General features: G+C 62.5%; 53 protein-coding genes (2 of these 53 only partly in view). 10 read left to right on the top strand and 43 right to left on the bottom strand.

The features are described from left to right. Positions 1–83, bottom strand: the 5' portion of a protein-coding gene (locus P0Y58_03465) for a fumarylacetoacetate hydrolase family protein (protein ID WEK31264.1). The gene continues 583 nt to the left of window position 1, outside the view; 83 of the gene's 666 nt are visible here — the first part of the coding sequence; it begins with the start codon at positions 81–83; its stop codon lies beyond the left edge, outside the window. Positions 84–108: 25 nt separating this feature from the next. Continuing rightward, complete coding sequence (locus tag P0Y58_03460) at positions 109–1506, bottom strand: FAD-binding oxidoreductase (GenBank protein WEK31263.1); 1398 nt, start codon at positions 1504–1506, stop codon at positions 109–111. A 171-nt stretch (positions 1507–1677) separates the two neighbouring features. Between P0Y58_03460 and serA the strand changes: the two genes are divergently transcribed. Continuing rightward, a complete protein-coding gene (serA, locus tag P0Y58_03455) occupies positions 1678–2907 on the top strand; it encodes a phosphoglycerate dehydrogenase (protein ID WEK31262.1) in 1230 nt (409 codons plus the stop codon). A 48-nt stretch (positions 2908–2955) separates the two neighbouring features. Here the strand turns inward: serA and P0Y58_03450 are convergent, their stop codons facing one another. Beyond that, positions 2956–3432, bottom strand: coding sequence for a DUF4399 domain-containing protein (locus P0Y58_03450; GenBank protein ID WEK31261.1), 477 nt, complete (start codon positions 3430–3432; stop codon positions 2956–2958). Between the two features lie 223 nt (positions 3433–3655). Here P0Y58_03450 and P0Y58_03445 point away from each other — a divergent pair, with 223 nt between their 5' ends. Beyond that, entirely contained in the window at positions 3656–4144 is a 489-nt protein-coding gene (locus P0Y58_03445) for a transporter substrate-binding domain-containing protein (protein WEK31260.1), read from the top strand. A 124-nt stretch (positions 4145–4268) separates the two neighbouring features. Here P0Y58_03445 and P0Y58_03440 read toward each other — a convergent pair whose 3' ends face one another. Both P0Y58_03440 and P0Y58_03435 read right to left on the bottom strand, forming a co-directional pair. Further along, entirely contained in the window at positions 4269–4772 is a 504-nt protein-coding gene (locus P0Y58_03440; protein ID WEK31259.1) for a DUF523 domain-containing protein, read from the bottom strand. Then, positions 4759–5391 carry a 2OG-Fe(II) oxygenase gene (locus P0Y58_03435; protein WEK33266.1) on the bottom strand — a complete coding sequence of 211 codons (633 nt, stop codon included), beginning with the start codon at positions 5389–5391 and terminating at the stop codon, positions 4759–4761. The genes P0Y58_03440 and P0Y58_03435 overlap by 14 nt, the downstream gene beginning before the upstream one ends. 113 nt (positions 5392–5504) lie before the next feature. On the opposite strand from P0Y58_03435, the gene P0Y58_03430 reads away from it, so the two are divergent. After that, the gene (locus P0Y58_03430; protein ID WEK31258.1) at positions 5505–6257 is read left to right on the top strand and encodes a DUF2059 domain-containing protein; all 753 of its coding nucleotides are present in this window, start codon (positions 5505–5507) and stop codon (positions 6255–6257) included. Here P0Y58_03430 and P0Y58_03425 read toward each other — a convergent pair whose 3' ends face one another. Continuing rightward, a complete protein-coding gene (locus P0Y58_03425; GenBank protein ID WEK31257.1) occupies positions 6258–7184 on the bottom strand; it encodes an alpha/beta hydrolase in 927 nt (308 codons plus the stop codon). It abuts the gene before it with no gap. Positions 7185–7438: 254 nt separating this feature from the next. Here P0Y58_03425 and P0Y58_03420 point away from each other — a divergent pair, with 254 nt between their 5' ends. Next, entirely contained in the window at positions 7439–8008 is a 570-nt protein-coding gene (locus P0Y58_03420; protein WEK31256.1) for a DUF6436 domain-containing protein, read from the top strand. On the opposite strand, the gene P0Y58_03415 is transcribed toward P0Y58_03420, so the two are convergent. Next, on the bottom strand, positions 7987–8553 hold the full coding sequence (locus P0Y58_03415; GenBank protein WEK31255.1) for a sugar O-acetyltransferase: 567 nt from the start codon (positions 8551–8553) through the stop codon (positions 7987–7989). The genes P0Y58_03420 and P0Y58_03415 overlap by 22 nt on opposite strands. A gap of 86 nt (positions 8554–8639) precedes the next feature. Here P0Y58_03415 and P0Y58_03410 point away from each other — a divergent pair, with 86 nt between their 5' ends. Further along, on the top strand, positions 8640–11003 hold the full coding sequence (locus tag P0Y58_03410) for a penicillin acylase family protein (protein WEK31254.1): 2364 nt from the start codon (positions 8640–8642) through the stop codon (positions 11001–11003). A 129-nt stretch (positions 11004–11132) separates the two neighbouring features. Here P0Y58_03410 and P0Y58_03405 read toward each other — a convergent pair whose 3' ends face one another. From P0Y58_03405 to P0Y58_03285, 25 genes are all read right to left on the bottom strand, one after another. Next, positions 11133–12005 carry a transporter substrate-binding domain-containing protein gene (locus P0Y58_03405; GenBank protein WEK31253.1) on the bottom strand — a complete coding sequence of 291 codons (873 nt, stop codon included), beginning with the start codon at positions 12003–12005 and terminating at the stop codon, positions 11133–11135. Then, positions 12002–12772: an amino acid ABC transporter ATP-binding protein gene (locus P0Y58_03400; GenBank protein ID WEK31252.1), complete on the bottom strand. Its 771-nt coding sequence runs from the start codon at positions 12770–12772 to the stop codon at positions 12002–12004. The genes P0Y58_03405 and P0Y58_03400 overlap by 4 nt, the downstream gene beginning before the upstream one ends. Continuing rightward, positions 12769–13428, bottom strand: coding sequence for an amino acid ABC transporter permease (locus tag P0Y58_03395; protein ID WEK31251.1), 660 nt, complete (start codon positions 13426–13428; stop codon positions 12769–12771). The genes P0Y58_03400 and P0Y58_03395 overlap by 4 nt, the downstream gene beginning before the upstream one ends. Further along, the gene (locus tag P0Y58_03390; GenBank protein WEK31250.1) at positions 13409–14074 is read right to left on the bottom strand and encodes an amino acid ABC transporter permease; all 666 of its coding nucleotides are present in this window, start codon (positions 14072–14074) and stop codon (positions 13409–13411) included. Before P0Y58_03390 ends, P0Y58_03395 begins: the two co-directional genes overlap by 20 nt. Before the next feature lie 294 nt (positions 14075–14368). Further along, positions 14369–15154 (bottom strand): MetQ/NlpA family ABC transporter substrate-binding protein, encoded by a 786-nt coding sequence (locus P0Y58_03385; GenBank protein ID WEK31249.1) that lies wholly within the window; start codon positions 15152–15154, stop codon positions 14369–14371. Between the two features lie 175 nt (positions 15155–15329). Then, entirely contained in the window at positions 15330–16160 is an 831-nt protein-coding gene (locus tag P0Y58_03380; protein WEK31248.1) for a sigma 54-interacting transcriptional regulator, read from the bottom strand. A gap of 64 nt (positions 16161–16224) precedes the next feature. Beyond that, entirely contained in the window at positions 16225–16806 is a 582-nt protein-coding gene (locus P0Y58_03375) for an alpha/beta hydrolase (GenBank protein ID WEK31247.1), read from the bottom strand. Positions 16807–17088: 282 nt separating this feature from the next. Beyond that, positions 17089–17490, bottom strand: a complete 402-nt coding sequence (locus P0Y58_03370; protein ID WEK31246.1) for a biopolymer transporter ExbD — start codon at positions 17488–17490, stop codon at positions 17089–17091. A gap of 1 nt (position 17491) precedes the next feature. Then, positions 17492–18211 carry a MotA/TolQ/ExbB proton channel family protein gene (locus tag P0Y58_03365; protein ID WEK31245.1) on the bottom strand — a complete coding sequence of 240 codons (720 nt, stop codon included), beginning with the start codon at positions 18209–18211 and terminating at the stop codon, positions 17492–17494. A gap of 30 nt (positions 18212–18241) precedes the next feature. Then, the gene (locus P0Y58_03360) at positions 18242–19042 is read right to left on the bottom strand and encodes an energy transducer TonB (GenBank protein WEK31244.1); all 801 of its coding nucleotides are present in this window, start codon (positions 19040–19042) and stop codon (positions 18242–18244) included. A 399-nt stretch (positions 19043–19441) separates the two neighbouring features. Then, complete coding sequence (locus tag P0Y58_03355; GenBank protein WEK31243.1) at positions 19442–20431, bottom strand: sulfate ABC transporter ATP-binding protein; 990 nt, start codon at positions 20429–20431, stop codon at positions 19442–19444. 3 nt (positions 20432–20434) lie between these two features. After that, complete coding sequence (cysW, locus tag P0Y58_03350; protein ID WEK31242.1) at positions 20435–21307, bottom strand: sulfate ABC transporter permease subunit CysW; 873 nt, start codon at positions 21305–21307, stop codon at positions 20435–20437. Between the two features lie 11 nt (positions 21308–21318). Continuing rightward, a complete protein-coding gene (gene cysT / locus P0Y58_03345; GenBank protein ID WEK31241.1) occupies positions 21319–22137 on the bottom strand; it encodes a sulfate ABC transporter permease subunit CysT in 819 nt (272 codons plus the stop codon). Positions 22138–22230: 93 nt separating this feature from the next. Continuing rightward, the gene (locus P0Y58_03340) at positions 22231–23238 is read right to left on the bottom strand and encodes a sulfate ABC transporter substrate-binding protein (protein ID WEK31240.1); all 1008 of its coding nucleotides are present in this window, start codon (positions 23236–23238) and stop codon (positions 22231–22233) included. Positions 23239–23288: 50 nt separating this feature from the next. After that, positions 23289–23471: a sulfur starvation response protein OscA gene (gene oscA / locus P0Y58_03335; protein WEK31239.1), complete on the bottom strand. Its 183-nt coding sequence runs from the start codon at positions 23469–23471 to the stop codon at positions 23289–23291. Between the two features lie 237 nt (positions 23472–23708). Continuing rightward, a complete protein-coding gene (locus P0Y58_03330; protein ID WEK31238.1) occupies positions 23709–26771 on the bottom strand; it encodes an efflux RND transporter permease subunit in 3063 nt (1020 codons plus the stop codon). Beyond that, positions 26768–27835 carry an efflux RND transporter periplasmic adaptor subunit gene (locus P0Y58_03325; protein ID WEK31237.1) on the bottom strand — a complete coding sequence of 356 codons (1068 nt, stop codon included), beginning with the start codon at positions 27833–27835 and terminating at the stop codon, positions 26768–26770. Before P0Y58_03325 ends, P0Y58_03330 begins: the two co-directional genes overlap by 4 nt. Further along, positions 27832–28920: an efflux RND transporter periplasmic adaptor subunit gene (locus P0Y58_03320; protein WEK31236.1), complete on the bottom strand. Its 1089-nt coding sequence runs from the start codon at positions 28918–28920 to the stop codon at positions 27832–27834. The genes P0Y58_03325 and P0Y58_03320 overlap by 4 nt, the downstream gene beginning before the upstream one ends. Positions 28921–29409: 489 nt before the next feature. Next, on the bottom strand, positions 29410–30303 hold the full coding sequence (locus tag P0Y58_03315; protein WEK31235.1) for an ABC transporter permease subunit: 894 nt from the start codon (positions 30301–30303) through the stop codon (positions 29410–29412). After that, positions 30300–31220, bottom strand: a complete 921-nt coding sequence (locus P0Y58_03310) for an ABC transporter permease subunit (protein WEK31234.1) — start codon at positions 31218–31220, stop codon at positions 30300–30302. Before P0Y58_03310 ends, P0Y58_03315 begins: the two co-directional genes overlap by 4 nt. Then, on the bottom strand, positions 31217–32359 hold the full coding sequence (potA, locus tag P0Y58_03305; GenBank protein WEK31233.1) for a polyamine ABC transporter ATP-binding protein: 1143 nt from the start codon (positions 32357–32359) through the stop codon (positions 31217–31219). Before potA ends, P0Y58_03310 begins: the two co-directional genes overlap by 4 nt. A gap of 71 nt (positions 32360–32430) precedes the next feature. Further along, entirely contained in the window at positions 32431–33525 is a 1095-nt protein-coding gene (locus P0Y58_03300; protein ID WEK31232.1) for a polyamine ABC transporter substrate-binding protein, read from the bottom strand. Between the two features lie 158 nt (positions 33526–33683). Next, positions 33684–34781 (bottom strand): polyamine ABC transporter substrate-binding protein, encoded by a 1098-nt coding sequence (locus tag P0Y58_03295; protein ID WEK31231.1) that lies wholly within the window; start codon positions 34779–34781, stop codon positions 33684–33686. Positions 34782–34950: 169 nt separating this feature from the next. Continuing rightward, complete coding sequence (locus P0Y58_03290; protein ID WEK31230.1) at positions 34951–36312, bottom strand: aspartate aminotransferase family protein; 1362 nt, start codon at positions 36310–36312, stop codon at positions 34951–34953. A 48-nt stretch (positions 36313–36360) separates the two neighbouring features. After that, positions 36361–37719, bottom strand: a complete 1359-nt coding sequence (locus P0Y58_03285; protein WEK31229.1) for a glutamine synthetase family protein — start codon at positions 37717–37719, stop codon at positions 36361–36363. Between the two features lie 574 nt (positions 37720–38293). Between P0Y58_03285 and P0Y58_03280 the strand changes: the two genes are divergently transcribed. Next, positions 38294–39670: a glutamine synthetase family protein gene (locus P0Y58_03280; protein ID WEK31228.1), complete on the top strand. Its 1377-nt coding sequence runs from the start codon at positions 38294–38296 to the stop codon at positions 39668–39670. Between the two features lie 151 nt (positions 39671–39821). Here P0Y58_03280 and argA read toward each other — a convergent pair whose 3' ends face one another. After that, on the bottom strand, positions 39822–41120 hold the full coding sequence (gene argA / locus P0Y58_03275; GenBank protein WEK31227.1) for an amino-acid N-acetyltransferase: 1299 nt from the start codon (positions 41118–41120) through the stop codon (positions 39822–39824). 124 nt (positions 41121–41244) lie between these two features. Then, on the bottom strand, positions 41245–42387 hold the full coding sequence (gene argE / locus P0Y58_03270; protein WEK31226.1) for an acetylornithine deacetylase: 1143 nt from the start codon (positions 42385–42387) through the stop codon (positions 41245–41247). 113 nt (positions 42388–42500) lie between these two features. Between argE and P0Y58_03265 the strand changes: the two genes are divergently transcribed. Continuing rightward, entirely contained in the window at positions 42501–43877 is a 1377-nt protein-coding gene (locus tag P0Y58_03265; GenBank protein WEK31225.1) for a CYTH domain-containing protein, read from the top strand. Between the two features lie 39 nt (positions 43878–43916). Here the strand turns inward: P0Y58_03265 and P0Y58_03260 are convergent, their stop codons facing one another. Further along, positions 43917–44387 (bottom strand): Lrp/AsnC family transcriptional regulator, encoded by a 471-nt coding sequence (locus P0Y58_03260; GenBank protein ID WEK31224.1) that lies wholly within the window; start codon positions 44385–44387, stop codon positions 43917–43919. A 126-nt stretch (positions 44388–44513) separates the two neighbouring features. Here P0Y58_03260 and P0Y58_03255 point away from each other — a divergent pair, with 126 nt between their 5' ends. The 3 genes from P0Y58_03255 (at position 44514) to P0Y58_03245 (ending at position 47109) form a co-directional block, all read left to right on the top strand. Continuing rightward, a complete protein-coding gene (locus tag P0Y58_03255) occupies positions 44514–44819 on the top strand; it encodes a hypothetical protein (GenBank protein WEK31223.1) in 306 nt (101 codons plus the stop codon). A 214-nt stretch (positions 44820–45033) separates the two neighbouring features. Then, the gene (locus P0Y58_03250) at positions 45034–46707 is read left to right on the top strand and encodes a GspE/PulE family protein (GenBank protein ID WEK31222.1); all 1674 of its coding nucleotides are present in this window, start codon (positions 45034–45036) and stop codon (positions 46705–46707) included. A gap of 87 nt (positions 46708–46794) precedes the next feature. Further along, a complete protein-coding gene (locus tag P0Y58_03245) occupies positions 46795–47109 on the top strand; it encodes a DUF2388 domain-containing protein (GenBank protein WEK31221.1) in 315 nt (104 codons plus the stop codon). Between the two features lie 111 nt (positions 47110–47220). On the opposite strand, the gene gcvP is transcribed toward P0Y58_03245, so the two are convergent. The 8 genes from gcvP to ubiH all read right to left on the bottom strand — a co-directional run. Then, positions 47221–50094, bottom strand: a complete 2874-nt coding sequence (gcvP, locus tag P0Y58_03240) for an aminomethyl-transferring glycine dehydrogenase (GenBank protein WEK31220.1) — start codon at positions 50092–50094, stop codon at positions 47221–47223. Between the two features lie 195 nt (positions 50095–50289). Then, positions 50290–50673, bottom strand: a complete 384-nt coding sequence (gene gcvH, locus P0Y58_03235) for a glycine cleavage system protein GcvH (GenBank protein WEK31219.1) — start codon at positions 50671–50673, stop codon at positions 50290–50292. A 51-nt stretch (positions 50674–50724) separates the two neighbouring features. Continuing rightward, positions 50725–51807 carry a glycine cleavage system aminomethyltransferase GcvT gene (gene gcvT / locus P0Y58_03230; protein ID WEK31218.1) on the bottom strand — a complete coding sequence of 361 codons (1083 nt, stop codon included), beginning with the start codon at positions 51805–51807 and terminating at the stop codon, positions 50725–50727. A 123-nt stretch (positions 51808–51930) separates the two neighbouring features. Next, a complete protein-coding gene (locus P0Y58_03225; protein WEK31217.1) occupies positions 51931–53553 on the bottom strand; it encodes an iron ABC transporter permease in 1623 nt (540 codons plus the stop codon). 162 nt (positions 53554–53715) lie between these two features. Beyond that, on the bottom strand, positions 53716–54717 hold the full coding sequence (locus tag P0Y58_03220) for an extracellular solute-binding protein (protein ID WEK31216.1): 1002 nt from the start codon (positions 54715–54717) through the stop codon (positions 53716–53718). A 118-nt stretch (positions 54718–54835) separates the two neighbouring features. After that, a complete protein-coding gene (locus P0Y58_03215; protein WEK33265.1) occupies positions 54836–56053 on the bottom strand; it encodes a 2-octaprenyl-3-methyl-6-methoxy-1,4-benzoquinol hydroxylase in 1218 nt (405 codons plus the stop codon). 9 nt (positions 56054–56062) lie between these two features. Continuing rightward, positions 56063–56545, bottom strand: a complete 483-nt coding sequence (locus P0Y58_03210; GenBank protein ID WEK31215.1) for a DUF4442 domain-containing protein — start codon at positions 56543–56545, stop codon at positions 56063–56065. Continuing rightward, a protein-coding gene (gene ubiH, locus P0Y58_03205) for a 2-octaprenyl-6-methoxyphenyl hydroxylase (protein ID WEK31214.1) crosses the window boundary here: on the bottom strand, positions 56542–57671 show its 3' portion. 70 nt of this gene lie beyond the right edge of the window; the window shows 1130 of its 1200 coding nt (coding positions 71–1200); its start codon lies off the right edge, out of view — the gene reads right to left on this strand; the stop codon is at positions 56542–56544. Before ubiH ends, P0Y58_03210 begins: the two co-directional genes overlap by 4 nt.

Genomic DNA, 57671 nt, shown 5'->3' with positions numbered 1-57671 from the left:
GCATAGTTACGGCCGATGCACACCACCTTGCCCAACGGGAAGTGAATGCGCGTGCCGTCTACGTACTGGTGCTGGTAACTCATGGCCGACTCCTCTGGATACTGCTTTTTATTCAGGTGCGAAGATCTTACCCGGATTCATGATGCCGTTAGGGTCGAACACGGCCTTTATCGCCTTCATGCAGGCGATTTCTTCCGGCGAGCGGCTGTAGCCCAGGTAGTCGCGCTTGGTCATGCCCACGCCGTGCTCGGCAGAGATCGAGCCGTTGTAGTGTTTGACGATATCGAACACCCATTTGTTGACCTTGGTGCACGAGGCGAAGAAATCGTCCTTGCTCATGTGTTCAGGCTTGAGGATGTTCAGGTGCAGGTTGCCGTCGCCGATGTGGCCGTACCACACCACTTCGTAATCCGGGTAATGCTCGGCAACGATGGCGTCGATATCGCGCAGGAATGCCGGCACTTTCGATACCGTGACCGAGATATCGTTCTTGTACGGAGTCCAGTGCGAGATGGTTTCCGAAAGGTATTCGCGCAGCTTCCACAGGTTTTTCAGCTGGGTTTCGCTCTGGCTCATCACCCCGTCCAGCACCCAGCCCTGCTCGACGCAGTGCTCGAACGTAGCCAGGGCTTCGTTGGCCACTTCTTCAGTGCTGGCTTCGAACTCCAGCAGCGCATAGAACGGGCAATCGGTCGCAAACGGTGCCGGCACATCGCCGCGCGCAAGGATTTTGGCCAGGCCTTTGTCGGAGAAGAACTCAAAGGCGGTCAGGTCCAGCTTGCCCTGGAAGGCATGCAGCACCGGCATGATCGAATCAAAGTCCGGCGTGCCCAGCACCATGGCGGTGAGGTTGCGCGGGGCGCGGTCCAGGCGCATGGTGGCCTCGACCACGAAGCCCAGCGTGCCTTCGGCGCCGATGAACAGCTGGCGCAGGTCGTAGCCGGTGGCGTTCTTGATCAGGTCTTTGTTCAGCTCCAGCAATTCGCCCTTGCCGGTGACCACTTTCAGCCCGGCAACCCAGTTGCGGGTCATGCCGTAGCGAATCACCTTGATGCCGCCAGCGTTGGTGCCGATGTTGCCGCCAATCTGGCTGGAGCCACTGGAGGCGAAGTCCACCGGGTAATAAAGGCCCTGCTCTTCGGCATAGGCCTGCAACTGCCGGGTGATCACGCCTGGCTGGCAGACCACGGTGCGGTCGAAGGCATTGAAGTCGACAATCTGGTTCATATAGTCGAAGGCCACCACCACTTCGCCATTGGCCGCCACCGCGCCAGCAGAAAGCCCGGTGCGCCCGCCAGATGGCACCAACGCCACCTTGTGCACATTGGCCCAGCGTACAATCGCCTGCACCTGCTCGACAGTCTTGGGCAAGACGATGGCGCTAGGCGCCGGCGGGTAATGCTTGGTCCAGTCTTTGCCATAAGCTTCCAGGGAAGCCGCGTCAGTCAGGACCTTGCCAGGGTCAACAAGGGTCATCAGTTCTTCAATAACAGCGGGGTGGGTCATCGCTGGAACTCTCGACTTATTCATAGTCACCCTGAGCACTCTTCACCTGTCGGGATAAGCTCAGATTGTGTCGCGTATGCTAGCATAGCCCTCCCGCTGTTCATGCTAAGGCTGCCCTCGCGCCTGGCATCACCCCTCGCCATTTTTTCTCCGGGATACAGGTTTACGCAGATGAGCAAGACTTCTCTCGACAAGAGCAAGATCAAGTTCCTTCTTCTTGAAGGTGTGCACCAGAACGCGGTCGATACCCTCAAGACTGCCGGCTATACCAACATCGAATACCTCACAGGTTCGTTGCCAGAAGCCGAGCTGAAGGAAAAGATCGCCGATGCCCACTTCATCGGCATCCGTTCGCGCACTCAACTGACCGAAGAGATCTTCGACTGTGCGAAGAAGCTGGTCGCAGTGGGCTGCTTCTGCATCGGCACCAACCAGGTCGACCTGGCAGCGGCCCGCGAGCGCGGCATTGCCGTGTTCAACGCCCCGTACTCCAACACCCGTTCGGTGGCCGAGCTGGTGCTGGCCGAGGCCATCCTGTTGCTGCGTGGCATCCCTGAGAAAAACGCCTCCTGCCACCGTGGCGGCTGGATCAAGAGCGCGGCCAACTCGTTCGAAATCCGTGGCAAGAAGCTGGGCATCGTCGGTTACGGCTCGATCGGTACCCAGCTGTCGGTACTGGCCGAAAACCTGGGCATGCAGGTGTACTTCTACGACCCGCTGACCAAGCTGCCACTGGGCAACGCCGTACAGGTCACCAGCCTGAACGAACTGCTGGGGCTGGCCGACATCGTCTCGCTGCACGTGCCTGAGCTGCCGTCCACCCAGTGGATGATCGGCGAGAAAGAAATCCGTGCGATGAAGAAGGGCTCGATCCTGATCAACGCCGCCCGTGGCACCGTGGTCGAACTGGACCACCTGGCAGCCGCCATCAAGGACAAGCACCTGATCGGCGCCGCCATCGACGTGTTCCCGGTTGAACCGCGCTCCAACGACGAAGAGTTCGAGAGCCCGCTGCGCGGCCTGGACAACGTGATCCTGACCCCGCACATCGGCGGCTCCACTGCCGAAGCCCAGGCCAACATTGGCCTGGAAGTGGCCGAGAAGCTGGTCAAGTACAGCGACAACGGTACCTCGGTGTCGTCGGTCAACTTCCCGGAAGTGGCCCTGCCGGCCCACCCGGGCAAACACCGCCTGCTGCACATCCACGAAAACATCCCGGGCGTGCTCAGCGAGATCAACAAGGTCTTCGCCGAGAACGGCATCAACATCTCTGGTCAGTTCCTGCAGACCAACGAGAAAGTCGGTTACGTGGTGATCGACGTCGACGCCGAGTACTCGGACCTGGCGCAAGAAAAACTGCAACACGTCAAGGGCACAATCCGTTCCCGCGTACTGTTCTGAGTTTGCTTGCAGCATGAAGAAGGGAGGCCCTGGTGGCCTCCCTTTTTTTTACTTCACTTCTACAGTGATCTTCTTCGACTCGACGCTTGGCTTGAACGGCACGTGATACTGGTCACCCAGAATCAGTTGCAAGGTGTGCTTGCCCGGGGTCAGGGTAATGCTGGTTTCGGTCTGTGCTTTACCAAAGTGCAGCACTTGCGGGCCTGCTGGCAGTGCGGTGCCGGCTTCTGGCATCAGGCTGGTCGGCAGTGGCATGTCGGCAACCGGCTCTTTGTCCACATCCACCAGCAGGTGGTGGTGCCCGGTGTGCGGGGTCTGGTCACCTGCAGGCTTGAGGCCCATACCCTCGATGCCGAACTTGACGGTGAAGGTCTTGTCGACTGTTGCACCATCGGCGGGGGAAACGATGAAGACCTTGGCCTCCTTGGGCGGCTCCTGGCTCTTCAGGGCGTCCGCAGCAACGGCGAAAACCGACGCTCCCATCAGCAGACCGGCAACGGCAGCACGCGAAAATAGGCTGTTCATTCACTTCTCCTGTGATTCACTTATTGACCGCAGCCTGTCATCCAGCGGCGGCGGTAGTTCACCTTAGTTGAATTATTCGCCAAGGTGTTCCCATTGTCTGACAGAAATATTTCGGTCAGGGTTAAACAATGCCGAGGCTTCAAGGTCATAGGCTGCGCTCGATCACGGCGAGGAAGAAAGCCGTGGCGAAAGCTATTCATCTGCTAAACGAAAAGGGGCATTCATGCGTTCGACCATAGGGGTACTGTTGGCAGTACTGATCAGTCCATTGGCCCAGGCGGAGCTGATAGACGAAATTGCCGACCGGGGCGAACTGCGCATTGCCGTACAGGCTGACAATTCGCCGTACGCGTTCAAACAAGACGACCACCTGACAGGGTTCGACATCGAATTTGGCCAGGACCTGGCCAGGGAGCTGGACTTGCGCGCCGAATTCGTCGAAGCCCCGGCTGCCGAAGTCATAAGCGGTGTCGAGAGTGGCAAATATGACATCGCCCTCACGCCATCGAGCGATGCGCCCAAGGGCGACGGCCCGCTCGATGTGAGCCTGCCGTTTGGCGACAAAAAGCTGGTGATCCCGTTCCAGAAGGACAACCCGGCTTTTGAAAGTGCCGTTAACAATGCGCTGCAGCGCCTGAAGGAAAGTGGGCGCACTGCCGAGCTTGAGCAGAAGTGGTTCAAGGGTGTGCAGGAGACTGCTGCCGGGCAGTAGGTCCTTTATGGCATGTACCGGCCCCTTCGCGGGGCAAGCCCGCTCCCACAGGATCACCACAAGCCCTCCGGTTGGTGATCTCCCTGTGAGAGCGGGCTTGCCCCGCGAAGAGGCCGTTACAGGCTTATGCTGAGAGCTCAGCCAGCGTCCGCTGCGCCTGTTCCAGCTCCAGCTCACTGAACACCTGCACCCCGGCCCGCCGCAGCAGCGCCGTGGTCACCCCTTCCCCCGCCACCTTCACCCCACTGAACGTGCCGTCATAGGTCAGCCGGTTGCCACACGAAGGGCTACCCGACTTCAGCACCGCCACGCCAATGCCATGCCGCTGCACCAGTTCCAGCGCCAGCTGCGCCCCGGCCAGAAACTCGGCACTGACATCCTCGCCCGTCACGGTGATCACCTGCGCGCCACCATCAAGCACCTCACCGCCCTGCCCGCCCGGGATCTCCGCTGGTGGGCGTGGGGTCGGCAAGCCACCGGCTACCTCCGGGCACAACGGCACCACGCGCCCTTCAGCCTGCCACTGCTGCAACAGGTCGGGGTGCCCGCTGGCCCGGCCGTCATAACGCACCGGCTGCCCCAGCAGGCAGGCGCTGACCAGCACCTTGGGCAAATCAGAACGGGTCATTGCCACGGCGCCTGAACCAACCCGTCAAAGACAACCGCTCACGGCCGGCCGGCAGCACTTCGTGGGGCACTTCACCCGACAGGAATACCACCAGGCAGCCCGCCACGGGCTCAACGTCAAGCTCTACGTCGTCTGCCAGGAACATGCGCAACTGCCCACCATCCTGCGGCTGCCAGCCTTCATTCAGGTACAGCACGGCCGACACCATGCGCCGGTCATCGTCGCGGAAGCGGTCCAGGTGCCGGCGATAGAATGCCCCCGGGGGATACAGGGCAAAATGGCATTCGAAGTCTTCCAGGCCCAGAAACAGGCCCTGATTGATGGCCAGGCGCAGTTGGTCCATGGCCGAAAGGTACTGGTCGCAAGCCTCGGCCTGCCCCGGATCGATCCACTGGATCTGGTCGCCGCGAATGGCTTCGCGCACCTCCTGGGTAACACCGCGCCCAACACCTGCGGGGTTGAGTTCGCCTTCGGCATCGCGACGCCGGCATTCGGCCGCCAGCGCGTGCACCAGTTCTACAGGCAGGAAGAGCGCCTGCTGAGACCAGCCACGGGTGGCCAGGTCGTCGACAATGGCCGCAAGCATAGGGTGTTCAGGGGAGATGTGCATGGCGCGCATCATATCCATTAGCCATGCTGGCGCACAGCGCCACTTGGCCGAGAAACGCGCGGATATCTCGACAAACCGGCGCCGGGCCAAGGACAATAGCCGCCTGCCGACAGGAGTCCTGAATGCGCCGTCTGTTTTCCCTGATTCTGCTGATGATCTGCACCATGCCTGTCTGGGCAGACAACCTGGATCAACTGTACAAGGCCGCCGGCTGGCCCGACCAGCGCGCCCACTTCAACGATGCCCTGAGCGCCGCCCAGGAACGCTACCGCAACAGTTTGCCACCCGCCGTTTACCAGGCGCTGGTCAACAACAGCAACCAGCGCTTCCAGGCCCAGGCGGTAGACCGTCGTGCCCAGGCGCAACTGCGTGCCACTTTGGCCAACCCCTCGCCGGCCCTGGCCTTTTTCCAGTCGCCGTTGGGGCGCAAGGTGGTGGCAGCGGAACTCAAGGCCACACGCAAGGACGAACTGGCCAAGAACGCCAAAGGCCTGCCAAAGATCCAGGCCAGCGATGATCGCCTGCTGGTCATTGGCCATCTGGCCCAGGCCCTGCCGGCGCGTGAGGCGGGCGCAGAAGTCAGCCTGGCCATCGCCGGCGTGGCTGCCGACAGCCTCAGTTCGATGATCCCCGGCCTGTTCGGCGGTGGCCAGGCCCAGGGCCTACTCGACGGCCAGCGCCAACGGCTGATGAACCAGATCGGCGAAGACCTCAACAACACCCTGTTGTACGTCTATCGCGACCTGTCCGACGCCGAGCTTGAAGAGTTCGCCACCTTTGCCGAGTCGCCCGACGGCAAGGCCTACTACCAGGCCGCCCTTGCCGCAGTGCGTGCCGGCCTGGCGGTTGGCCAGAGCAGCAACGACCTGAAGTGATCAGCCCAGGCGCTGGTCGATAAAGTCGAAGTAGCGCTGGCGAATGCCCGGCAGCTCGTTGGCCAGATGGTGACGGGCTTCGGGCAGCATCAGGATCTGTGGCTCGGCGAACTTGGCCTTGAGCACTTCAAGGTTGTACGGCCAGTCCACCGTGCCATCGGCCTCACCCTGCACAATCAACGGCCGTCGTGAGCTGCGCGGTGCGGCCTCGATACGTTTGACCCAGGCGATCAGTGCACCCACCCAGGCGGTTGGCAGGCGACGCGGTTGCAACGGGTCGGCCTCCAGAAACGGCAAGAAGGCAGGGTCATTGGTGTTCTCGCTGAAGCGGCGCTCAATGCCATTAACGAAATGGCGCAACACCCGATAGCTGAACTTCGACCAGCGCCAGGAACAGGGCCGGACCAGCGGTGCCAACAGGATGACCTGGCCATCGACAGGGCTGCTGGTACCCCGGTGCAGCAGATGGTCCACGGCAATGGCCCCGCCTGTGCTCTGCCCGCACAGGTGCCACGGGCGCGGCAGTTGCAGCGTGCGCGCCTGTTCGAACAAGGCGTCCAGCACTTGCTGGTAAAGCGCGAAATCACGGATGCTGGCCCGCTCGCCACTGGACAGGCCATGGCCGGGCAAGTCGCAGCTGATCACGGCGAAACCCTGACTGAGCGCCCATTCGATCACGTGCCGGTACAGGCCCATGTGGTCGTAATAGCCGTGCAGCAGAAACATTGTCGCGCTTGGCTGTTCGGGTAACCAGGCCTGCCCGACCAGGTCGAAACCCGCCGCCTGGAAACGGCCCAGCCAACTGTGTACCGGCAAGTTCAGGCCATAGAAGCGCTGGTAGTCCTGCGCCTGCGCCGTTAACGGCTGGCGAGCGGTCAATGGCGCCAGGCGGCTGCGCAGGTGGTCGGGGTGAAAAGCAGCGGGCATCGAGCACATCCACATTGATGCAATGTATTGATCTGGAATCTTCAGCTCTGGCCGGCGTCATGGCAAGCTTGCTCAGCTTTGAACAACCATCACCGATCAAACTGTTGGACCAACTGTCTTGCGCAAAGCCTGAAAGCTGGCGCGATCACTGTGGGAGCGGGCTTGTCCCGCGAACACCGGCAACGCCGGTGCCATCCACCGCGTCGCCTGCTTCGCGGGACAAGCCCGCTCCCACAAAGGGCAATCGAGTCGTCATGAATAGCCGAATCATCAAACCGCTGTGCACGGTAATCGCCTTGTTGGTCGGCGCCGTCATTCTCTGGCAGGCCTACACCACCTTCCAGGCCCGCTACCTGCGCCCGTTCGACAACCAGACCACATTGTTCGACGGCAGCCAGCTGCAGCTGCCCCCCGAACTCGCCGGCCTCGGCCCGATCCGAGTGGTGCACTTCTGGGACCCGGCCTGCCCATGCAACGTCGGCAACCAGCAGCACCTGGGCGACCTGGTCAGCCAGTTCGCAGGCCAGGAGGTGAGCTTCCATGTGCTGCAAAAGCCCGGCAGCCACGGCCAACTACCGGCCAACCTCACCGCCCTCAAGCCACTCGCCAGCCTCCCCGGCAGCGAGCACCTGCCAGCCTCTCCGGCCGTGGCCATCTGGGACAGGCAAGGGCGCCTGGCCTACTTCGGGCCTTACAGCGAAGGTGCCGTGTGCAACGCCAGCAACAGCTTCATCGAGCCAATCCTCAAGGCCTTGCTCGACGGGCGCCAGGTCAGCGCCTCCAATACCCTGGCGGTGGGCTGCTACTGCCCTTGGCCGGGCTGACGCACCCGCGCCGGGTTACCCACCACCGTCGCACCCGCCGGCACATCCCGGGTCACCACACTGCCGGCACCCACCACAGCGTTGTCGCCAATGGTCACCCCCGGCAGGATGATCGCCGCACCGCCGATCCACACGTTGTTGCCAATGGTCACCGGCCTCCCACTCTCCAGCCCGCTGCGCCGCGTTTCAGGGTCAAGCGGATGGTCGGCGGTATAGATCTGTACATTGGGGCCGATCTGGCAGTCGTCGCCGATCCTCACCGGCACCACGTCGAGGATCACGCAGTTGAAGTTCATGAAGGTATTGCGGCCGACGCTGATGTTGTAGCCGTAGTCGCAATAGAACGGCGAGCGAATCACCACGCCTTCGCCGACCTGACCGAAGTGCCCGGCCAATAGCCCATGGCGTGCATCGCTGAGCAATTCGACACTGCTGTTATAGCGATGCATCCAGTGCTTGTTGGCGACCTGCTCGGCCTGCAGCTCGGGGCAGCCAGCGTGGTAGAGCTGGCCGGTGAGCATTTTCTGTTTTTCGCTGAGGGACATGGAAACTCCTTCCGGGGGCTATGCTCTGTTCGCAAAACCGCTGATGATCGGACCACATTTTCTGCTTGAACGCACAAGGAGTCTGCATGAAGCGCAGCCTGACCCTGCTGGCCGTGGTTGTGGCCGTGGCCGCTGGCGCCGGTTACTGGTACGTGCAGGGCAAACTGCCACAGCGCGAGGGCGAGGTGGCCATGGCCGGCCTGCAAGCGCCGGTCAGCGTGCGCTACGACACCCGCGGCGTACCGCACCTACAGGCGCAGAGCGAGCCGGACCTGTACCGCGCCCTGGGCTACGTGCATGCCCAGGACCGGCTGTTCCAGATGGAAATCCTGCGCCGTCTGGCCCGTGGCGAACTGGCCGAGGTGCTGGGCGAAAAACTGCTGCCCACCGACACCCTGTTCCGCAGCCTGCGCATTCGCGAACAGGCCGCGTTGATGGCGGAGCGGCAGGACCACCAGTCCCCTGCCTGGCACGCCCTGCAAGCCTACCTCGACGGGGTAAACAGCTGGCAGGCCGGCCACCCCAAGCCCATCGAGTTCGACCTGCTCGGAATCACCCCACGCCCGTTCACCGCCGAAGATACCCTGAGCGTCGCCGGCTACCTGGCCTACAGCTTCGCCGCCGCCTTTCGCACCGAGCCCGCGCTGACCTATATCCGCGACCAGCTGGGGCCGGAATACCTGAACATCTTCGACCTCGGCTGGCAGCCCGATGGCGCGCTGGGCACACCACTGGCCGCCGCCGATTGGCAAAGCCTGGAGGCCCTCGCCCGGCTCAGCCATGAAGCACTCGGCGACGCCGGTATCCCGCAGTTTGAAGGCAGCAACGCCTGGGCGGTGGCCGGCAGCCATACACGCAGCGGCAAGCCACTGCTGGCAGGCGACCCGCATATCGGCTTCGCGGTGCCCGCCGTGTGGTACGAGGCCGAACTGTCGGCGCCCGGTTTCAACCTGTATGGCTACTTCCAGGCGCTCAACCCGTTCGCCTTGCTGGGCCATAACCGCGACTTCGGCTGGAGCCTGACCATGTTCCAGAACGACGACGTCGACCTGATCGCCGAGCGCACCAACCCGGCCGACGCCAACCAGGTCATGGTCGATGGTAAATGGCAGGCGCTGGAAAAGACCGAACAGCAGATCGCGGTCAAAGGCGAAGCGCCGGTCACCCTCAGCCTGCGTCGCTCCCCCCATGGCCCGATCGTCAACGACGTGCTCGGCGCCACGGCCGGAGCCACGCCAATCGCAATGTGGTGGGCGTTTCTGGAAACCGAAAACCCGATTCTTGAAGGTTTCTATCGACTCAACCGTGCCGACACCCTGGGCAAGATGCGCGAAGCCGCCGCCAACGTCCACGCGCCCGGGCTGAACTTTGTCTGGGCCAATGCCCGAGGCGATATCGGCTGGTGGGCGGCGGCGAAGCTGCCGATCCGCCCCGACGGGGTTGACCCAGCGTTCATCCTCGACGGCACCAGCGTGCAGGCCAGCAAGCTCGGTTTCTACCCCTTCAGCGTCAACCCGCAGCAAGAGAACCCGGCGCGCGGCTATATCGTCTCGGCCAACTACCAACCACCGGCGGCGATGCCGATACCGGGTTACTACAACTTGCCTGACCGTGGGCGCCAACTCGACCGCCAGCTAGCCAACCCTGAAGTGAAATGGGATACACAGAACAGCCAGGCTCTGCAGTTGGACACCGCCAGCGATCACGGCCCGCGTACCCTTGCACCGCTGCTGGCAACGCTGCGCGCGGCGGCTGAAGGTGACGAAGAAAAGGAGCTGGTCGAGCAACTGGCTGCCTGGCGCGGCGACTACCCGCTGGACTCGACTAGCGCCACGCTGTTCAACCAGTTCCTCTACGAACTGGCATTCGCAGCCCTGCATGACGAACTGGGCGACACCTGGTTCCCGGTCCTGATCAGTACCCGCGCCATCGATGCCGCCTTGCCGCGCCTGGCGGCGGATGCCGATTCACCTTGGTGGAACACGCGCGGCGGCAACCTGCGTACCGACCGTACTGCCGTCGTGCGCCTGGCCTGGCAGCACAGCTTGAAGCACCTGCGCGACACCCTGGGCAGCGACCCGGCAAGCTGGCAGTGGGGCAAGGCGCATACCCTGACCCACAACCACCCGCTGGGGGTGAAAAAGCCGCTGAACCTGCTGTTCAATGTCGGGCCGTTCGCTGCACCCGGTACCCATGAGGTGCCGAACAATCTCTCGGCGAAGATCGGCCCGGCACCGTGGCCGGTGACCTATGGGCCATCGACGCGGCGGCTGATCGACTTTGCCGATGCCGGGCAGGCGCTGACCATCAACCCGGTCGGGCAGAGTGGCGTGCCGTTCGACCGGCACTATGCGGACCAGGCCGAAGGGTATGTGCAGGGACAGTATCAAAAGGCGCAGATGGGGGTGATACCGGCGCAGAGTACCTTGCGATTGGTGCCAGCGCCGTAGGGGGCTGCTTCGCAGCCCATCGCGACACAAGGCCGCTCCTACACGGGGCCGCGTGTCCTGGGCTTGCGCGGTCCCCTGTAGGAGCGGCCTTGTGTCGCGATGGGCCGCAAAGCGGCCCCAGTTACACAATCAGCCCTGCCATTTGCCGCCTTCGACAATCACGCTTTCCGGCTTGGTGTCATCGCTCAGTTCCTTGCGCACATACTGGTCATACAGTTTCAGCAAGAACTTCTCCTCACCCAGCTTGGCCAGTTCGGCATTCACCCAGTCACGCAACTCGGTGTTGCCTTTCTTCACCGCTGGCGCAATCGGTGCTTCTTCACCCAGCAACTCAGGCAGCACGCGGAAGCCCGGGTTCTGCTTGGCCCAACTGAACAGGATCAGGTTGTCCTGGGCATAGGCATCGCCACGGCCGGTGGCCAGGGCTTGCAGCGACTCGCTGTTCTTCTCGAACTTGAGCAGTTTCCACTCCGGATGGTTTTTGGTCAGCCAGATATCGGCCGTTGTGCCGGTGGTGACGATGATGGTCTTGTCGGCCAGGTCATCCAGTTTCTGTACCGGGCTGCCATCGGCGACGATGGCCTGCACGGCAACGCGCAGGTTGGGGTTGGTAAAGTCCACCGCTTCCTTGCGCTCCGGGGTCACCGTCATGTTGGCAAGGATCAGGTCGACTTTGTCGCTCTGCAGGAACGGAATACGGCTGGCCGGCTCCACGGCAACGAACTCGACCTTGTTTTCATCCCCCAGCAGGTCCTTGGCCAGGCGCCGGCCAATGTCGGTGTCAAAGCCTACGTAGCGGCCCTTCTCATCGACGAAGCCGAACGGCGGCTTGTCGGTGAACACCCCGACGATCAGCTTATCGCGGGCCTTGATGGTTTCCAGGTAGCTGGTGGCTGGCGATGCCCCTGCCGGCTTGGGCGGTTCCTCGGCCTTGTTGCAGCCGGCCAGCAGGGCCAGGCCGAACAACGGCGCCAGCAGTTTGGTGAGGTTGGCAGTTTTCATGACAGTTCCTTGTGCAGTGTCTTTGGCAGGCTTTCTACGAAGGAGAATTTCTCCAGGAACTGCTGCGCGCGTGCGGTCTGCGGTCGGGTGAAGAAGCGCTCGGGGTCGCCCTGTTCAAGGATCCTGCCGGCCTCCATGAACACGATGCGGTCGGCCACCGCGCGAGCGAAGGCCATTTCGTGAGTAACGATGAGCAGGGTCATGCCGTCGCGGGCCAGGCCCTGGATCACCTGCAGCACCTCCTTGACCATCTCCGGGTCAAGGGCGGCGGTGACCTCGTCGAACAGCATCACCTCGGGGTTCATGCACAGTGAGCGCACGATGGCGATGCGCTGTTGCTGGCCGCCGGACAACTGCCGGGGGAAGGCGTCGCGCTTATCCAGCAGGCCGACCCGCGCCAGCAGCGCCTCGGCCTGGGCCTGCGCTTCGGCACGCTCGCGCTTTTGCACCTTGAGCGGGCCCAGCAGCAGGTTGTCGATCACGCTCATGTGGCCAAACAGGTGATAGCTCTGGAACACCATGCCCACCCGCTGGCGCACGTCGCGCCAATCGGTACGCGGGTCGAGCAGCTCTTTTCCGGGGCGCAGGTGCCCGCTGTGGGCCTGCTCCAGGCCATTCAGGCAGCGCAACAGCGTGCTCTTGCCGCAACCGCTGGGGCCGAGGATGACCACCACTTCGCCGGCCGCCACCTTGAGGTCGACGTCCTTGAGTACCTGGTGCGGGCCAAAAAACTTGTTGAAACCCTGGAATTCGATCAATGCGTTCATGAGTGTGCCCAGCGGCGTTCCAGCACGCGCGAAGCGGCGGACAGCGGATAACAGACGATAAAGAAGAACAGGAACAAGGCGCCGTAGATCAGCACCGATTCGTAGGTGCGTTCGATGATCTGCTGCCCAGCCTTGATCACCTCGACCACGCCGATCAGCACCGCCAGCGAGCTGGTCTTGATGATCCGCGTGTAGATGTTGATGGTCGGCGGGGTCATGCGCTTGAGTGCCTGCGGCAACAGCACGTAGCCATACAGCTGCCAGCCGGCCAGGCCGATCGACAACCCTGCCTCGCGCTGGCCCCGCGGCAGCGAAGCCAGTGCACCGCGCACCACCTCACCCACCTCGCTGGCGCCCCAGAGGGCCAGTACCAGCACGGCGCACCAGAAGCTGGGGATGCTCAGGGCAAAGAAGATCGGCAGACCGAAGAACACCAGATACAGCCAGACCAGCACCGGGATGGCGCGGAACAGCTCCAGGTAAATCTGCAAGGCGATGTTCAGGGCACGGTTGCCCAGGGTTGCCAGCACGCCGTACAGCACCCCACCCAGCGTCGCGAACAGGATGCCCAGCGCCGAGATGGACAAGGTCTGTGCAGCGCCGCCGGCCAACTGCGGCAACGCTTGCAACAACAGTTCAAACCCCGAACTGGCCATGTTGCAGCCTCCTTTCCAGATAGCGCAGCAGCAACGAAAGCGGCAGGAACAGCAGCACGCAGAGCAGGGTCAGCACGGTGAGCATTTCGTAGGTCTTGTAGTACAGCGCGATGTAGTTCTTGGTGGTGTAGAGAATTTCCGGCACGGCCACTGCCGACACCACGGTGGTTTCCTTGAGCAGGAAAATGAAGTTGGCGAACAGCGCCGGCAGGCTGAGGATACCGGCCTGGGGCAGCACCACGTGGCGCAGCAGCTGCCCCTCGGACAGGCCGATGGAGCGCCCGGACTCAAGCTGGGCACGCGGCACGGCCTCGATGCCGGCCCGCAACACCTCGGTAAGGTAGGCACCGCCCATGAAGGTCATGGTGATGATGGCTGCGCTGAAACCGGAAATTTTCAGGCCCAGGCTGGGTAATGCGAAGTAGACGAAAAACAGCTGGATCAGCAGTGGCGTGTTGCGTGCCAGTTCCACGTAGGCTTTTACCAGGCGCCACAGATAGGGGGTGCGTAATACCAGCAGGGTGGCATTGAGCAAGGCGACCAGTAGCGAGGTGGCGATGGCGATGAGACCGACCTGCAAGGTCACGCCCACGGCCTTGAGGAAGGCGGGTAGTGTGCTGAGGATGAATGCGGTGTCGAGGGTCATGGGTAGAGCAAGTCTGCAGGGTGCGCGGGGGCGCGATTGGTAGACTTTAATGATCTAAAAACTTTTTAATAAATACCTTTATTGCATATATATAGATGACCAAGATTCACAAGGCTCCCTGTGGGAGCGGGCTCGTCGAGCCTTCGAACCGCCGCGAAGCAGGCGACGCGGTGGATGGCACCGGCTACGCCGGTGTTCGCGGGCATGCCCGCTCCCACAGGTATCGGCTCCCCCGAAACTAAAACGCCGACACAAAGGTGTCGGCGTTGGTTCATTCAAGGTAACGCAACCGCATCAGAACGCCGGCAGCACAGCACCTTGGTATTTCTTGGCGATGAATTCTTTAACTTCAGGGCTGGTCAGGGCCTTGGCCAGTTTCTGAATGGCTTCGCTGTTCTTGTTGTCCGGGCGGGCAACCAGGAAGTTCACGTACGGCGAGTCGGCACCTTCGATCACCAGTGCATCCTTGGCCGGGTTCAGGCCGGCTTCCAGCGCGTAGTTGGTGTTGATCATGTCCAGGTCGACCTGGTCCAGCACACGCGGCAGCATGGCCGACTCAAGCTCGCGGAACTTCAGCTTCTTCGGGTTCTCGGCGATGTCCTTGGGGGTGGCCAGGGCATTTTTCGGGTCTTTCAGGGTGATCAGGCCAGCCTTCTGCAGCAGGATCAGGGCGCGGCCGCTGTTGCTGCCTTCGTTAGGGATGGCAACCGTGGCGCCTTCCTTCAGCTCGGACAGGTTCTTGATCTTTTTCGAGTAGCCACCGAAGGGTTCGACGTGCACGCCGATCACCGTTTCCAGGTGGGTGCCCTTACCTTCGTTGAAGCTCTTCAGGTACGGCAGGGTCTGGAAGTAGTTGGCGTCCAGGCGCTTCTGGTCCACTTGTACGTTCGGCTGCACGTAGTCAGTGAAGACTTTGATCTGCAGGTCCACACCTTCCTTGGCCAAGGTCGGCTTGATCAGCTCGAGGATTTCGGCGTGCGGTACCGGGGTAGCAGCAACCACCAGTTTCTCGGCGGCAGAGGCCAGGCCTGAAAGCGACAGGGCAGCGGCCAGAGCGGTGGTCAGCAGGGTCTTCTTCATGGTGGTCCTTGTTCTGTATCTGGGCCATCGGCGATGGCGAATCGGCTGCCCAACCGGTTCACCAGCGGGCTTGAAGCGGACAATACCTAGATTTTTTATTCCGTAACAATATCTTTTACTTAGCTGCTTATTCCAAAACCAAACTGCTACCAGTCACTTTGCTTATGAGCGATGTCTAGCGCGCGGTGTTGGGCAAGTCGAGGTCTTCTGGCTGGATCTCTTCGCTGTCATTCACCAGCAACGCAAAGTGGATGACGTTCTCAAGTTCCCGGGTATTGCCAGGCCAGAAATGCGCTTCCAGCAACTGCTGCGCCGCCTCGCTTACCAACGGCACTGGCCGCTGCAGGCGTACGCTGTAGATGCCCACGAAGTACTCCGCCAGCGGCAGGATATCGCCCGGCCGTTCGCGCAGGGGCGGCAGTTCAAGCGCGCCTTCGCGCAGGTACTGGTACAAGCGCTCGTTGAAGCGTCCGGCACGTACCACGCGTGCCAGATCGATGCTGGTGGCAGCTACCAGGCGCACATCCACCGGCTGTGGCTGCTGCGCGCCCACCCGGGTAACCTCGCGATTTTCCAGGGCCGCCAGCAGCTTGCCCTGTATGGCCAGCGGCAAGTCGGCAATCTCGTCCAGGTACAGCGTGCCGCCGTTGGCCGAACCGAACCAGCCGGCGCGGCTGCTGGCCGTACCGCCATGGCTGCCCGCGCTATAGCCGAACAGCTCGGCATCGGCGTAAGTGGGGCTGATGGCGGCGCAGTTGACCGACACGAACAGCCCTCCGCGGTCGCTGGCACGATGGATCTGCCGGGCCAGCAGCTCCTTGCCGGTACCGGTCTCGCCACGGATCAGCACCGGCAAGGGTTGCGGCGCCAGGCGCTCAAGGTCTTCGCGCAGCTGCTGCGAACGCGGGTCGATGAACACCAAGGCCTTGGCACGGATGCTCAGCGGGCTCTTGTCCAGCTCAGGGAAAGTCAGCAGTGGCTGGCCAAACGGGTTTTGAAACGTCATGACGAACTCCCGCCCCAGGCCTGCATTGGCCGGGCGTCAGGTAAACAGAAAACAGTAAGGGCTGTCAGGCGCGACGCAGTGCGCGCTGCTCTACCCGGCTCTGCAAGCGATACAAGTAGGCGAAGCCTTGTTCCCAGCGCTCATGGCCGGACTTGACGTTGATGTGCCCGGCATTGCTCAACAACCCCGCTTCGGCGCCCCACGCCTGGGCCAGGTACAGCGCCCGCGGCACGCTTACGGCCGGGTCGTTGTCCGAGCTGACTACCTGGCTGGGGAACGGCAACGCCCCGCTCGGGATCGGCGCGAAGTTGCGCAAGGCCGGCGCGCAGGTAGGCCGCTCGACGTCTGCCGGTGCCACCAGCAGTGCACCACGCACCCGCCGCCGCAAGGCCGGGCTGGCCTGCGCGGCCCAATGGGCGACGGTGATGCAGCCCAGGCTGTGGGCAATCAGGATCACGGGCGAGCGCTCGGCGGCAATTGCCCGCTCCAGCGCCTGTACCCAATCCTGCCGTTGCGGGGTCAGCCAGTCATCCTGCTCGACCCGGGCACTGTTGGGCAGGGTGCGCTGCCAGTGACTCTGCCAATGGTTGTCTGGCGATCCTTGCCAGCCCGGCACAATCAGGTAACGAATTGACTCATTGCGCATGGGGACGCCTCCAGTAAGTTTGCGTGCTTGGAGACAAGTATAGGGGGGGAGTTATATTCGTAAAGGAATAAGAAGCTATTTGTTAATAACCAAATTTAAAAATCGACACGATCCCTGTGGGAGCGGGCGAGCCCGCGAAACAGGCGACGCGATGGATGGCACCGGCTCTGCCGGTGTTCGCGGGCGCGCTCGCTCCCACAGGGATCGCGCAGACAAAAAAAGGGCCAACCCCTGCCAAGAGATGTGGCCCATAAGCACTTGCCTGAAGAGGGTTGGCGGGTATCAGCGCGCGGTGATCACCGCCAGCTTGCTGATCCCCGCACGTTCGATGGCTGCCATGGCCCGCGCCACTTCGCCGTAGTTCACGCCGTCATCGGCCTGCAACTGCACACGCACATCTGCGTCCTTGGTCTTGGCGGCCTTGAGGTTGGTTTCCAGCAGGTCGGGCTGGATCTGGTCCTTGTTGATGAACAGCTTGCCTTCGCCATCGATGCTGACCACCAGCGGGTCCTTCTGCTCCACCGGGGCCACAGCCTCGGTCTTGGGCAGGTTGATGGGGATGGCGTTGGTCAGCAGCGGCGCGGTGACGATGAACACCACCAGCAGCACCAGCATGACGTCTACCAAGGGCGTGACGTTGATTTCACTGAGGACTTCGTCGCTATCCTGGGTCGAAAAGGCCATGTCAGGACGCCTCCTTCACCGGCTGGGTGAAACCCGCCTGGGCTTTTTGCACAGCAGGGTGAACCAGCACGCGGAAGGCACTCTTCTGCGCCAGGCTGTAGAAGTCGTGGGCGAAGTCATCGAGGTCGGCAGCGGTCAGCTTGAGGCGGCGCAGGAAGTAGTTGTAGACCAGCACTGCCGGCACCGCGACGGCGATACCTACGCCAGTGGCCACCAGTGCTGCACCAATCGGCCCGGCCACGGTTTCCAGGCTGGCGGAGCCGGCCGCGCTGATACCCTTGAGTGCTTCCATGATGCCCCATACCGTGCCGAACAGGCCGATGAAGGGCGAGGTGCTGCCGATACTGGCGACCACTGCCAGGCCGGTTTCCAGCGAGCGACGCTCACGCACGATCTGCTGGCGCAGGGCGCGCTCCAGGCGGTCCTGGTGGTTGATGGCGTGGCTCAGGTCATTGGCCTGAGTATCGCCAACGGCAATCGCGGCGTAGCCGGACTGGGCAACGCGGGCAGCCGGGCCGGGCAGCTCATGGCTGATTTCTGCAGCCGAGTCCAGGCTGGAGGCTGCCCAGAACTGCTGGTGGAAGCGCTTGTCCTGGTTTTTCAGCCGCACGAACTGCGCAACCTTGACCAGGGCCAGGCCCCAGGTGACGACAGAGAAACCGACCAGCAGCCAGATGACTGCGCTTTCAACGGATTCGAGGGGGGATGCCAGCAGGCTCATGATGGTGTCTTCCTGTGTTCTGCGAAATAGTTAGCGAAGCTTGAAATCGATCGGCACGCTGACCCAGCCGGTCTGGGCCACGTCGCCCTGCTTGGCGGGTACGAAGCTCCAGCGCTTTACTGCGGCCAGCGCGGCGGCATCCAAGGCATCGCGACCGCTGCCTTTCTGGATCTGGATCTGCCCGGGCTTGCCGCTGGGCAGCACTTCCACGCGCAACAGCACGGTGCCTTCCCAGCCACGGCGCTGCGCCATTTGCGGGTACTCCGGCGCCGGGTTCTTCAGGTACGCGGCGTTGGCCGATGCCGGGGTTATCGGGGCCGGCGCGGGTGGAGCTGGCGCGGGCGGCGCCGGGGCGGCCACCGGCGCTGGCGGTGGTGCTTCGACCGGTTTGGGCTGTGGCTTTGGCGCTTGCTTGACCACCGGCTTGGGCACGGGCTTTGGCTTGGGTTTGGGCTTGGCGGCCAGTTCATCGACGACCGGTGGCGGCGGCGGTGGCTCGACCACAGGCGGCGCCGGCGCTGGCGGTGGCGGCTCGACCACAGGCGGTGCGGGCGCTGCGAACTCGATGGTCATGGGCGGTACCTGTGGTGGCACTACCGGCAATTCTGGCGTTGGCGCCTGGCTCACCCAGTACGCTGCTGCGCCATGCAGTGCCAGCACCAAGAGGCCCAACACCAGCTTGTCGCGGCGCTTGAGCCCGCTGACGGGCGTGCGTTGCAGGCGCAGCTGGCCAAGCGGCAGGCGAAGCGTGCGTCCAAGCTCGACCAGGTCACCCGGGGCCGGGCGCCATGGCTGGTCGTAGGCCCTGACGGCCGACTGGACATTACCCATTGATCAAACTCCTGGGGTCTCGATTCAGGTGTGTGGCTGAATCATCGGGGGCAGGGGCTTATCTCTTAAAGTAATGTTTGAAATTATAGTTAGAACTTAATTGAATAACATTTTTGAAGGGTAGCGTGAAAACCACGGATTGCGCGGGCTGCAGCTGTCAGGGGTAAAGGCGATGCATTGTGGGCATGCAAAATATTCGCGCAAGGCATGAAATTGCCGCGAGGGCTGCGCCCTCGATCGCAGGCAAGCCAGCTCCCACAGGTACTGCACATGGCCCGCAGTCAAAGCGATCCATGTGGGAGCTGGCTTGCCGGCGATGGGCTGCAAAGCAGCCCCGGCAATTTCACAGGCATAAAAAAACCCGGGACCAACCCCGGGCTTTTCATCATCAAGGGCGGCTTAGATATCCGCCACCTTCTGCCAAACCTTCGGCCGGAAGAACAGCGTCTCGCCCCGCGCCAAACCGGTCAGGCTGTCATGGTCCTTGACCACCTCGGCCTCGATCAGCTCGCTCTGCCCTTCCACCTTCAACGTTACCCGCGTGGTCGCACCCAATGGCCGAATATCACGCACCTCGGCCGCATGGTGCCCTTCGGTTTCATGCCGCGACAGTGACACCTCGTGCGGGCGGAACAGCACATGATGGCCTTCACTCAAAGCCAGGCGGTTGGAATCGCCCAGGAAGTGGTAAACAAAATCGTTGGCCGGCTGCTCGTACACCTCGCCCGGCGAGCCGATCTGTTCGATCACGCCCTTGTTCATCACCACGATGCGGTCCGCCACTTCCATGGCCTCTTCCTGATCGTGGGTAACGAACACCGAGGTCAGGTTGATGTCCTCGTGCAACCGTGCCAGCCAGCGGCGCAGTTCTTTACGCACCTTGGCGTCCAGCGCACCGAACGGCTCGTCCAGCAGCAGCACCTTCGGCTCCACTGCCAAGGCGCGGGCCAGGGCAATACGTTGGCGCTGGCCACCAGACAGCTGCTCCGGGTAGCGGTCGGACAGCCAGTCCAGCTGCACCATGTTCAGCAGCTCATGCACCTTTTCGGCAATCTTGCTCTCGCTCGGGCGCTCGCCCTTGGGCTTCATGCGCAGGCCAAAGGCGACGTTGTCGAACACGCTCATGTGGCGAAACAGCGCGTAGTGCTGGAACACGAAACCGACGTTGCGGTCACGCACGTCGTGGCCGGACACATCTTCGCCATGGAACACGATGCTGCCATCATCCGGCGTTTCCAGGCCGGCGATGATCCGCAGCAAGGTGGTCTTGCCGCAGCCGGACGGGCCCAGCAGGGCCACCAGCTCACCGCTGTGGATATCCAGGTTGATAGCGTTCAGGGCCTGGAAGCTGTTGAAGCGCTTGCTGACATTACGAACTTCGATCGACATGAATCATTCCTCCGCGGCGCTGTGGCGCAGGCGGTTAATACGGTTCTCGCTCCACTGCTTGAGCAGCAGGATGAAGAGCGCCAGGATCAGCAACAGGCTGGCCACGCTGAAGGCCGCGACGTGGTTGTATTCGTTGTAGAGGATCTCTACATGCAGCGGCAAGGTGTTGGTCACGCCACGAATGTGGCCCGACACCACCGACACCGCGCCAAACTCGCCCATGGCCCGTGCAGTACACAGCACCACGCCATAGATCAGGCCCCATTTGATGTTGGGCAAGGTCACGTGCCAGAACATCTGCCAGCCATTGGCACCGAGCAGGCGCGCGGCCTCCTCTTCTTGCGTGCCCTGCTCCTGCATCAGCGGGATCAGCTCGCGGGCCACGAACGGCACGGTGACAAAAATGGTCGCCAGGACAATGCCCGGCAGGGCAAAGACAATCTGGATGTCGTGGTCCTGCAGCCAGGGGCCGAAAAAGCCTTGTGCGCCGAACATCAGCACGTAGACCAGGCCGGCAATGACCGGCGACACCGAAAACGGCAGGTCGATCAGGGTGACCAGGATACTTTTGCCGCGGAAGGTGTACTTGCTCACGCACCAGGCGGCGCTGACGCCGAACACCAGGTTCAGCGGCACCGAGATGGCCACGGCGAGCAGGGTCAGCTTCAGCGCCGACAAGGCATCGGGCTCGAAGATCGCCTCGAAGAAGGTGCCAAAACCATTCTTCAGCGCCTGCGATACCACGATCACCAGCGGCAGCAGCAAGAACAGCGCGAACACCAGCCAGCCAAGGCCGATCAGGATACGCCGCGAAGTGGCGCTGCCACGGCGGGCAGCGTTGGCGGCGGCGGTTGCACTCAGGGATGAACTGGACATGCCGGCCTCCTTCAAGGGGTTTCGATGCGGCGCTGCAGCAAGTTGATCAGCAGCAGCAGGATGAAGGAAACCACCAGCATCAGCACGCCGATGGCGGTCGCGCCGGTGTAGTCGTACTGGTCGAGCTTGACCATGATCAGCAACGGCAGGATCTCGGTCTTCATCGGCATGTTGCCGGCAATGAAGATCACCGAACCATACTCACCCACGCCACGCGCGAAGGCCAGGGCAAAGCCGGTGAGCCAGGCCGGCAGCAGGGCCGGCGCCAGGATGTGGCGGAACACCTGCAGCGGTTTGGCGCCCAGGCAGGCAGCGGCCTCTTCCACTTCACGCGGGATGTCGGCCAGTACCGGCTGCACCGTGCGCACCACAAACGGCAGGGTGACGAAGGTCAGTGCCAGGGTGATGCCCAGCGGGGTATAGGCGATCTTGAAGCCCAGGTCGGTGGCGAACTGGCCGACCCAGCCCGCAGGCGCGTACAAGGCGGTCAGGGCGATACCGGCAACGGCGGTGGGCAGGGCGAATGGCAGGTCGATCATCGCGTCGATGATCTTGCGCCCGGGGAAGGTGTAGCGCACCAGCACCCAGGCCAGCAGTGTACCGATCACACCGTTGATGATGGCGGCGAACAGGGCGGTGCCGAAACTCAGCTTGAGCGCGGCGATCACCCGCGGCGCACTGATGATGTTCCAGAACTGCTCGAAGGTGAGCTGGGAGGCATGAATGAACATGGCCGCCAGCGGTATCAGCACGATCAGGCTGAGGTACACCAAGGTGTAGCCCAGCGTCAGCCCGAAGCCGGGTATGACGGGGGAAATGCGACGTGACATAAATATCCCTGGTTGAACGCACGAAGCCCGGGATCGATCCCGGGCCGGTGCAGGCTACTAAAGGGTGTTGCTCCTAGCCGGGCACGGCTGAAATTACTGTGCCTGGTAAATCTGGTCGAACACACCGCCGTCATTGAAGAATTTCGGTTGTGCAGTCTTCCAGCCACCAAAGTCCTTGTCGATAGTCACCAGGTCCAGTTTCGGGAATTGCTTGTCAAATTCTGCAGCCACCTTCGCGTCACGCGGGCGGTAGAAGTTCTCGGCGGCAATCTTCTGCCCGGCCGGGCTGTACAGGTGCTTGAGGTATTCAGTGGCAATTTCGGTATTGCCCTTCTTCTCGGCGTTCTTGTCCACCACCGCCACTGGCGGTTCGGCCAGGATCGACAGCGACGGCACGACGATGTCGAACTTGTCAGCGCCACCGTCTTCTTTCAGTGCCAGGAAGGCTTCGTTTTCCCAGGCCAGCAGTACGTCGCCCTGGCCGTTGTTGACGAAGGTGATGGTCGAGCCACGGGCGCCGGTATCCAGCACCGGTACGTGCTTGAACAGCTCCTGTACGTAGGCCTTGGCCTTGTCTTCGCTACCGCCGGTCTTCAGGCCATAGGCCCAGGCTGCCAGGAAGTTCCAGCGGGCGCCGCCGGAGGTTTTCGGGTTAGGGGTGATGACCGACACGTCTTTCTTGATCAGGTCGCCCCAGTCCTTGATGCCTTTCGGGTTGCCCTTGCGCACCAGGAACACGATGGTCGAGGTGTACGGGGTGCTGGCGTCCGGCAGGCGGGTCTGCCAGTTGTCCGGCAGGGTCTTGCCGAGCTTGGCGATTTCATCGATGTCGCCGGCCAGGGCCAGGGTCACCACGTCGGCGCGCAGGCCGTCGATCACCGCACGGCCCTGCTTGCCCGAGCCACCGTGGGATTGCTGGATCTTCACCTTGTCATCCGGGTGGGACTGCTGCCAGTGCTTGATGAATTCGGCGTTGTACTGTTGGTACAGCTCACGGGTCGGGTCGTAGGACACGTTCAGCAGTTCGTAGTCCTTGGCGATGGCGGAACCGGCAAAAACAGCACTGGCCAGGGCGGCGAGCGCATAACGGCGGATGGACATGGTGAAGCTCCCGATTGGCATTTTTCTAGTTTTGGAGGTTGGGGCGCAGATCAGCCGGGCTTGTTGCCAGGCTGTTGCAGGCGGAACTTCTCCTTGCGCTCGATCTGTACGACCTGAGCGTTGTGCACAGTGATCTCCACCGCACCGAAACGCAGGTCGCGCAGGGCGCTCTGGATTTCACGCAGAATGGTGGCTTCGTCCTGACCGTCGATGCTACGCAGAGATGCACTCATGCTCGTTCTCCTTGGAGTGAGGTGCCGGGCAGAGGTTTGAAGGGGATTTGCGCCTGGCTTGAGGGCAATAATAGTGATGCGGGGTTATTCTTAAAAATACTGTTTAAGAATGTTTATATAACCAAAATTTAAAGACGATTTTGAAGGCGACAACATGCCTCTGTGGGAGCGGGCGTGCCCGCGAATGCGGCAGTGAATTCACCATCGCATTCGCGGGCACGCCCGCTCCCACAGGGTTCAGTGTTGGGTTTTGGTAGAGCTTTCAGGCTCGCGGATTTTGTACCAGGCCACATACAAAGCCGGCAGGAACAGCAGCGTCAGCAAGGTCGCCACAATGATCCCGCCAATCATGGCGTAGGCCATCGGCCCCCAGAACACCTCACGGGCAATCGGGATCATGCCCAGGCTCGCCGCAGCTGCAGTCAGCAGAATCGGCCGCCGCCGGTGGTTGGTGGCCTCCACCACGGCGTCCCAGGGCGAGAAGCCCTGGGCCTCGAACTCGTCGATCTGGGTCACCAGGATCACCGAGTTGCGAATGATGATGCCCGCCAGCGCCAGGATGCCGAGGATCGCCACAAAGCCCATCGGCGTGCCCGTGGGCACCAGCGCCAGCACTACGCCGATCAGCCCCAGCGGTGCCACGCTGACCACCAGGAACAGCTTCTGCACGCTGTGCAGCTGGATCATCAGGAAGGTCGCCATCAGGAACAGCATCAGCGGAATGACCGCCGCAATCGGGCCTTGGGCCTTGCCGCTTTCTTCCACCGTACCCCCGGTCTGCACCTCATAGCCGACAGGCAGCTTGCTGGCGAACGCGTCTATGTTCGGCTTCAGCTGTGCCACCAGGTCGGTTGGCTGGATTTCGCCAGTGACCGATGCCTTGATGGTGATGGTCGGCTTGCGGTCACGCCGCCATACCAGCGGTTGCTCCAGTTCGTAGCGTACAGTGGCAAAGGCCAGCAACGGGATCGATGTGCCACTGGGGGTGACGATCTGCAGGTTCTGCAAGGTGTCGGGCGAGCCGCGCTCGCTGTCCTCGGCGCGCGCCACCACGTTGACCAGGTAGATGTTGTCGTTGACCTGGGTGATCGGCACACCGGTGACGATGCTGTTCATCACGTTGGCCACATCCTCTGACGAAAGCCCCAGCTGCCGGGCCTTGTCCTGAGCGATCTCGATCCGAAGCACCTTGCCGGGCTCGTTCCAGTCGAAAATCATTTCGCCAATGTGCTCGTTCTCATCCAGCAGCGTTGCCAGGTCGATGGCGTGCTTGCGTACCTGGTCGATGTCCTTGCCGCTGACCCGGTACTGGATCGGGCGCCCTACCGGAGGCCCCATCTCCAGCGACTGAACGTTGGTGCCGATGCCCACGAAGTCCTCCCGCAGCAGCTTCTGCAAGCGCTCGATCATGCCCTGGCGCTCTTCGAAGCCTTTGCTGACGATGACCAGCTGGGCGTAATAAGGGTTTTGCAGCTGCTGGTCCAGCGGCAGGTAGAAGCGAATGGCGCCTTGGCCGATGTAGGTGCTCCAGTGCACCAGGTCCGGGTCGTCCTTGATTTTCGCTTCCAGGCGGTCAACCACCTTGCGGGTTTCTTCGATGGAGGCATTCTGCGGCAGGTTCAGGTCAACCAGGATCTCCGGCCGGTCCGATGACGGGAAAAACTGGTTCTGCACGAAACGCATGCAGAACAGCGACAAGGCGAATAACAGGATGGTGCCGATGATCGCCAGCCAGCGGTTGCGCATGCACCACAACAGCCCACCCTCGAAGGCTCTGCCGACTCTCCCCGCCTCAGCCTCGTGGGCCTTCACCTTGCTGTTGAGAATATGCACGCCGAGTACCGGCGCGAAAAACACCGCGACCACCCATGACACAATCAAGGCGACAGCGATCACCGCGAACAGCGTGTAGGTGTACTCCCCTGCAGAGCTGGCGTTGAGCCCGATCGGCACGAAGCCTGCAACCGTCACCAGCGTACCTGTCAGCATGGGGAACGCCGTGGAGGTGTAGGCGAACGTGGCCGCCTGCTCCTTGCTCTCGCCCATTTCCAGCCGCGTCACCATCACCTCCACGGTGATCATCGCGTCGTCCACCAGCAGGCCAAGGGCGATGATCAGCGCACCCAGCGAGATCCGCTGCATGGTGATGCCGCTGTACTCCATGAATACGAATACCATCGCCAGCACCAACGGAATCGAGCAGGCCACTACCAAGCCTGCACGCACCCCGAGGCTGATAAAGCTGACCCCAAGAACAATCACCACGGCCTCGAATAGCGCGCTGGTGAAACCGCCCACGGCCTGCTTCACCACCACGGCCTGGTCGGACACGGTGCGCACGCCGACGCCCACCGGCAAGTCGGCGATCACGCTGTCCATTTTCTTCTTCAACTCGGCCCCAAACACCTGAATGTTGCCGCCCGCTTTCATGCCGATCGCCAGGCCGATGGCGGTCTGGCCGTTGTAGCGGAACATTGGCGAAGGCGGGTCGACGTAGCCACGTTCGATGTCGGCGATGTCGGCCAGGCGGAAGAAGCGGTCGTTGATCTTCAGGTTGACGCTCTGCAAGTCTTTTTCCGAAGCGAACTGCCCGGTTGTACGCACCGAAATACGTTCTGGGCCTGCTTCGATTACCCCGGCGGGGGTCACAGCGTTCTGCGATTGCAACGCCTGCATCACCTGACGCTGGTCGATGCCCAGGGCCGCCAGTTTGCGCGTGGAAAAATTCAGGTAAAGCACTTCATCCTGTGTGCCCACCAGCTCGATCTTGCCGATGTTGGGCACCTCGCGTACCTCGGCCCGCGCCTGCTCCACATAATCGCGCAACTGGCGCAGGGTCAGGCCGTCGGAGGTGAAGGCGTAGATCGAACCGAACACATCGCCAAATTCGTCGTTGAACGCAGGGCCTTGAATACCAGAAGGGAACTGGCCACGGATGTCCTGGATCTTCTTGCGCACCTGGTACCAGATATCCGGGATGTCCTTGGCCTTGGTGGTGTCGCGCAGGTACACATAGACCGTGGATTCACCGGGGCGGGTGTAGCTTTTGGTGTAGTCGAGCGAATCGAGCTCTTCGAGCTTCTTCTCGATACGGTCGGTGACCTGATACAGGGTTTCGTCTTGGGTCGCGCCGGGCCAGCGGGTCTGTATCACCATGGTCTTGATGGTGAACGACGGGTCTTCCTCACGGCCCAGGTTGTAGTAGGAAAAGATGCCCATCAGCAGACCGACGAACATCAGGTACCAGACAAAAGACTGGTGCTTGAGCGCCCATTCAGAGAGGTTGAAGCTTCCTTTCATTGCGCATCCTCTTCGAAGGCGACCTTCTGGCCAGGCTTGAGGCTGTTCACGCCCGCGGTCACCACCCGCTCACCGGGCTGTACACCGGAGGCCAGGACGATACTGTCAGCGGTGCGGTCGATCAGGGCCACGTCACGGGTGGCCACGGTTTTCTGTTGCGTGTCGATCACCCACACCTGGGTTTTGCCGTCACGCTCAAGCAAGGCACTCAAGGGTAGCTCGCTGCGTGGCGTGACTTCGGAGCTCAAGGTGACGCTGATCGCGGTGCCCAGGTGGAACGCCGCCGGGGTGCTGGTCAGCGTCAGGCGGGCACGGCGCGTACGCGTGGTGGCGTCGGCCTGCGGCTCCAGCTCGCGCAGGGTGGCGGTGCTGTTGATGGTCGGGTCGAGCTGCGAGGCGACCGTGAAGGTCAGGCCCTTGCCCAGTTGCTCGGCAAGGCCGATGGGCAGGTCGATCACGGCTTCCTTGACGTCCGGGCGGGCCAGCGTCACCACGGCCTGGCCAGCGGTAACGGTTTGCCCGGCTTCGGCCTGCCACGCGGTAATCACCGCCGCATGATCGGTACGCAAGGTGCTGTAGTCGAGCTGGTCGCGGGCCTGGCTCAGCGCAGAGCGCGCCTGCTCCAGCGCCGCGCCCGTGGTTTTCAGGTTGGTCTGGGCAATGTCCAGTTGCGCCTGGGCGCCGACGCCGCGGTCGTACAGCTGCTGCTGCCGGCGGGCGTCAGCCTGGGCGTTGATCCACTGCGCCTGGACTTTGGCCAGGTCGCCTTCGGCGGCGCGCAGCTGGTTCTGTTGGTCGGTCGGGTCAAGCGTGGCCAGGGTGTCACCGGGTTTCACCTGCGCACCTACATCCAGCCAACGCCGGGCGATACGCCCCGAAACACGGAAGCCCAAGGTGCTCTCGAAGCGCGCCTGGATACTGCCGGCAAAACGCCCGAGCTGCGATTGCACCTGGGGTTCGACCTTTACCGACAACACTGGCCGGATCGGCTCGGGGGTTTCTTCCTCGCTACTGCAGGCGGCCAGCAACAGCCCGGCAGAGAGCATCAACAGCGCGCGTTTCATAGCTGCCCCCCTGCGGTCTTGGCATCTATTTTTTCTACCTGCATGCCCGGGTGCAGCAGTTGCCCACCGTTGACCACTACGGTTTCGCCGCCTTTCAGGCCGCTGGCGACGACGATCTTGCCGGTGAGATAACGACTGACTTCGACCTTGCGCAGTTCCACCTTGTCGCCCTCGCCCACCACCCACACAGCGGGTGCGTGCAGGGCCTTGGTCAGTGCCGACCATGGCAGTTCGATGCTGGGCCGGCCCTGGGCATTGGTGGTGGCGGTGACGGGTGCACCCAGTTGCATCCCTGGGGGTACATTGCGTAGCCCCACCTTCACTTGCACCGTACCGCTCTGTGCAGAAACGGTCGGGGTGATTTCACGCACAAAGCCCTGGGCCTGGATTTTCGGGTCGTCCAACAGGCTGACAATGACACCGGCATCGCTTGGCGGCGCCACCAGCAGCGATTCGTAGACATTGAACACCGCGTCGCGGTCACCATCGCTGGCCAGGCTGAAGATCGGCATGGTCGCCTGCACCACCTGGCCGACTTCGGCCTGGCGCGCGGTGATGACGCCGTCAGCCTCGGAAACCAGGGCGGTGTAGCTGAGCTGCTCCTTGGCGTTGGCCAGTTGCGCCTGAGCGGCCTTGAGCGCGCTCTGGTTGCTGCGCAGCGACGCTTCGGCCGAGTCGTATTCGCTCTGGCTGGTGTAGCCCTTGGGCAGCAGCTTTTGTTGCCGCACAAAGGCGGCCGCGGTCTGCGTCACGCGGGCCTGGGCGGCGAAGACTTCGGCCTTGGCGGAGTCCACATTGTTCTGCAGGTCTTTCGGGTCGAGCCGTGCCAGCACCTGGTTGGCTTTGACATGGTCACCCACATCGACGCTGCGGGAAATGATCTTGCCACCTACGCGAAACGACAGGTCGGTCTGGACCCGCGCCTGTACATCGCCAGTCAGGGTCACCCTGGCGGCGAAATCGGTAGGCGCCACCTGCAACACCCCTACCCGGGGCAGCTGCTCGATGGTTTCCTCTTTGCTACAGCCCGACAGCAGGGACACCAGCCCCAGGCAAACGACCAACAGCGGACGTATCAACGTCATGCAGGCTCCTTGCTTGCGCGCAAATGATTCGTGGGATGCGACTGTGAGCGTAGTTCAGGGTTGGATAAACAGCACTGATGGGGACAAGGGTAGGAGGGTGTTATGGCGTCCAGGCGCATGCCATGAGATTTTCAGCGCTTGTGAGATCGAGCGCCGCCCGCGCGGCGCTTCGCGGGGCAAGCCCGCTCCCACATCTATTTCTGGCCAGTTATGCCTGTGACATTGGCGCGCGTACCCTGTGGTGCATTGCTCGATACCGCGTCGTACAAACAAGGGGGCGAGCGCCAATGCTTCAGGAATTATTGGACCGAAACAGATGTGGGAGCGGGCTTGCCCCGCGAAGCGCCGCGCGGGCGGCGCTCGATCTCACAGGCACCGAAGATGTTGTGACAGGCACATAGAGGCCCATCCACTATCGCAAGACTGGCCCATGGAGACTAAATGACCAGACACCCCACAAAGCCGAAGCCCTGTGGGGTGCCCGCAAGGTCAAGCCGAAGCGGCCACTTGAGTAGGGCGCTTCACCTGCGGCTGCGAAGCATTGGCTGCAGCCCCTTCTTCGATGGCCTGCTGAATCGCCCGGCGGCGGTTCTCTTCGGCACGGCGGCTGAAGAACCAGACAAAGAAGGTCACCAGCGACACCGACAGCAGGATCAAGCTGGCCACGGCGTTGATCTCAGGCTTCACGCCCAACCGCACCGCCGAGAATACTTCCATCGGCAAGGTGGTCGAACCCGGGCCGGACACGAAGCTGGCCAATACCAGGTCATCCAGCGACAGCGCGAACGACATCATGCCGCCCGCCGCCAGCGACGGCGCGATCATCGGGATGGTGATCAGGAAGAACACCTTCCAAGGCTTGGCACCCAGGTCCATCGCCGCTTCTTCGATCGACAGGTCCAGTTCACGCAACCGCGCCGACACTACCACCGCCACATATGCCGCGCAGAACGTGGTGTGGGCGATCCAGATGGTGACGATGCCGCGCTCCTGCGGCCAGCCGATCATCTGCGCCATGGCCACGAACAGCAGCAACAGCGACAGACCGGTGATCACCTCAGGCATTACCAGCGGCGCGGTGACCAGGCCACCGAACAGCGTGCGGCCCTTGAAGCGGGTGACCCGGGTCAGCACGAAGGCTGCCAGGGTACCCAATGCCACCGCCGCCACCGCCGTGTAGCAGGCAATTTCCAGCGAGCGCATCACCGAACCCATCAGCTGGGTGTTGTCGAGCAAACCGACGTACCACTTGATCGACCAGCCGCCCCACACTGTCACCAGCTTGGAGGCGTTGAACGAGTAGATCACCAGGATCAGCATCGGCAGGTAGATGAACAGCAAGCCGAGCACCAGCATCAGCTTGGAGAAACTGAAGCGTTTCATGCGCGGCCCTCCATTTCTTTAGCCTGGCTGCGGTTGAACAGCAGGATCGGCACGATCAGGATCGCCAGCATCACCACCGCAAGCGCAGAGGCTACCGGCCAGTCACGGTTGTTGAAGAACTCTTGCCACAGCACCTTACCGATCATCAGCGTTTCCGGGCCGCCAAGCAGTTCAGGAATCACGAACTCGCCCACTACCGGAATGAACACCAGCATGCAGCCGGCGATGATGCCGTTCTTCGACAGCGGCACGGTGATTTTCCAGAAGCTGTTGAAGGTGCTGGAACCCAGGTCCGATGACGCCTCAAGCAGGCTCTGGTCGTGCTTAACCAGGTTAGCGAACAGCGGCAAAATCATGAACGGCAGGTACGAATAGACCACGCCGATGTACACCGCCAGGTTGGTGTTGAGAATCTGCAGCGGCTGATCGATCAAACCGGTCCACAACAGGAAGCCATTGAGCAGGCCGTTGTTGCTGAGGATGCCCATCCAGGCGTAGACGCGGATCAGGATCGCGGTCCAGGTCGGCATCATGATCAGCAACAGCAAAACCGTCTGGGTCTCTTTCTTGGCGTTGGCAATGGCGTAGGCCATCGGGAAGCCGATCAGCAGGCACAACACGGTGCTGATGAACGCCATCTTCAGCGAGCCCAGGTAGGCAGACAGGTACAGCTCATCCTCGGTCAACAGGCCGTAGTTGGCCAGGTTGAGCACCAGCTGGATCTTGTCTTCGACGTAGCTGTAGATCTCGGTATACGGCGGGATCGCCACGTCGGCTTCGGCGAAGCTGATCTTCAACACGATGAAGAAAGGCAGCATGAAGAACAGGAACAGCCAGATGAACGGCACGCCGATCACCACATGCCGCCCCTTCGGGGTCAGGCGCTGGAAGGCTCGTTTGAGCTTGCGCAGTTTCATGACCGCAGTACCACGCCGCTGTCGTCTTCCCACCACACGTACACTTCATCGCCCCAGGTAGGGCGGGTGCCCTGGCGCTCGGCGTTGGCGACAAACGACTGGACGACCTTGCCGCTCGGCAGCTCCACGTAGAACACCGAGTGGCCACCCAGGTAGGCGATGTCGTGCACCTTGCCGCGCGACCAGTTGTGCTCGCAAGTCGGCTGCTGGGTAGTCACCAGCATCTTCTCCGGACGCAACGCGTAGGTGATGTGCTTGTCTTCCACCGAGGTGGTGATGCCGTGGCCGACGTAGATCTTGCGCTCCAGTTCCGGGCTGGCAATGATCGCGTGGCCTTCGGCGTCGTCGACCACTTCACCTTCGAACAGGTTGACGTTGCCGATGAACTCGCACACCAGGCGGCTGGTGGGGGTCTCGTAGATGTCCACCGGCGAACCGATCTGGGCGATCCAGCCCAAATGCATGATGGCGATGCGCTGGGCCATGGTCATGGCCTCTTCCTGGTCGTGGGTCACCATCACGCAGGTCACGCCCACGCGCTCGATGATTTCCACCAGTTCCAGCTGCATCTGCGAACGCAGCTTCTTGTCCAGTGCACCCATCGGCTCGTCGAGCAGCAGCACCTTGGGGCGCTTGGCCAGCGAGCGGGCCAGGGCCACACGTTGGCGTTGGCCGCCCGACAGCTGGTGCGGCTTGCGCTTGGCGTACTGGGTCATGTGCACCAGCTTGAGCATCTCGGCCACCCGGGCCTCGATGTCGGCCTTGGGCATCTTGTCCTGCTGCAGGCCGAACGCGATGTTCTGCGCCACGGTCATGTGCGGGAACAGCGCGTAGGACTGGAACATCATGTTGATCGGCCGCTCGTAGGGCGGCATGTCGGTGATGTCGACGCCATCGAGGAAAATCCGCCCTTCGGTAGGGCGCTCGAAGCCGGCCAGCATGCGCAACAAGGTCGATTTGCCCGAACCGGAGCCGCCCAGCAGGGCGAAGATCTCGCCCTTGCGGATTTCCAGGGACACATCGTCCACGGCTATGGTTTCGTCGAACTTCTTCGTGACCCGGTCGATTTTGACCAGCACCTGCTTGGGTTGCTGGCCACCCTCGAGGGCTTTTTTATAGGCACCGGAGGCAACTGCCATGAGTGAAACTCCCAACAAGATTTTTGTGCCCGCGCGGCCTGGTCTACAGGTGCGCTGCGGGTCTGGATTTGTTACTTGCCCGACTTGACCTTGGTCCAGCTACGGGTCATCAGCCGTTGCACCTTGGGTGGCAACTCTGAGTTCACGAACATCTTGTCCAGCACTTCCTGCGGTGGGTAAACCGCAGCGTCAGTCCTCACGGCCTGGTCCATCAGGTCGCCAGCCTTGGGGTTCGGGTTGGCGTAACCGACGTAATCACTGACCTGGGCGATAACCTCAGGCTTCAGCAAATAGTTGATGAAGGCATGCGCCTCTTTGACGTTCTTGGCGTCCTTGGGGATCGCCAGTACGTCGAACCAGAGGTTGCCGCCTTCCTTGGGAATGGCGTAGGCCAGGTTCACGCCCTTTTTCGCTTCTTCAGCGCGGGCCTTGGCCTGGAAGATGTCACCCGAGAAGCCTGCCGCGACGCAGATGTCGCCGTTGGCCAGGTCGGTGATGTACTTCGAGGAGTGGAAATAGGTCACGTACGGGCGCACAGCCAACAGCTTGGCTTCGGCCTTCTTGTAATCCTCAGGGTCGGCACTGTTGGGGTTCAGGCCCATGTAGTTGAGCACCGCTGGCAGCATTTCGTCCGCCGAGTCGAGGAAGGCCACGCCGCACTTGGAGAGCTTCTTCATGTTCTCGGGTTCGAACAGCACGGCCCAGGAGTCGATGGTGTCCACGCCCAGCGCGGCCTTCACCTTGTCGACGTTGTAACCGATGCCGTTGGTACCCCAGAGGTAAGGCACGGCGTACAGGTTGCCCGGATCGTTCTTTTCCAGGCGCTTCATCAACGCCGGGTCGAGGTTGGAATAATTGGGCAGCAGGTTCTTGTCGAGCTTCTGGAAGGCGCCCGCCTTGATCTGCTTGCCGAGGAAATGGTTGGACGGCACGACCACGTCATAGCCGGTATTACCGGCCAGCAGCTTGCCTTCCAGGGTTTCGTTGGAGTCGAACACGTCCTGCACGGGCTTGATGCCCGTGGCTTTCTCGAAGTCCACGAGTGTGGTCGGGCCGATGTAGTCGGACCAGTTGTAGAAGTGCACCGTAGGCGCCGCTTGGACGCTGCATGCCAGCGTCAGGCCCGCACCAGCCATCAGGGCCTTGCGGATTACAGAAATAGACAAGTGGGTGCTCCTTACAATCAGTGCCTGGATAGCGACAATGCTGCCGCACACGCAAAACCGGCGCGCAACTTACCTTCGCAGCTTCGATGCCGCAATCATCAATTGCCTTTCACTGGCTCTGGGCCGGAAAACACCGGCCCAGAGGTGCCGCATCGGGGTTATTTGCCCGACTTGATCTTGGTCCAGCTGCGGGTGATCACACGATTGATCGAGGCGTCTGGCGCGGCGATCGCGTACAGCTGCTTCTTCACTTCGGCAGGCGGGTAGATGCTCGGGTCACCGCTGATGTCTTTGTCCACCAGCGCAGTGGCAGCCTGGTTGCCGTTCGGGAAGCGCACGGCGTTGGTGATCTCGGCCATGATTTCCGGCTGCATCAGGAAGTTCATGAACTGGTAGGCGGCGTCTTTATGCTCGGCATCCTTGGGGATGGCGACCATGTCATAGAAGGTACCGGCACCTTCTTTCGGAATGACGTAGTCCACTTTGACCTTGTCGCCGGCTTCGTGGGCACGAGCCTTGGACTGCTCCAGGTCACCCGAGTAACCGACGGCCACGCAGATGTTGCCGTTGGCCATGTCGCCAATGTACTTGGACGAGTGGAAGTAGGTGATCGAAGGACGGATCTTGAGGAACAGGTCCTCGGCGGCCTTCAGGTCTTCTTTCTTGGTGCTGTTGCTCGGCAGGCCCAGGTAGTGCAGCGCGGCCGGGATCATCTCGGTCGGGGCATCCAGGAAGCTCACGCCGCAGCTCTTGAGCTTGGCGATGTTCTCAGGCTTGAACACGGCGTCCCACGAGTCGATGTGGTCGACGCCCAGCGCGGCCTTGACCTTCTCCGGGTTGTAGCCGATGCCGATGGAGCCCCACATGTACGGGAAGGCGTGCTTGTTGTCCTTGTCGCTGGCATCGCCAACGGCTTTGAGCAGGTCCGGGTCGAGGTTCTTCCAGTTCGGCAGCTTGGAACGGTCCAGTTCCTCGTACACACCGGCCTTGATCTGCTTGGCCAGGAAGTTGTTGGACGGCACCACGATGTCGTAGCCCGACTTGCCTGCCAGCAGCTTGGCTTCGAGGGTTTCGTTGCTGTCGAAGACGTCGTACTTGACCTTGATACCGGTCTGCTTCTCGAACTTGGCGATGGTCTCCGGCGCGATGTAATCCGACCAGTTGTATACGTTCAACACCTTGTCGTCAGCCTGTGCAGCAGTAGCCATGGCACCCATCAGGGCTGCGGCCAGCAACGTCTTGCCCATATTCTTCATGCGTAATGCTCCAGAATTTTTATTTAGCCTTCCGTTCAGCAGCCAGGACCCACGGTGCAGAGCGCGCGGCGACTGAAACAGTCGCTAGTCTGGCAAGTTACAAGGCTCTGTTTCAAGGTAAGCAGAGCCTTGTAACGACTTAATGTCACATCGCTAGCCTAGCAGGTGATCAGTTGATCGCCTCCAGGGTCAGATCGAGGCATTTGCGCGCCTTTTCCACCAGTTCGTCGATCTGCGCATGGCTGATGACCAGCGGCGGCGCGATGATCATGGTGTCCCCCACCGCCCGCATGATCAGGCCGTTTTCAAAGCAGAAGTTACGGCAGATCATGCCCACGCCCTTGCCCTCGTAACGGCTGCGGGTGGCTTTGTCCTTGACCAGCTCGATCGCGCCAAGCATGCCCAGGCCGCGTACTTCACCCACCAGCGGGTGGTCCTGCAGCTCACGCAAACGCTTTTGCAAATACGGTGCCGCTTCGGTGCGCGCATTCTCGACAATTTTTTCGTCGCGCAGAATCCGCAGGTTTTCCAGGCCCACTGCAGCCGCTACCGGGTGGCCCGAATAGGTAAAGCCGTGGTTGAAGTCACCGCCTTCGCTGATCACCTTGGCCACTTTGTCACGCACGATCACACCGCCCATGGGGATGTAACCGGAGGTCAGGCCTTTGGCGATGGTCATCAGGTCGGGTTTGAGGTCGTAGTAGTCAGAGCCGAACCACTCGCCGGTACGGCCGAAACCACAGATGACTTCGTCGGCAACAAACAGGATGTCGTACTTGGCAAGGATCTCCTTCACCTTCGGCCAGTAGGTCTCAGGCGGGATGATCACGCCGCCGGCGCCCTGGATCGGCTCGGCGATGAAGGCGGCAACATTGTCTTCGCCGACTTCGAGGATTTTCTTTTCCAACTGCTCAGCAGCCCAGACACCGAATTCATCCGGAGTCATGTCGCCACCTTCACCGAACCAGTACGGCTGCGGGATATGCACGATGCCAGGGATCGGCAGGCCGCCCTGCTCGTGCATGCCACTCATACCGCCCAGGCAAGCACCGGCGAACGTGGAGCCATGGTAGCCGTTGATACGGCCGATGATGGTCTGCTTGTGCGGCTTGCCCTTCAGCGCCCAGTAGTGGCGCACCATGCGCAGCACGGTGTCGTTGCCCTCGGAGCCGGAGCCGGTGAAGAACACATGGGTCATGCCCTCGGGCGCCACATCGGTGATCGCCTTGGCCAGTTCCAGTGCTGGCGGGTGAGCGGTCTGGAAGAACAGGTTGTAGTACGGCAGCTCGCGCATCTGCTTCTCGGCCGCCTGCACCAGTTCTTCCCGACCATAGCCGACTGCCACGCACCACAGGCCGGCCATGCCATCGAGGATCTTGTTGCCCTCGCTGTCCCACAAATGCACACCCTGCGCCTTGGTAATGATGCGCGGCCCCTTTTCCTTCAACTGCTTGTAGTCAGAAAAGGGTGCAAGGTGGTGCTCGCCGCTCAGGTTCTGCCATTCACGGGTTTGCGGGTTGTTGACGCTCATTTGCCTCTCCAGTTTCCGGTGGCCACGTACACGCAGCCTCAGGGTTGATCAGACAGCGAACAGCAGGAACTCACGTTCCCAGGAGCTGATGACACGTTTGAAATTTTCATGCTCGGCGCGCTTGGTGGCGACGTAGCCGGTGATGAACTTCTTGCCCAGGTACTGCACCAGCGCACGGCTGTTCTCCATGCGTTCCAGGGCGTCTTCGATGGTCAGTGGCAGGCGCAGGTTGCGGCGCTCGTACCCACGGCCCTGTACTGGCGCGCTGGCCTCGATGCCTTCGACCATGCCGATGTAGCCACACAGCAGGCTGGCGGCAATGGCCAGGTACGGGTTGGCGTCGGCGCCCGGCAGGCGGTTCTCGACCCGGCGGCTTTGCGGGCCGGCATCCGGTACGCGCAGGCCGACGGTGCGGTTTTCTTCGCCCCACTCCACGTTCACCGGTGCCGACGTGTCGGGCAGGAAGCGGCGGAACGAGTTGACGTTGGGGGCGAACAGCGGTAGCGCTTCGGGGATAAACTTCTGCAGGCCACCGATGTGGTTGAGGAACAGATCGCTCATGCTGCCGTCTTCATTGCTGAAGATGTTCTTGCCGGTGGCCAGGTCGACCACGCTCTGGTGCAGGTGCATGGCACTGCCCGGCTCGCCGGTCATCGGCTTGGCCATGAAGGTAGCGGCCACGTTGTGCTTGAGCGCGGCCTCGCGCATGGTGCGCTTGAACACCAGGATCTGGTCGGCCAGGTGCAGGGCGTCGCCGTGACGGAAGTTGATTTCCATCTGCGCCGTGCCGTCTTCGTGAATCAGCGTGTCCAGGTCCAGTTGCTGCAGTTCGCACCAGTCGTAGACGTCTTCGAACAGCGGGTCGAATTCGTTGGCCGCTTCGATCGAGAACGACTGGCGGCCGGTCTCCGGGCGGCCCGAACGGCCTACCGGGGGCTGCAACGGGAAGTCCGGGTCTTCGCTGCGTTTGGTCAGGTAGAACTCCATCTCCGGCGCGACAATCGGCTGCCAGCCCTTGTCGGTGTAGAGTTTGAGGACTTTCTTCAAGACGTTGCGCGGCGACAGTTCGACCGGGTTGCCCTTCTTGTCGTAGGTGTCGTGAATCACCTGCGCAGTCGGCTCGATGGCCCACGGCACAAGGAACACGGCATTCTCGTCGGGGCGGCAGATCATGTCGATGTCGGCCGGGTCGAGCAGTTCGTAATAGATGTCGTCGTCGACGTAGTCGCCGGTCACGGTCTGCAGCAGCACGCTCTCGGGCAGACGCATGCCTTTTTCGGCGATGAATTTGTTGGTGGGCGAAATCTTGCCGCGTGTAATGCCGGTCAGGTCACTGATCATGCATTCGACTTCGGTGATCTTGTGCTCTTTCAACCAATCGGTGAGCTGGTCGAGGTTGTTACTCATAAATACCTCAGGAGGTAAGGTGGTCCGCGACTTGATTCTGGATGGAGTGGATTGCTAAAGCAAAAAACCCCGCGCAGAGCCACAGTGGATACACTGAAATCAGCTGTGTCCGAAATGAGTTCAAAAGGCAGAAAGACGAAACGAAGGGCAGCAAGCCGCTGCGAGGGCGGGTCCGGCAACGCCAAACGTCAATTATTGCGGCCAGGGCGGCAGCACCATTGACGAAGCTTGCAAAAACGACAGAGGTACCCGTTGGCACTGCGCAGGCAGTGCTTTCAGGTCGCGGCAAGCGGACCATGTGACCCTCGTATTATTGTGTTCTGGGTTGTGACCGAGCTTAGCCTTGTTCATTTTTTTACACAACACCCGCGTAAAAAATAAAAGACGGCACGCTTGAGATAGCCCTTCAGAGGTGAAATAGCGGATAATGGCATGCCCCGATATGCAGCAAATCTGCCGTAGATGTGCCATTTCAGGGCATCATGGGGTTGGCTTGACATCAGTATGGCTTTTCGATTGACTGGTCCTGCAAGCCCCCCTTGATTGATATTTTTAACAACAAAGGTGTTGCATCATGTCGGTACCCCCGCGTGCCGTTCAGCTTAACGAAGCGAACGCGTTCCTTAAGGAACATCCTGAGGTTCTCTACGTTGACCTTCTGATTGCAGATATGAATGGTGTGGTGCGTGGCAAGCGCATTGAGCGCACCAGCCTCCACAAGGTTTACGAGAAAGGCATCAACCTGCCGGCCTCCCTCTTCGCCCTGGACATCAACGGTTCCACCGTCGAAAGCACCGGGCTTGGCCTGGACATCGGCGATGCTGACCGCATCTGCTACCCGATTCCCGACACGCTCTGTAATGAGCCGTGGCAAAAGCGCCCTACTGCCCAGCTGCTGATGACCATGCACGAGATCGAAGGCGAGCCGTTCTTCGCCGACCCTCGTGAAGTGCTGCGTCAGGTGGTGAGCAAGTTCGACGAACTGGGCCTGACCATCTGCGCTGCATTCGAGCTGGAGTTCTACCTGATCGACCAGGAGAACGTGAACGGCCGCCCGCAGCCGCCGCGCTCGCCCATCTCGGGCAAACGCCCGCAGTCGACCCAGGTGTATCTGATCGACGACCTCGACGAATATGCCGACTGCCTGCAGGACATCCTCGAAGGCGCGAAAGAACAAGGCATCCCGGCCGACGCCATCGTCAAGGAAAGCGCCCCGGCGCAGTTCGAAGTCAACCTGCACCACGTGGCCGACCCGCTCAAGGCGTGCGATTACGCGGTACTGCTCAAGCGGTTGATCAAGAACATCGCCTACGACCATGAAATGGACACCACCTTCATGGCCAAGCCCTACCCGGGCCAGGCAGGCAACGGCCTGCATGTACACATTTCCGTGCTGGACAAAGATGGCAACAACATCTTCACCAGCGAGGATCCCGAGCAGAACGCCGCGCTTCGTCACGCAATCGGCGGTGTGCTCGAGACCCTGCCCGCGTCCATGGCGTTCCTTTGCCCGAACGTCAACTCGTACCGCCGCTTTGGCGCGCAGTTCTATGTACCGAACGCGCCAAGCTGGGGCCTGGACAACCGCACCGTGGCCCTGCGCGTGCCGACCGGTTCGGCGGACGCTGTACGCATCGAGCACCGCGTGGCCGGTGCCGACGCCAACCCGTACCTGATGATGGCTGCCGTGCTGGCCGGTGTACACCACGGCCTGACCAACCAGATCGAGCCGGGGGAGCCAGTAGAGGGTAACTCGTACGAACAACACGAGCAGAGCCTGCCGAACAACTTGCGCGATGCCCTGCGCGAGCTGGACGACAGCGAGATCCTGAACAAGTACATCGATCCGAAGTACATCGACATCTTTGTCGCGTGCAAGGAAAGCGAGCTGGAGGAGTTCGAGCACTCGATCTCCGACCTTGAGTACAACTGGTACCTGCATACCGTGTAAACAAAAACGCCGCCCACAAGGGCGGCGTTTTTCATTCCGGACCGCGTCGCCTGCTTCGCGGGCACGCCCGCTCCCACAGGTACATCACAATCTTCAAGCCTTGTGATTACCCTGTGGGAGCGGGCGTGCCCGCGAAGAGGCCAGTGCAGGCTTACAGAGACTTCTCGAAAATCTTCGAATTGCGCTGGTAGTTGTACAGCGAGGCCCGCGCCGAGGGCAGCCGCTCTACCCCGCTAGGCGCAAACCCACGCTCACGGAACCAGTGCGCCGTACGGGTCGTAAGCACGAACAGGGTATTCAAGCCCATCTGCCGCGCCCGGCTCTCGATACGCTCCAGCAATTCATCCCCACGCCCGCCGTGGCGGTATTCCGGGTTCACCGCCAGGCACGCCAGTTCACCAGCCTCGGAATCGGCAATCGGGTACAACGCCGCACAGGCGATGATCATGCCCTCGCGCTCGACCACACTGAACTGCTCGATCTCCCGCTCCAGCACTTCACGCGAGCGGCGCACCAGGATGCCCTGCTCTTCCAACGGGCTGATCAGGTCCAGCAGGCCGCCAACATCCTCGATGGTCGCCTCGCGCACCACTTCGAACTGCTCCTGCGACACCAGCGTACCGCCACCACCACGGGTGAACAGCTCGGTCAGCAACGCACCGTCTTCGGCATAACTGACGATGTGGCTGCGTGCCACGCCGCCCTTGCAGGCCTCGGCGGCGGCATCCAGCAGCTCGCCCTGGTAGTCGCTGCCCAAGCGCTGCAGGTGCGGGGCAACCTGCTGCGGGCGCAGTTCCTTCACCAGCTTGCCGTCCGCATCCAGCAGGCCCGGATCGGCACCGAACAGCAGCAGCTTGTCGGCCCCCAGTTCGATGGCGGCGCGGGTGGCCACGTCTTCGCAGGCCAGGTTGAAGATTTCGCCGGTGGGCGAGTAGCCCAGCGGCGACAGCAGCACGATGGAGCGCTCGTCGAGCAGGCGGCTGATGCCCTTGCGGTCGACCCGGCGCACTTCGCCGGTGTGGTGGTAGTCCACCCCTTCAAGCACACCGATCGGCCGCGCAGTGACCAGGTTGCCAGACGCCACGCGCAGGCGCGAGCCCTGCATCGGCGAAGCGGCGATGTCCATCGACAGGCGCGCTTCGATGGCCAGGCGCAGGGCGCCAACGGCATCGATCACGCAGTCCAGGGTGGCGGCATCGGTAATACGCAGGCCATGGTGGTAGTGCGGGGTCAGCCCGCGATCGGCCAGCCGGCTTTCGATCTGCGGGCGCGAGCCATGCACCAGCACCAGGCGCACGCCAAGGCTGTGCAGCAGCACCAGGTCGTGGACGATGTTGCCGAAATTAGGGTGTTCCACCCCATCGCCAGGGAGCATGACCACGAAGGTGCAGTCGCGATGGGCATTGATGTACGGGGAGGCATGACGCAGCCAGTTGACGTAGTCGGGCATGACAGGGCCTGTGGATAAGTGGACGGAGAACGGCGATACAAGGGGCGTTCAGGATCATCGTCGGAACAGGCTTGCGGTCACGCGCGGTCTCCTCTAGGCAGGAACGAATCAGCTCGATTGACGTTTAGTGCAGGCAATAGTGCCGGATCAGGTCACGTAATAGACGCACGGTAGGCTCGATTCGTGACATTTCAAGGTATTCGCCGGGCTGGTGGGCACAGGCGATGTCGCCAGGGCCCAGCACGATGGTCTGGCAGCCCAGTTGCTGAAGATAAGGCGCTTCGGTACCGAACGCCACCGCTTCGGCGCGATGGCCGGTCAGGCGTTCTGCCACCTGCACCAGTTCGGCATCGGCAGCCTCTTCGAACGGCGGCACCTCGGGAAACAACGGCGCGTAGTCGATACGCACCTCAAAACGCTCTGCCACGGGCACCAGCTTGTCGCGGATGGCCGCGCGCAATAGTTCCGCATCCATGCCCGGCAATGGGCGCAGGTCGAACTCCAGGGCGCACTGCCCGCAAATACGGTTAGGGTTGTCACCACCGTGGATACAGCCGAAGTTCATGGTTGGGGTCGGCACGGTGAACTGTGGGTTGCGGTAGGTTTGCTGCCATTGCTGGCGCAGCCCCATCAGCTCGGCCATTACCGCGTGCATGGCCTCCAGGGCGCTGCGGCCGAGGCTTGGGTCCGACGAATGGCCGCTGCGCCCGAGGATGTCGATGCGGTCCATCAGAATGCCTTTGTGCATGCGGATCGGCCGCAGGCCGGTAGGCTCGCCGATCACCGCTGCGCGGCCCAGTGGCTGGCCGGCCTCGGCCAGGGCGCGGGCACCGGACATGGAGCTTTCTTCGTCGCAGGTGGCGAGGATCAGCAGTGGCTGCTTGAAATCGTGCTCCAACAGCGGGATGACGGCTTCGATGACCAGGGCGAAAAAGCCCTTCATGTCGCAGCTGCCCAGGCCGACCCAGCGGCCATCGACCTCGGTCAGCTTCAGCGGGTCGCTGGCCCACAGTTGTTCGTCATAAGGGACGGTGTCGCTGTGCCCGGCCAGCACCAGGCCCCCAGGGCCGCTGCCACGGCTGGCCAGCAGGTTGAACTTGCCCGGGCATACCTGCTGGATGTCGCATTTGAAACCCAGGTCGCCCAGCCACCCCGCCAGCAGGTCGATGACCTGGCGGTTGGACTGGTCCAGCGCGGGCTGGGTGCAACTGACCGAAGGCGCGGCGATCAGGGCGGCAAACTGGTCTTTCAGCGTCGGCAACGGCATGCAGGTACTCCTCGGAAGCGTTGACCATCATAGGACTATCCGCTGTCTGGAATAAACCGTTGACGGCCGACTGCTGTAGACTCTGTGCCAACCACGCCCCCTTCGAGTCTGTGATGCACAAAGAAACTGAACTCAAGCTCCGCGCCAGCCGCGAGACTCTTGCCGCCCTGCGCGAGCACCCCCTGCTGAAAAAGCGCAACAAGTCCGGCTGGCAGACCCGCGAACTGACCAACCAGTACTTCGACACCCCCGAGCGCGAGCTGTCCGCCGCCCGTGTCGCCCTGCGCCTGCGCCGCGATGGCGATGCCGTCATCCAGACCCTCAAGTGCCGCGGCACCAGCGTGGCCGGCCTGTCCGAGCGCAACGAGTACGAATGGCAGCTGGAGAAGGCCAAGCTCGACCTGAAGAAGCTGGACGCCACCTGCTGGCCCGAGCAACTGGCTGACCTGGACAAGAAAACCATCAAGCCGCTGTTCACCACCGACTTCAGCCGCGAATACGCCGAAATCGCCTGGGGCCGTGGCAAGAGCAAAGTGGTGATCGAGGCCGCACTGGACCAGGGCTTCGTGATCGCGGGCAAACGCAAGGAAGAGATCTGCGAGCTGGAGCTGGAGCTGCGTGAAGGAGATCCGCAAGCACTGCTGGAGCTGGCCGCCGAGCTGGCCGCCAGCCTGCCGCTGATGCCCTGCGACATCAGCAAGGCCGAGCGTGGCTACCGCCTGCTGGAGCCGGACAGCTACGAGCTGGGCCTGCCACACACCGAGCTGGAAGCGGAAATGGCGCTGGACGACGCTTATGCCGCACTGGCCTGGCAACTGCTGGGCAGCAGCCAGCGCCTGGCCGAGCAGTACCGCCACAACGGCCACTGGCGCCTGCTGCAGGACTGGGTCGAGTGCCTGAGCGAACTGCGCGCCCTCACCGCCAGCCTTGGCCAGGCCGCACCCCGTGCCGCCACCCGCGACCTGCGCAGCAGCCTCGACGCCCTGCTCGAAGACTGGCGCCCGCTGGTACAGGCCGGTACTGATGACGAAGACATCCGCCGCGCCGCCCCCGAGCAGTTCGCAGAAGAGCTGGAAGATGTGCGCTGGGGCCAGTTCTCGCTGGAAACCTCGCGCTGGCTGCTGGCCCGTAGCTGGACCGTGGAGCGTAAAGGCCGTGGCGAACGCCAAGGCAAGGCGCAGCTGACCAGCTGGCTGGCACACCTGCTGGGCGAGGAAGGCCGTGCGTTGAAGCTGCCGTTGTATACCCAGCGCCCGGAAGACCTGGCCGAGCAACTGCCGCGTATCGAACAACTGCTGACCTGGCTGCACCATGCCCGCCAGGTGCTGGAAGCGCCGCAGATGGACCGCCTGTATGGCGACCTGAAAAAGCTGCACGAGCTGGCTGAGCTGCCACTGGGCGAAGAGCCTGATGAACTGCTTGAGGCGCGTATCGAACAAGCGCGTGCAGTGGATCAGAGCCGCGGCTGGAAGCACCTGCTCAAGGCCTGATACCGGGTCACCTGATTCGCGGGTTTACCCGCGAATACCTCACCGCGACAGTGGCAGGCTGGTGGTGGACTTGATTTCGGAAAGCGCCACAATCGAGTTCACCTCCTGAATCCCCGGCACGTTCGACAGCTTTTCGAAGAAGAACCGTTCATAAGCTTCGATGTCCGACGTGACGATGCGCAGCAGAAAGTCCACCGCCCCCATCAGCACATAACACTCCAGCACTTCCGGGAACCCGCGGATCGCCTCGGTGAACTCGGTGAAGTTGGAGCGCCCGTGGGCGTTCAGCTTCACTTCAGCGAAAATCTGCGTGTTCAGGCCGACCTTCTTGCGGTCCAGCAAGGTCACCTGCCCGCGAATCACCCCCTCTTCCTTCAAGCGCTGTATGCGCCGCCAGCACGGCGATTGCGAAAGCCCAACACGCTCGGCGATCTGCGCGCTGGACAGTGAAGCGTCCTCTTGCAGCAGTTCGAGAATGCGGCGGTCGTAGGCGTCCAGCTCGCTATGCATTATTAAATCTCCAGAAAGGCACTGCCCGAATTGATCAATTCGCGAATACCGTGAAATCGTCAAATGATAGCGAAAAAATGCCGCCGCCAACGTGCAAGAATTTCTCCCACATTCGCGGAGACCAGCATGAACGCACAGCCCCGTACCGACGCCTGGGCCGCCAGCAACGCCCACAGCACCGTGCACTATCGCCTGCAGGCCGAGGCCGAGCCGGACAGCCTGTGCCGCGTGCTCAACCTGTTTGCCCTGCAGTTCCTGACCCCGCATAGCGTGCAGGTCAGCCAGCAGGATGACTGGCTGGATATCGAAGTCGGCATTGGCGGCCTGAGCTGGCACCGGGCCGAGGTGATTGCGCAGAAACTGCGTAACCTGGTGTGTGTGGGTGAGGTGAGCCTGAGCAATGCACAGCGGGTGGCGTTGGCGGTGGTCTGAACCCTCTGCTGTACCTGTGCCGGCCTCTTCGCGGGCTCGCCCGCTCCCACAGGATTTCCGCCGACCTCACGCCCGGTGGTGTACCTGTGGGAGCGGGCATGCCCGCGAAGAGGCCAGTACAGGCAGCGCAAAATCCCGAAACCTTTCACCGCCAGCAACCTTCCCCCGCCCGGCTAGCCTTGATCAGCACCCCCCTCAGGCACGGACGCCAACCATGCACACCCCCGATAACCCGGCACTCGACCTCAAGCGCGTGCTTCAGGCCCTGCTCGCTGACCAGCTGCTGCACGCCAACGATACGCGGTCAGTAATCGACCACGCCGCCGCCCACCCATCCGGCCACCCGCTGGAACACATTGCCGCCTGCTGCCTGGAAGACCGCCGACAACCTGGCCAACTGCTGGACCTGGACCGCCTCTGTCAATGGCTGGCCGACAAGGTCGGCCAGCCTTACCTGCGTATCGACCCCATGCAGCTCGACCTGCCCCAGGTCGCCGGCCTGGTATCCCCAGCTTTTGCTCAGCGCCACGACATCCTCATTGTCGCCGACGACCCGGCCGGTATCACCGTAGCTTGCGCCCAGCCCTACCAGGACGACTGGCAGGCAGACCTGGCCCGCAGCCTGGGCCGGCCGATCCGCCGCGTACTGGCCAGCCCGATACAGATCCGCCAGTCAGGGCAGTCGTTTCACCGCCTGGCCCAGTCGGTAAAAGGCGCGCAGCACCAGCAGTCGGCCAGCCTGGGCGAACTCGAACAGTTGCTGGAGCTGGGCAAGCGCCAGACCGAGGCCAGCGCCAACGACGCGCACATCGTGCATATCGTCGACTGGCTGCTGCAATACGCGATTGAACAGCGTGCCAGCGATGTCCACCTGGAACCCCGGCGCGAACAGGGCCAATTGCGCTACCGCATAGATGGCCTGCTGCACACCGTCTATGCCTTCCCTGCCGGGGTTACCCTGGCACTGGTCAGCCGCCTGAAACACCTGGGCCGCATGGACGTTGCAGAAAAGCGCCGGCCACAGGATGGCCGCCTGCAAAGCCGGTTACCGGGAGGGGGCGAAGTGGAGCTGCGGCTGTCGACCCTGCCGACTCCGTTCGGCGAAAAGCTGGTATTGCGCCTGTTCGACCCACACCAACTGCACCAGGGCTTCGACCGCCTGGGCCTTGAGGGGTCGCAGCTGGCTCAGTGGCAAAGCCTGCTGCGCCAGCGCCAGGGCATCATCCTGGTCACCGGCCCCACCGGTTCCGGCAAGACCAGCACGCTGTACGCCAGCCTCAAGCTGCTGGCCACGCCGCAGGTCAACCTGTGCACCATCGAAGACCCGATCGAGCGCCTGGAACCAGCCTTCAACCAGCTGCAGGTGCAGCCCGCACTGGACCTGGGCTTTGCCAGCGGCGTGCGGGCCATGCTGCGCCAAGACCCGGACATCATCATGATCGGCGAAATCCGTGACCGTGAAACTGCCTTGGTGGCGGTGCAGGCAGCCCTGACCGGGCACCTAGTGCTCTCGACCCTGCATACCAACGACGCCTGCGCCGCGATCACCCGCCTGCAAGAGCTGGGTGTGGCCGACTACCTGATCAAGGCGACGCTCGTCGGCGTGATGGCCCAGCGCCTGGTACGCACTCTGTGCACGGATTGCCAGGCGACTGCATCAGCCAACTGCCGTACCTGCCGGGGCACCGGCTTTCACGGGCGCACGGGTTTGTTTGAACTGCTTGAGCCCAGCGAGAGCCTGCGGGCACTGATCGGCCCGAACGCCGACCTGACCCGGTTAAGGCGCCAGGCACTGGCCGACGGCCTGGTGGATCTGCGCCGCTGTGGAGAAGCCAAAGTAGCCTGCGGGCAAACGCGTGAGGAGGAAGTGCTGCGCGTCTGCAGCTGACGAAAAGCCCCTTGTATTCAGGAACTTGCCTCGTCGGAAAAGATCCAACCGCGCATCTTCAACCCTCACCCTTCGAGGTGTTTCAACATGCGTCTCAAAACCGCCATCGCCGCCGCTGCCTTGCTTTCACTGCCAATGGGCTCGGCCATGGCCGATACCTTCTGGCGTAACGTGATGACTTCCGGTGCTACTACTGCATCGAGCTACCTGACCTCACGCGATCACAAGCTGGTAGTTGCTGCGCAGGATGACGCCAGCAGCTTCGTCGCCAGCGAAGGCGCGATCCGCGGGCCGTTCCTGGAAGCAGCCATGCGCCAGACACGGGCCGAGAACCCTGGGATGCAGGCGTCCGACATGGAACTGGCCAATGCCATCCTGGCCAAGAATGCGCTAGCCGAATAACCGCGTTGCCTGCTTCGCGGGCTTGCCCGCTCCCACAAGTACTGCACCAGCCTCGGGCGCTGCACAGTACCTGTGGGAGCGGGCAAGCCCGCGAAGAATCCAACACCGATTTCAGCGATAAGCCTCCACCGGTACACACGAACAGAACAGGTTCCGGTCCCCATACACATTGTCCACCCGGTTCACCGCCGGCCAGTATTTGTGCTGGCGCACATGCGCACTGGGCGCCACCGCCTGCTCCAGGCTATAGGGTCTGTCCCACACCCCCAACACATCAGCCAGCGTATGCGGCGCATGTTTGAGCGGGTTGTTCTCCGCAGGCCAGTTACCCTCCTGCACCTCGGCAATTTCTGCGCGAATCGCCAGCATCGCCTCGACAAACCGGTCCAGCTCGGCCTTCGACTCGCTCTCGGTAGGCTCGATCATCAGCGTGCCCGGCACCGGGAATGACATGGTCGGGGCGTGAAAACCATAGTCCATCAGGCGCTTGGCCACGTCTTCTTCGCTGATGCCCGTCAGTGCCTTCAACGGCCGCAGGTCGAGGATGCACTCATGCGCCACCCGCTGATTGCGCCCGCGATAGAGCACCGGGAAGGCGCCGCCCAACTGGCTGGCCAGGTAGTTGGCCGAAAGGATCGCCACCTCGCTGGCATCGGCCAGCTGCGGCCCCATCATGGCGATGTACATCCAGCTGATTGGCAGGATGCTCGCACTGCCCCAGGGCGCGGCGCTGACCGCGCTGTTGTTCGGGTCCAGGCCGGGTACCGGCACCACCGGGTGGCTGGCTACGAACGGCGTGAGGTGCGCGCGGATACCAATCGGCCCCATGCCCGGGCCGCCACCGCCGTGGGGTATGCAGAAGGTCTTGTGCAGGTTCATGTGCGAGACATCGGCACCCATGTCGGCCGGACGTGCCAGGCCCACCTGGGCATTGAGGTTGGCGCCGTCCATGTACACCTGGCCACCGTGCTGATGGACCACCTCGCAGATTTCGCGAATACCCTCTTCGTACACACCGTGAGTGGACGGATAGGTGACCATCAGGCACGCCAGGCGCTCCCCGGCCGCGCGGGCCTTGGCCTTGAGGTCGGCCAGGTCGACGTTGCCGTGGTCGTCGCAATCTACGATCACCACCTCCATACCCGCCATTTGCGCCGACGCCGGGTTGGTGCCGTGGGCTGACGACGGAATCAGGCACAGCGTGCGCTGTGGCTGGTGCCGGCTGCGATGGTAGCGGGTAATGGCCATCAGGCCTGCGTACTCGCCCTGGGCGCCAGAGTTGGGCTGCATGCAGATGGCATCGAAGCCGGTGATCGCGCATAGCCAGCGTTCCAGCTCGTCGATCATCGCCTTGTAGCCGGTGGCCTGCCCTGCTGGGGCAAACGGGTGCAGCTGGGCGAAACCGGGCCAGGTGATCGGGATCATCTCGCTGGTGGCGTTGAGCTTCATGGTGCATGAGCCCAGCGGGATCATCGACTGGTTCAGCGCCAGGTCCTTGTTCTCCAGCTGCTTGAGATAACGCAGCATCTCGGTTTCGCTGTGGTGCAGGTTGAACACCGGGTGGGCGAGGAACGGGGTGCGCCGCACCAGGCTGGAAGGTATGCCTTCGGGCAGGGCCAACTGGTCGAGGGCGGCGATCTCCAGGCCGTGATCCACGCCCAGGAAGATATCCAGCAGGCGCAACACCGTCTGTTCGTTGCAGGTTTCGTCCAGGCTCACGCCCAGGTGACCACGGCCCAGTATGCGCAGGTTGATTTGCGCAGCTTCAGCACTTTCGATAATGGCTGCCTGAGCACCACCTACATCCAGTGTGAGGGTGTCGAAGAAATGCTGGTTGAGCCGCTTGATGCCTTTGGCTTCAAGGCCTGCAGCCAGAATGAAAGTCAGCCGGTGCACGCGCTGGGCGATACGTTGCAGGCCTTCGGGGCCGTGGTACACCGCGTAGAAGCCGGCAATGTTGGCCAACAGCACCTGGGCCGTGCAGATGTTGGAGTTGGCCTTCTCGCGGCGGATATGCTGCTCGCGGGTTTGCAGGGCCATGCGCAGCGCAGTGTTGCCGCGGGCGTCACGCGAGACGCCAATGATGCGCCCCGGCATGGCACGCTTGTAATCGTCGCGGCAGGCGAAATAGGCCGCGTGGGGGCCGCCGTAGCCCATCGGCACGCCGAAGCGCTGGGTCGAGCCCAGCACCACATCGGCGCCCAGCTCGCCGGGTGGCGTCAGCACCACAAGGCTGAGCAGGTCGGCCGCCACGCAGGCCAGCGCCTGTTGGCTGTGAAGATGGTCGATCAGCGGGCGCAGATCGCGCACCTCGCCGTGGGTGTCAGGGTACTGCAACAAAGCGCCGAACACTGCGTGCCTGGCAAGGTTATCCACAGCGTCGACGATCAGTTCAAAGCCAAAGCCCTCGGCCCGGGTCTTGAGTACCGACAGTGTCTGCGGGTGGCAGTGCTCGTCGGCGAAGAAGGCGTTGCTCTTGTTGCGCGCCATCCGCTTGGCCAGGGCCATGGCCTCGGCGGCGGCCGTGGCTTCATCGAGCAGCGAAGCATTGGCCAGCGCCAGCCCGGTAAGGTCGATGACCATTTGCTGGAAGTTCAGCAGCGCCTCCAGGCGGCCCTGGGCGATTTCCGGTTGATACGGCGTATAGGCGGTGTACCAGCCGGGGTTTTCCAGCACATTGCGCAGGATCACCGTGGGGGTGATGGTGCCGTGGTAGCCCATGCCGATCAGGTTGGTCCAGACCTGGTTCTGCTCGGCGTAGCCGGCGAGTTTGGCCAGGGCGGCCTGCTCGTCCAGCGCAGCTGGCAGGTCGAGGGGGCGATTGAGGCGGATATCTGGTGGTACGGTCTGCTCGATCAGCTCGTTGCGGCTGGCGACACCCAACGCGCTGAGCATGGCCTGCTGCTCTGTGGCATCAGGGCCCAGGTGGCGACGCAGGAAAGGGTTGAGCTCTTGCAGTTGCTGCAGGGATGGCGACTGGGACATGACGACGCTCTCTTCCTGGACATAGTCTCATGGAGACTTACAAGTCTAGGAAGGGATTGCCGATTTTGCGGGGAAACTTGCGTTGCCAGTACCGGCCTCTTCGCGGGCACGCCCGCTCCCACAGGTTAAGCACAGGCCCAAGGCTGGCGGTATCGCTGTGGGAGCGGGCGTGCCCGCGAATCAGGCGACGCGGTCTTACTCGCCGATGGCAGCCTTGTAGGCAGCAGCATCCAGCAACTTGTCCAGCTCGGCCGGGTTGCTTGGCTTGAGCTTGAAGATCCACGACTCGTAAGGTTCTTCGTTGAGCGATTCCGGGCTGTCAGCCAGCTCTTCGTTGACTGCGATCACTTCGCCACCGATCGGGGAGTAGATGTCGGAAGCAGCCTTGACCGACTCGACCACACCGGCAGCGTCGCCAGCGGCGAATACCTTGCCGACTTCGGCCAGCTCGACGAACACCACGTCACCCAGCGCTTGCTGGGCGTGGTCGCTGATACCCACGGTCACGCTGCCGTCAGCTTCCAGGCGAGCCCACTCGTGGCTTTCGGCAAAACGCAGGTCGGCGGGGATATTGCTCATGTCTTGAATTCCTCGATTGGCTCAGCGGTACGCCCGCCGGTTATAAATTGTTCAGATCAGGATCTTGCCGTGGCGCACGAAGGTCGGTTTGACCACCCGCACCGGGTACCATTTGCCGCGGATTTCCACCTCGGCCCGGTCACCGGTAGCCATGGGTACGCGCGCAAGGGCAATGGACTTGCTCAGCGTAGGTGAGAAACTACCACTGGTGATCTCCCCTTCGCCAATGCCGGCTACACGCACCACCTGGTGGGCACGCAGCACGCCGCGCTCTTCCAGCACCAGGCCGACCAGTTTTTCCTGCACGCCGTGCTCGATTTCCGCCAGCAGGCCGGCGCGGCCGATAAAGTCGCGCTCGGCTGGCTCCCAGGCGATTGACCAGCCCAGGTTGGAGGTGAGCGGGGTGTGAGCTTCGTCGATGTCCTGCCCGTACAGGTTCATGCCGGCTTCCAGGCGCAGGGTGTCGCGGGCGCCGAGGCCACTGGGGGCGATACCGGCGCCTACCAGGTCGTTGAAGAATGCCACAGCCTGATCGCCCGGGAAGATGATCTCCAGGCCGTCTTCGCCGGTATACCCGGTGCGGGCAATGAACCAGTCACCTTCGGCGACGCCTTCAAACGGGCGCAGCTCGCGAATCAGCGCTGCGCGCGCAGGGCTGAGCAGCGCTGCGACCTTTTCGCGGGCACGCGGGCCCTGGATGGCGAGAATGGCCAGATCCGGGCGGACCTGGAAGTCCACGGCAAAACCGGCACGCTGCAGCTGCAGCCAGTCGAGCACCTTGGCCCGGGTGGCCGCGTTGGTGACCAGGCGGTAGCCGGTCTCCGTGCGATAGGCGATCAGGTCATCAATCACCCCGCCCTGTTCGTGCAGCAGCGGGCTGTACAGCGCCTTGCCGGTGTCGTCGAGGCGGGCCACGTCGTTGGCCAACAGGCGCTGCAGCCAAGCGGTGGCATCAGTGCCGTCGACATCGATCACCGTCATGTGGGAAACATCGAAGACGCCGCAGTCGGTGCGCACCTGGTGGTGCTCCTCGACCTGCGAGCCATAGTGCAGGGGCATATCCCAGCCGCCAAAATCGACCGTTTTGGCGCCAAGCGCCAGGTGCAGGTCATACAAAAGCGTGCGCTGTCCCATGGGTTTCTCCTTCCGGGCGTGGCGAAGCGGCGGTGGTCGATGACGTTTAATCGTCAGCTCTTCTTGTAGGACCCACCGCGCGAATGCCGCGCATTGTAGCCGCAAGGACGCTGGCTGGCACCCTCAGTGACTTTGACCGGGTCGACGTGCCGAACGGTGGATCAGGCCGATGACCGGCAGCAGGCCCACCAGCACCAGCGTCAATGCGGGCAGCGAGGCACGTGCCCATTCGCCCTCGCTGGTCATCTCGAACACCCGTACCGCCAAGGTGTCCCAGCCGAACGGTCGCATCAGCAAGGTGGCCGGCATCTCCTTGAGCACGTCGACGAATACCAGCAGGGCGGCGCTGAGGGCGCCGGGCACCAGCAGCGGCAGATACACCTTGAAAAACAATCTCGGGCCACTGACACCCAGGCTGCGCGAAGCCTCGGGCAGAGACGGGCGAATGCGCTCCAGGCTGCTCTCCAGCGGCCCGTAGGCCACGGCGATGAAACGCACCAGGTAGGCCAGCAGCAAGGCCGCAAGGCTGCCCAGCAGCAGCGGCTTGCCTGCCCCGCCCAACCAGCTGGAAAACGGGATGACCACGTGGTTATCGAGGTAACTGAAGGCCAGCATGATCGACACTGCCAGCACCGAACCGGGCAAGGCATAGCCCAGATTGGCCAGGCCGACCCCGGCGCGGATACCACTCGTCGGCGCCTGGCGCCGGGCGAAGGCCAGCAGCAGTGCCACACTCACCGTGACCAGTGCCGCCATGCTGCCCAGGTACAGGGTATGCAGGACCAGGCCGACATAGCGCTCGTCCAGGTCATGTCGGCCGCGTTGCCAGAACCATGCCAGCAACTGCAGCAGCGGGATGACGAAGGCGCAGGCAAACACGAGCAGGCACCAGCCACTGGCCAGCAGCGCCTTGAGCCCGCGCAGGTGGTACAGCGCCTGCGCACGCGGCCGCTCGTTGCCGCTGCGGCTGGCACCCCGGGCGCGACGCTCGCCGTACAACACCAGCATCACTGCCAGCAAGAGCAAGCTTGCCAGTTGGGCCGCGCTGGACAGGCTGAAGAAGCCGTACCAGGTCTTGTAGATGGCCGTGGTGAAGGTATCGAAGTTGAATACCGCCACCGCACCGAAGTCGGCCAGGGTTTCCATCAAGGCCAGGGCAATGCCGGCGCCGATGGCCGGCCTCGCCATGGGTATGGCCACGCGCCAGAATGCCTGCAAAGGAGAAAGGCCCAGCACCCGTGCGGCCTCCATCAGGCCTTTGCCTTGGGCCAGGAACGCAGTGCGCGCCAGCAGGTAGACGTAGGGATAGAACACCAGCACCAGCACAATGATCACCCCGCCGGTGGAACGCACCCGTGGCAGGCGCATCGGCCCGAACACTTCGCGCAGGGCGGTTTGCACCGGGCCGGCGAAGTCCAGCAGGCCGACAAAGACGAACGCCAGCACATAGGCCGGGATGGCGAACGGCAGCATCAGCGCCCAGTCCAGCCAGCGCCGGCCGGGGAACTCGCAGAGGCTGGTGAGCCAGGCCAGGCTCACACCGAGCACGGTAACGCCGATGCCCACGCCAACCACCAGCGTCAGGGTGTTGCCGAGCAGGCGGCTCATCTGGGTGTCGAGCAGGTGCGACCAGATCTGCGTATCGATCGACTGCCAGGACAACAGCAGAACACTCAGGGGCAGCAGCACCAGGGCGGCGATCAGGGAGACCGGGAGGTACCAGCGGCGTTGGGGGGTGTGGGGCAAGGCTTGATTCTCGGTTGCGATGGCGACCGCTGCGCGGTCGTTCGCGGGACAAGCCCGCTCCCACAGGGACTGCACAAGGCATCGATCCTGTGAAGGTCCTGTGGGAGCGGGCTTGTCCCGCGAAGGGGCCTCTGAAGGCCCCGGAAGGATAAGGCCTGGCGCTTAGTTGTAGCCAGCCCGATCCATCAGGCGAATGGCTTCAGCCTGGCGCTTGCCGGCAATTTCCACCGGGATGCTGTCCGCCTTGAAGCTGCCCCACGCCGCCACTTCCTCCGATGGCTTGACCTTCGGGTTGGCCGGGAACTCCTGGTTGATGTCGGCAAACAGCTTTTGCGCTTCTTCGCCGGTCATCCACTCCACCAGCTTTTTCGCCGCTTCCGGGTGTGGCGCATGCTTGGTCAGGCCAATACCCGACAGGTTGACGTGCACGCCACGGTCACCCTGGTTGGGCCAGAAGATCTTCACCGGCAGGTTCGGGTTCTGCTTGTGCAGGCGGCCGTAGTAGTAGGTGTTGACCACGCCCACATCGCACTGGCCGGCCTCGATGGCCTGAATCACCGCGTTGTCGTCGGAGAACACGTCAGTGGACAGGTTGTTGACCCAGCCTTTGACGATTTGCTCGGTCTTCGCTTCGCCATGGGTCTCGATCAGGGTGGCGGTCAGCGACTGGTTGTACACCTTTTTCGCCGTGCGCAGGCACAGACGACCTTCCCACTGGTTGTCGGCCAAGGCTTCGTAGGTGCTCAACTCCTCGGGCTTGACCCGTTCGGTGGAGTAGATGATGGTACGCGCGCGCAGGCTCAGGCCGGTCCAGTCATGGGACGAAGCGCGGTACTGCGGCGGGATGTTCTGGTCAATGATGTCGGACTTGATCGGCTGCAGGATGCCCATCTGCTCGGCTTGCCACAGGTTGCCGGCATCGACGGTCAACAGCAGGTCGGCCACGCCGTTGTCGCCCTCGGCCTTGATGCGTTGCATCAGCGGGGCTTCCTTGTCGGTGATGAACTTGATCTTCACCCCAGTCTTGGCGGTGTAGGCATCGAACACCGGCTTGATCAGCTCGTCGATGCGCGAGGAGTACACCACCACTTCGTCCGCCGCTTGGGCAGTGCCGCCGAACAGGGTCAGGGCCAGGGCGGCCAGTAGGGGCTTGCGTGGCAACATGTGAAGCACTCCTCGGATCGTATGAGAGGTGCAAATGGTAGTGAATCCTATTTTCCAGCTCATCCTTTGAGCAGTTACCGGATGTTGCAGAGAGGGTCGCAAAGCGGCCCCGGCAATCTCAGGCTTTGGCCAGATCCGGCAAGTCACCACTCAAACCCAGCGCCTGGCGCACAAACAACGCCTTGGCCTCGGGCATCTGCTCTACCAGCTTCAACCCGCTATTACGCAACCAGCGCAACGGCAGCGGGTTGGCCTGGAACAACCGTTCAAAACCCTCCATCGCCGCCATCAGCGCCAGATTGTGCGGCATGCGCCGCCGTTCGTAACGGCTCAGCACCTTCACATCTGCCAGCCGCTCACCGCGCTCACAGGCATTGACCAGCACCTCGGCCAGCACTGCGGCATCGAGGAAGCCCAGGTTCACGCCCTGCCCCGCCAGCGGGTGGATGGTGTGCGCGGCATCACCGATCAAGGCCAGGCCTTCATCCACATAACGCTTGGCGTGGCGCTGGCGCAGCGGCACGCATACCCGCGGGTCGGCGTGCAGAACATCGCCCAAACGCCCCTCGAAGGCCCGTTCCAGGGCCTGCAGGAAACCCGTGTCATCCAGCGCCATCAACTGCTCGGCATGCTCCGGAGTGGTTGACCACACAATCGAGCACCAATCCTGCTGGCCATCGCGGGTCAACGGCAGGAAGGCCAACGGCCCCTCATCGGTGAAACGCTGCCAGGCCGTGCCCTGGTGCCCGGCACTGCAGCGCACGCTGGTGACGATGGCATGGTGCAGGTAATCCCATTCGCGGGTTTCGCAGCCCGCCAGGCGCCGCACCGCCGAATTGGCACCGTCGGCGGCGACCACCAGCGGTGCGCGCAGTTGCCGGCCATCCGCCAAGGTCAGCAACCACTCGTCACCCGAGCGACGCAACTGCTCCAGCCGCGCGCTGGGCAACAGACCGATGTCGCTGTCGTGCAGGCGCTCCAACAGGCCATCCTGCACCACCCGGTTCTCGACGATATGGCCAAGCACCTGGGCGTGTACGCTGGCGGCCGAGAAATGAATCTGCCCGGTGCCGCTGCCATCCCACACATGCATGTCGGAGTACGGCGTGGCACGCCGCCGGGCAATGCCGTCCCACGCGCCAAGGCGTTCGAGGATGCGCTGGCTGGCTGCCGACAGGGCGCTGACACGCGGCTCGAAAGGGGCCTGGGCATCGAACGGCTTGACCGACAACGGGCCGCCATCGAGCAAGAGGATTTGCAAGCCACTGTGGCGCAATGCCAGGGCCAGTGCGCTGCCGACCATACCGGCACCGACAATCAACAGATCTGCGCGCATTTCCATGCCTTACGCCAGCCTCGCTTGCGGCTTGAGCCGCACGTATAGGGTTTTATCGACCCGCGCCACCAGCTCGCCGGCGCCATCGCGGATATCGACCTGCAATCGCGGCAGGCACTTTTTGCCGGTGGCGGTCTGCTGGCGGATGTCGTCCAGCAGCGCGTCATCAATGTGGAATTCGGCGTACACCGGGCCTTTACCCGGCGAGATGAAATCGATGCTGGCGGCCTTGTCCCAAACGATATAGTCGCGGCCCAACTGCTCGATCAGCAGCAACATGTAGAAAGGGTCGACCATCGAATACAGGCTGCCACCGAACTGGGTACCGACATAGTTGCGGTTCCAGCGGGTCAGCTTCATGGCCACCTTGACGCTGCGCAGGTCAGGGCTGATGGACTGCACGCGGATGCCAGCCCCCAGATACGGCGGGTAGAGGTTCAGCATCCAGCGCAAGATGCGCGCACGACGTGCCAGTTTACGCGGGTTGCTCATGCCTGACCCCGCGGATCGGGGCGGGTGCCCAGGCCCATGGCCTGGCGGGCGAACCAGCTTTTGGCCGGCGGCAGCAGGTCGAGCCCCAGCAGCCCAAGGTTACGCCCGGCGGCCAGCAATGGCTGATTGCTGCCGAACAAGCGGGTGACCTGGTCGGAAAAGCCGATGGTCATGGCCTGGTCCAAGCGCTGGCGCTGGGCGTAAACCTGCAGCGTGGCCAGGTCGCCAGGCTGCTGCGGGCCAGCCAGCAACGCATCGGCCAGCGCCTGCACATCGCGCAGCGACAGGTTGAAGCCCTGGCCGGCAATCGGGTGCAGGCTGTGCGCAGCATTGCCCAGTACCACCAGGTGCTGCCGCACCTGTTCCTGGGCCTCGATCAGTGACAGCGGGTAAAGGTGCCGTGCACCGACCTGGCGCAATGCGCCCAAGCGATAGCCAAACACGCCTTGCAGCTCACGCAGGAAACTGCGCTCGTCGATGTCGGCCAAGCGCCGCGCATCCATACCCTGACGGGTCCATACCAGCGCGCAGCGGTTATCCGGCAATGGCAGCAGCGCCATCGGGCCTTCTTCGGTGAAGCGCTCGAACGCCTGGCCACCGTGGGCCTCACCCGGGGTGATGTTGGCGATCAACGCGCTCTGCTGGTACGGCGTGTGGCGCACGTGGATGCCCAACTGCTCGCGCAGGCCGGAACGGCCACCGTCGGCCAGTACCGCCAGGTCGCATTCCAGCTGGGTATCGTCATTCAGCTGCAGGCGGTAACCGCCTTCGATCGCCTGCATCGAGGTCACTTCTGCAGGGCAGCGCCAGCTCACCACGTCGCTGTCCAGCCCTTGCCACAGGCATTGGCCAAGCCAGGCGTTTTCCACCACGTAGCCCAGCGCCGGCACGCCTTCTTCCCCGGCATCCAGGCGGGTGGAGCCGAAGCGGCCACGGTCGGATACATGAATTTGCCGGATCGGCTCGGCACGGCGGCCAATGGCCTGCCACAGGCCCTGCTGCTGGTAAATCTGCTGGGTGCCGAACGACAACGCCGAAGAGCGCGCATCGTAGCTGGGCTGAAAGCTGTCGCCGGGGGCGAACGGCTCGATCAGCAGAATCTTCCAGCCCCGCGCCTTAGCCCCTG

This window comes from Candidatus Pseudomonas phytovorans (genome assembly GCA_029202525.1).
Lineage (GTDB): Bacteria > Pseudomonadota > Gammaproteobacteria > Pseudomonadales > Pseudomonadaceae > Aquipseudomonas > Aquipseudomonas phytovorans.
Note: the sequence above shows the minus strand (reverse complement) of the source record. Positions and strands in the feature narration are given on the sequence as shown.

Coding starts and splice junctions, on each gene's coding strand:
- P0Y58_03460 (WEK31263.1), bottom strand. CDS start 1,506: ATGACCCACCCCGCTGTTATTGAAGAACTGATGACCCTTGTTGACCCT.
- serA (WEK31262.1), top strand. CDS start 1,678: ATGAGCAAGACTTCTCTCGACAAGAGCAAGATCAAGTTCCTTCTTCTT.
- P0Y58_03450 (WEK31261.1), bottom strand. CDS start 3,432: ATGAACAGCCTATTTTCGCGTGCTGCCGTTGCCGGTCTGCTGATGGGA.
- P0Y58_03445 (WEK31260.1), top strand. CDS start 3,656: ATGCGTTCGACCATAGGGGTACTGTTGGCAGTACTGATCAGTCCATTG.
- P0Y58_03440 (WEK31259.1), bottom strand. CDS start 4,772: ATGACCCGTTCTGATTTGCCCAAGGTGCTGGTCAGCGCCTGCCTGCTG.
- P0Y58_03435 (WEK33266.1), bottom strand. CDS start 5,391: ATGCGCGCCATGCACATCTCCCCTGAACACCCTATGCTTGCGGCCATT.
- P0Y58_03430 (WEK31258.1), top strand. CDS start 5,505: ATGCGCCGTCTGTTTTCCCTGATTCTGCTGATGATCTGCACCATGCCT.
- P0Y58_03425 (WEK31257.1), bottom strand. CDS start 7,184: ATGCCCGCTGCTTTTCACCCCGACCACCTGCGCAGCCGCCTGGCGCCA.
- P0Y58_03420 (WEK31256.1), top strand. CDS start 7,439: ATGAATAGCCGAATCATCAAACCGCTGTGCACGGTAATCGCCTTGTTG.
- P0Y58_03415 (WEK31255.1), bottom strand. CDS start 8,553: ATGTCCCTCAGCGAAAAACAGAAAATGCTCACCGGCCAGCTCTACCAC.
- P0Y58_03410 (WEK31254.1), top strand. CDS start 8,640: ATGAAGCGCAGCCTGACCCTGCTGGCCGTGGTTGTGGCCGTGGCCGCT.
- P0Y58_03405 (WEK31253.1), bottom strand. CDS start 12,005: ATGAAAACTGCCAACCTCACCAAACTGCTGGCGCCGTTGTTCGGCCTG.
- P0Y58_03400 (WEK31252.1), bottom strand. CDS start 12,772: ATGAACGCATTGATCGAATTCCAGGGTTTCAACAAGTTTTTTGGCCCG.
- P0Y58_03395 (WEK31251.1), bottom strand. CDS start 13,428: ATGGCCAGTTCGGGGTTTGAACTGTTGTTGCAAGCGTTGCCGCAGTTG.
- P0Y58_03390 (WEK31250.1), bottom strand. CDS start 14,074: ATGACCCTCGACACCGCATTCATCCTCAGCACACTACCCGCCTTCCTC.
- P0Y58_03385 (WEK31249.1), bottom strand. CDS start 15,154: ATGAAGAAGACCCTGCTGACCACCGCTCTGGCCGCTGCCCTGTCGCTT.
- P0Y58_03380 (WEK31248.1), bottom strand. CDS start 16,160: ATGACGTTTCAAAACCCGTTTGGCCAGCCACTGCTGACTTTCCCTGAG.
- P0Y58_03375 (WEK31247.1), bottom strand. CDS start 16,806: ATGCGCAATGAGTCAATTCGTTACCTGATTGTGCCGGGCTGGCAAGGA.
- P0Y58_03370 (WEK31246.1), bottom strand. CDS start 17,490: ATGGCCTTTTCGACCCAGGATAGCGACGAAGTCCTCAGTGAAATCAAC.
- P0Y58_03365 (WEK31245.1), bottom strand. CDS start 18,211: ATGAGCCTGCTGGCATCCCCCCTCGAATCCGTTGAAAGCGCAGTCATC.
- P0Y58_03360 (WEK31244.1), bottom strand. CDS start 19,042: ATGGGTAATGTCCAGTCGGCCGTCAGGGCCTACGACCAGCCATGGCGC.
- P0Y58_03355 (WEK31243.1), bottom strand. CDS start 20,431: ATGTCGATCGAAGTTCGTAATGTCAGCAAGCGCTTCAACAGCTTCCAG.
- cysW (WEK31242.1), bottom strand. CDS start 21,307: ATGTCCAGTTCATCCCTGAGTGCAACCGCCGCCGCCAACGCTGCCCGC.
- cysT (WEK31241.1), bottom strand. CDS start 22,137: ATGTCACGTCGCATTTCCCCCGTCATACCCGGCTTCGGGCTGACGCTG.
- P0Y58_03340 (WEK31240.1), bottom strand. CDS start 23,238: ATGTCCATCCGCCGTTATGCGCTCGCCGCCCTGGCCAGTGCTGTTTTT.
- oscA (WEK31239.1), bottom strand. CDS start 23,471: ATGAGTGCATCTCTGCGTAGCATCGACGGTCAGGACGAAGCCACCATT.
- P0Y58_03330 (WEK31238.1), bottom strand. CDS start 26,771: ATGAAAGGAAGCTTCAACCTCTCTGAATGGGCGCTCAAGCACCAGTCT.
- P0Y58_03325 (WEK31237.1), bottom strand. CDS start 27,835: ATGAAACGCGCGCTGTTGATGCTCTCTGCCGGGCTGTTGCTGGCCGCC.
- P0Y58_03320 (WEK31236.1), bottom strand. CDS start 28,920: ATGACGTTGATACGTCCGCTGTTGGTCGTTTGCCTGGGGCTGGTGTCC.
- P0Y58_03315 (WEK31235.1), bottom strand. CDS start 30,303: ATGAAACGCTTCAGTTTCTCCAAGCTGATGCTGGTGCTCGGCTTGCTG.
- P0Y58_03310 (WEK31234.1), bottom strand. CDS start 31,220: ATGAAACTGCGCAAGCTCAAACGAGCCTTCCAGCGCCTGACCCCGAAG.
- potA (WEK31233.1), bottom strand. CDS start 32,359: ATGGCAGTTGCCTCCGGTGCCTATAAAAAAGCCCTCGAGGGTGGCCAG.
- P0Y58_03295 (WEK31231.1), bottom strand. CDS start 34,781: ATGAAGAATATGGGCAAGACGTTGCTGGCCGCAGCCCTGATGGGTGCC.
- P0Y58_03290 (WEK31230.1), bottom strand. CDS start 36,312: ATGAGCGTCAACAACCCGCAAACCCGTGAATGGCAGAACCTGAGCGGC.
- P0Y58_03285 (WEK31229.1), bottom strand. CDS start 37,719: ATGAGTAACAACCTCGACCAGCTCACCGATTGGTTGAAAGAGCACAAG.
- P0Y58_03280 (WEK31228.1), top strand. CDS start 38,294: ATGTCGGTACCCCCGCGTGCCGTTCAGCTTAACGAAGCGAACGCGTTC.
- argA (WEK31227.1), bottom strand. CDS start 41,120: ATGCCCGACTACGTCAACTGGCTGCGTCATGCCTCCCCGTACATCAAT.
- argE (WEK31226.1), bottom strand. CDS start 42,387: ATGCCGTTGCCGACGCTGAAAGACCAGTTTGCCGCCCTGATCGCCGCG.
- P0Y58_03265 (WEK31225.1), top strand. CDS start 42,501: ATGCACAAAGAAACTGAACTCAAGCTCCGCGCCAGCCGCGAGACTCTT.
- P0Y58_03260 (WEK31224.1), bottom strand. CDS start 44,387: ATGCATAGCGAGCTGGACGCCTACGACCGCCGCATTCTCGAACTGCTG.
- P0Y58_03255 (WEK31223.1), top strand. CDS start 44,514: ATGAACGCACAGCCCCGTACCGACGCCTGGGCCGCCAGCAACGCCCAC.
- P0Y58_03250 (WEK31222.1), top strand. CDS start 45,034: ATGCACACCCCCGATAACCCGGCACTCGACCTCAAGCGCGTGCTTCAG.
- P0Y58_03245 (WEK31221.1), top strand. CDS start 46,795: ATGCGTCTCAAAACCGCCATCGCCGCCGCTGCCTTGCTTTCACTGCCA.
- gcvP (WEK31220.1), bottom strand. CDS start 50,094: ATGTCCCAGTCGCCATCCCTGCAGCAACTGCAAGAGCTCAACCCTTTC.
- gcvH (WEK31219.1), bottom strand. CDS start 50,673: ATGAGCAATATCCCCGCCGACCTGCGTTTTGCCGAAAGCCACGAGTGG.
- gcvT (WEK31218.1), bottom strand. CDS start 51,807: ATGGGACAGCGCACGCTTTTGTATGACCTGCACCTGGCGCTTGGCGCC.
- P0Y58_03220 (WEK31216.1), bottom strand. CDS start 54,717: ATGTTGCCACGCAAGCCCCTACTGGCCGCCCTGGCCCTGACCCTGTTC.
- P0Y58_03215 (WEK33265.1), bottom strand. CDS start 56,053: ATGCGCGCAGATCTGTTGATTGTCGGTGCCGGTATGGTCGGCAGCGCA.
- P0Y58_03210 (WEK31215.1), bottom strand. CDS start 56,545: ATGAGCAACCCGCGTAAACTGGCACGTCGTGCGCGCATCTTGCGCTGG.